Source organism: Tabrizicola sp. YIM 78059 (assembly GCF_004959785.1).
Lineage (GTDB): Bacteria > Pseudomonadota > Alphaproteobacteria > Rhodobacterales > Rhodobacteraceae > Tabrizicola > Tabrizicola caldifontis.
On the sequence record NZ_SJZH01000001.1, the window covers coordinates 509173 to 557731 of the forward strand.

Below are 48559 nucleotides of genomic sequence, written 5' to 3' on the forward strand. Positions count from 1 at the left end.
GAGACCGGGGCTCTTCCGCCCTGACGGGCGTCATCGCCCGCGAAAAGGCCCCTCAGGGCCGAAGAGCGGCCCCTAGGGCAGCATCGATCGCCGACCACAGTGCCTCGACCGGTTCGATCCCGACCGAAAGGCGGATGAAACCCTCTGCCACTGCATCGCCCCAGCGCGCCCGGCGTTCCGCTGCCGAATGCGTGGCGCCGAAGCTGGTGGACTGAGCCAGCAACGGACAGGCCGCAAGGAATCGCTCCGCCAGCCCGGCATCGGCCAGCTCGAAGCCGATCAGAAAGCCGCCATTGGCCATCTGCCCGCCCACGGCCCAATGCGACGCATCGCCAGGCAAGCCGGGATAGCGCAGCCCCTGCACGGCCGGATGCGCCGCCAGCCGCCCGGCGATCACCGCGGCCGAGGCGCACATCCGTTCCAGCCGCAGCTCCAGCGTCTCGATCCCACGGTGAACCAGAAAGGCCTCGAACGGCCCCGGAATCGCACCCGCCATGCGCCGCCAGTCGCGCACCCGAGCCATGAGCGCGAAATCACGCCCCGCCACATGGCCGAAAAGCACATCTGAATGCCCCGCCGGGGCCTTGGTATCGGCGGCGACCACCAGATCACAGCCCAGATCCAGCGGGCGCTGCAACAGCGCCGTCATCGTGGTATTGTCGGCGATCACCCTGGCGCCGGCGGCCTTTGCCCGGGCCGCCACCTCGGCAATGTCCACCACATCCAGCCCCGGGTTCGATGGCGTCTCAAGATAGACCACCGCAGCGCCAGAGAAATCGGTCGTGGCATAATCGCGGGTGGCGATCTGCACGACCTCGATTCCCAGCGGCACCAGGAAGCCGTCGGACAGGATGCGCGTGACATAGTACCCGTCAGCGGGAATCACCAGGCGGTCTCCGACCTTGAGCGTGGCGAACAGTGCAGCCGCGATGGCTGCCATGCCGGAAGGGAATCCCGCAACCTCGGCCCCTTCCAGTATCGCAAGCTGCGCCTCGACTGCATCCCAGCTGGGGTTGCCATTGCGGCCGTAGAACTGCCCGCCAGACTGCACGGTGGGTAGATGGAAGGTGGCCGAGGCGACGATTGGCGGCACGATCGGGTCGCCCTGCCCCAGCGCCGGCTTGCGATGATGCAGAAGCCGCGCAAAGCGGGCGGCGGTGTCGTCGGTCAATGCCGTCACTCCAGCCGGGCCGGGAAGCCTGGGGCGCGCAGATCGGTGTGCAGCAGATCCTCCAGCAGTTTCGCAATCATCGGCGACTGCGCATCGCCGCCATAGGCCGCCCGGGCGGCGATGTAGGTCTGATTTGTCATGCTGGCGAGGTCGAGCGGAACACCGAATTCCTTGCCGAACTCCAGCGCAAAGCCCAGATCCTTCAGTGCCAGGTCGATATTGAAGGCGATGTCGTAGCTGCCGTTCAGGATCAGCGCGCCTTCGGTCTCGTGTACAAAGGAATTGCCGGACGAGGCCTTGATCGCATGCCAGGCCTGAGCGAGGTCAAGCCCCCCTCGTCTTGCCAGCATCAGCGCCTCGGAGGTGGCCTTCAGGTGGATGAAGGCCAGCATGTTGGTGATGACCTTGATGATCGACGCGCTGCCCAAGGGGCCCATGTGGAAGATCTTGTCGCCCATCGCCTGCATCGCGCCGTGATGCAGGTCGAACAGGTCGCGGTCGCCACCGGCCAGCATGGTGATCTTGCCCTGATGTGCCAGATGAACCCCGCCAGTCACCGGCAGTTCCATCATGCGTACCCCCGCTTCGGCAGCGATGGCGGCAAGGCGCAAGACCTCGTCTCGGCCAAGGGTGGACATCTCCACCCAGCTTGCCCCGGACTTCATGTGCGGCAGGATGTTGCGCAGCACCTTTTCCGAAACGGCCGGGGATGGCAGGCAGGTGATGACATGATCAACCGCCGCCGCCAGATCCTGAGCGCTGTCGGCCAGCGTCGCGCCTGCGGCGACAAGCGGTGCGGCAAGGGCGGGATTCAGGTCGAAGACCGTGACCTTGAATCCTGCCTTCACCAGACAGCCGGCGCATGCGGCCCCGAGATTGCCAAGGCCGATATATCCGTAATGCATGATGTCCCCGATCGGATGGGGGCGGGACCGGCCCGCCCCGTAATGGCCGGTCTCAGGCCTCGCCGTAGCCGACGATGCCCTTGACCTCACAGAAGTCGTGGATGCCCCAGTCGGCATATTCGCGTCCGTTGCCGGACTGCTTGTAGCCGCCGAAGGGGGCGAAGGTGTCCCAGTCGGGATAGTTCAGGTTTACCGTTCCGGCGCGCAACTTCCGCGCCACGGGCCTTGCTTCCTCAACCGGGCCAGCGATGTAGGCGGCAAGGCCATAGACCGTGTCATTGGCCTGGGCGATGGCGTCCTCGATGCTGTCATAGGGTTGGATCGCCAGCACCGGGCCGAAGATCTCTTCCTTCGAGATGGTCATCGAATTGACCACATCGCCAAAGACCGTGGGCCGCACGAACCAGCCGCGGTTCAGGTCGGCCGGCCGGCCGAGGCCGCCCGTGACCAGCGTGGCGCCCTCGTCGATCCCGGCCTGGATCAGGCGCTGGACCTTTTCGAACTGCAGCTTCGACACCAGCGGGCCCATCTCGGTAGCCTCGTCGCGCGGATCGCCGACCTTGATCTTGTCCGCAGCCTCCTTCGCGATCTTCAGCGCCTCTGCCTGGCGGTCACGCGGCACCAGCATCCGGGTCGGTGCGTCGCAGGACTGACCGGTGTTCGACATCACCGCAGTGACGCCGGCAGAGATGGCCTCGGCCAGATCGGCCGTGGGCAGGATGATGTTGGGCGACTTGCCGCCCAGTTCCTGGGCCACGCGCTTGACGGTAGGCGCGGCCGCCGCGGCAATCGCGGTTCCGGCGCGGGTCGAGCCAGTGAAGCTGACCATGTCCACTTCGGGATGTTCAGACATCCGCGCACCGACCTCGGGCCCCGCGCCATGAACCAGGTTGAACACCCCCGGCGGTACGCCTGCATCATGGCAGACCTGCGCAAAGAGCGTGCCCGAAAGCGGCGCGATTTCCGAAGGTTTCAGCACCATGGTGCAGCCGGCAACCAGGGCCGGGGCCACCTTGCAGGCAATCTGGTTCATCGGCCAGTTCCACGGCGTGATCAGCGAACAGACACCGATGCCTTCATGGATGATCCGCGTCGTGCCGCGGTTGTATTCCCATGCGAATTCCTCGGCCGCCTTGATCGTGCTTTCGATATGCACCTGCCCGGCCCAAGCCTGGGCATTGCGCGCCCATGTGATCGGGGCGCCCATCTCGGTGGACATGACCTGGGCGAAATCCTCGTATCGTTCGTTGTAGATCTCGAGGATGCGCTTCAACAGGGCGATGCGCTCTTTCACAGGGGTGTAGGTCCAGCCGTCAAAGGCGGCGCGGGCCGCGGCGATGGCGCGGTCGGCGTCTTCGCGGTTGCCCATGGCGACTTCGCAGACGATTTCCTCGGTCGCCGGGTTTTCGACGCCCATCCGGGCCTTCGAAATGGGGTCCACCCACTGGCCATTTATATAGAATTTCAGCATGTTGGCGGGGATCATTCAGACCTCACTTGAAGTAGATGTTGAAGCGGGCGCGGATCGCGCGGTCGATCTCTGGGTCAACGCGGCAACCGGCTTTCGACAAGATATGGTTCTTCCGCGCAATGGCGGTGTCAAGCAGAAGCGGTTTGCCTGCCTCTGTCCATTCCTTGGGCGACATTCTGTTGGCCGTTTGCGGATAGATGTACTCGGTCTGCATCAGCCTCAGCGTCTGGTCCGACCCGAGGTAATGCCCGGGCCCGCCCAGACAGACCTCTTTCATCGCGTCGATGCTTGTGGTGTCAGGGGTCACGTCGATTCCCCGCACCAGCCGCATCGCCTGGCCCAGCAGGTCATCGCCCAGGATCAGGCTTTCCAGACAGAACCCCAGCAACGAGGCATGCATCCCAACCGCCTCATAGCACATGTTCAACCCCGCAAGGCCCGCCAGCGCGTTGGTGATGCCCTGCTCCCATCCGGCCTGCATGTCGGGCAGCTTCGAGTCGCTGATCCCGCTGGCTGCTCCGCCCGGAAGGCCATAGAACCGGTGCATCTGCGCGCATCCTGCCGTCAGCAGCGCCTGCTCGGCCGACCCGCCCGACATGGCGCCCGTTCTCAGATCGGAAACAAATGGCCAGGTTCCGAAGATTGCCGGCGCACCGGGCTTGATGGCGTTCACATAGACCACGCCCGCCAGGCATTCGGCCACCGCCTGCACGATGGCCAGCGCGATCGGCGCAGGTGCGGTGGCTCCGGCCTGCCCGGCCGACAGTAGCAGCATCGGCATACCCCGCCGGACACAATCTTCCATCGTGATGCAGGATTCCTCGGCGAATTTCATCGGCGGCACGACGAAGCAGTTGGAATTGCTGACAAAGGGGCGTTCAAGCCACTTCTCCTCGCCGCCCGCGACCATGTGGATCATCTCGAAACAATCGGCGACGTGCGAGGGGTCGGAAAAACTGGTGCCCACATGCTTCACGGTGCCGGCCAGGCAGGCGTAAAGCGTATTCAGATCCATCTCTCGGTTATCTGCCACATCGCGGCAGACCATGGTGCGCTGGTAGAAGTGGATGTTGTCCAGGTTGTCCACCAGCCGCGCCGCATCATAAAGATCCTGCGCGGTGCTGTCCCGATACTCCAGCGTCACCGGATCGACGACATGCACCGCCGCACCTGCCGTGCCGTAATGCACGTTGCTGCCGGAAAGGTGCAGGTCGTGCCTCGGGTCTCGGGCGTAAAGCGTTATGTCGCGTGCCGCAATGGCCAGCATGTCCTCGACGAGGGCGCGGGGAAAGCGGATACGGCCATCCTCGCCCAGTATAGCGCCGGCTTCGGTCAGGATCTTCACGCCCGAGGCGGGGGCCTGACTGAGGCCGATCTGTTCCAGCGCATCCAGTGCCGCAGCGTGAATCTGCTGAACGCCCGCATCGGTCAGGGGCTTGTATTGCCCCCCGGGAAGGCCGGCACGTACGGGACGGATGTCCTCGGCCAGCGGCGCGGACCGCAGCGCCACGCGGGCCTGTCGGCCCCCGGCGCGGCGGGCGCGGGCCGGTTCGCAGGTCTCGCCCGGAAGGTCGGAGAGCTCGGTCATGCCTTTATCCTTTCAGAGTTCGGATCGTGCATCGGGACAAGCGAGGCGATGGCCTCGTGCCGCCGGCCTGCCACCTCGATTTCATAGCGCGACGACAGGATGTCGTCGTCGGTCTGGCCCTTGGCGGGCACATAGCCCATGCCGATGGCCCCGCCGAGGAAGTGGCCATAGTTGCCGCTGGTCACGGGTCCGACGATCCTGCCGTCGCGGACTATGGCCTCGTTATGGAACAGCAGGGGTTCGGGATCCTTCAGCCGGAACTGGACCATGCGCCGGTCAAGGCCCTGCTGTTCCTTGCGCAGGACCGCCTCGCGCCCGATGAAGGCGGGCTTCTTCCGACTGACGGTGAAGCCGAGGCCGGCTTCCAGGACATGATCCTCGTCGGTGATGTCGTGACCCCAGTGGCGGTAGGCCTTCTCGATCCGGCAGGAGTCGAGCGTGTGAAGGCCGCACAGCTTCAGCTCGGGCGCGGCCTCCATCAGGGTCTCGAAGACATGGGCGGTCTGGTCGGTCGGTATGTACAGCTCCCACCCCAGCTCTCCGACATATGTGACGCGGTGGGCGCGGGCGAGGCCCATGCCGATCTCGATTTCCTTTGCCATACCAAACGGATGCGCGGCATTACCGAAGTCGTTCGGAGAAACTCTGGACAGAACCTCCCGCGACTTCGGCCCCATCAGGCACAGGACGGATTCGGCTGCCGTGACATCGGTGATCACGGCGAAATCCTCGCCCACGCGGGCGCGCATCCAGGCGAGGTTGCGTTGCAGCGTGGCGCCCGGGACAACGGCAAGGAAGGCGGTCTCGGAAAGGCGGGTCACGGTAAGATCAGCCTCTATCCCCCCGCGATCATTGAGGAACATAGTATAGACGATGCGGCCTTCGGGCACATCCACCTGCGCCGAACAGATGCGGTTCAGGAAGCGGCAGGCATCGCGCCCTTCCACGCGGATCTTGCCGAAGCTGGTCATGTCGAACAGGCCCGCACCGGTGCGCACGGCCATATGTTCGGCGCGCTGGTTGTCGAACCAGTTCTGTCGCTTCCAGGAATAGCGGTATTCCCGCTCCTGCCCCGGGTTGGCGAACCAGTTGGCACGTTCCCAGCCGGCGACCTCGCCGAAGACCGCACCGCGCGCCTTCAGATGTTCGTGAATCGGGCTGCGCCGGACACCGCGAGCAGTGGCCATCTGCCGGTAGGGGAAATGGTCGGCGTAAAGCAGCCCAAGGGTTTCGCTGACCCTTTCCTTCAGATAGCGGCGGTTCTTCTGGAAGGGCTGGGCGCGGCGGATGTCAACTTCCCACAGGTCGAAGGGCGGCTCGCCTTCGGTGATCCAGTGCGCCAGCGCCTGACCGGCCCCGCCCGAACTGACGATCCCGATGGAATTGTATCCGGCGGCGATCCAGTAACCCTTCAGTTCCGGTGCCTCGCCCAGGTAGTAGCGGTCGTCGGGGGTGAAACTTTCGGGGCCGTTGAAGAAGGTGTGGATTCCTGCGGTCTGGAACAGCGGCATCCGGTGCGTCGCCATTTCCAGGATGGGCATGAAATGCTCCCAGTCCTCGGGCAGGGTGTCGAACTCGAAATCGGGCCGGATGCCGTCCATCCCCCAGGGCTTGGCCTTGGGCTCGAAGGCGCCCAGCATCATCTTGCCGGCATCCTGCTTGTAGTAGGCGCATTCGTCCGGCACCCTGAGAACGGGCAGTTCGCCCAGGCCCTCGATCGGTTCGGTGACCAGGTAGAAGTGTTCGCAGGCATGCAACGGCAGGGTGACACCGTTCTGCGCTGCAAGGTCGCGCCCCCACATCCCGCCACAGTTCACGACGATGTCGGCCTCGATATGGCCCGGTCCCTCGGCCGTTTCGTAATCCACCCCGGTGACGCGGCCATTGGCGGTGGTCACGCGCGAAACCCGCGTCATCTCGAAAATCTGGGCCCCCCGCATCCGGGCGCCCTTGGCCAGGGCCATGGCGATGTTGGCCGGGTCGCACTGGCCGTCCAGCGGCAGGGCGACGGCCCCGACAACGCCCTCGATGTTCAGATGCGGATAGCGCGACTTCACCTCTGATGGCGAAATTTCGTGCACCTCGACATCGAAGATTCGCGCCACCGTTGCCTGCCGCAGCAGTTCCTCATGCCGTTCGGCCGTCAGCGCCACCGAAATGGACCCCACCTGCCGCATTCCCGTGGCGACCCCGGTCTCGGCCTCGAGCCCGCGGTAGAGATCGGCAGAATATTTCGCCAGTCGGGTCATGTTGGCGCTGCCGCGCAACTGCCCGATCAGCCCCGCCGCGTGCCAGGTCGTGCCGCTGGTCAGCTTGCGCCTTTCCAGCAGAACCACATCGGTCCAGCCCGCCTTGGCCAGATGATAGGCCACCGAACAGCCGGAAACGCCACCACCGATGACAACGGCGCGCGCTTTCGAGGGGACGCTCATGGAAGTGCCTCCGAAGGAACAAGGACAAGTTTGCCGGGATAGCGCCCCGTCGCCAGATCGGCCTGCGCCTGGGCGATGTCGCGCAAGGGGTAGGTCTTCGAGACGATCGGCCGGAGCCCGCCAGAGTTGATGATGGAAACAAGACGCGCGAAGACCTCGCGCGGCTGGTGGGTGGCGCCGAAAAGCGTGAGGTCGTTCAGGTAGACGCTGCGCAGATCCCCGCTGACCAGGGGTCCGCCGACCGCGCCAGAAGTGGCATAACGGCCCCCGGGTCGCAAAGCATCAAGGCGCGCCTGGAAACCGTCGCCGCCGACGACATCGACCACAACATCGAAAGCCCGCGCCGGCGGCTTTGCCTCGCGCGGCAGGATGGCCGCCCCAAGCGCACGCAGCGGTGCCGATTTCGCCGGACTGCACTGCGCCGTGACTTCGGCCCCGCGCAGCAGCGCCAGTTGCACCGCAGCCAGCCCCACCCCGCCCGAAGCGCCAGTGACCAGTACGCGTTCGCCCCTGGCAACTTCGGCGCGGGACAGAAGGTTTTCCGCCGTGCCATAGGCGCAGGGCATGGCGCCGATCTCGATGTCTGTCAGGGGTGAGGCCGAGACATCATGCAGATGGCGCGCCTTCACCAGGCAATAGTCGGCGAAGGCCCCGTCGAATTCTGATCCGATGGACGCAAAGTTGATCGGGTTTTCGCGGGTCGGCTCGTGCTGGTTCGTCGGGCAGACGACGCGGGCGCCAAGCGAAAGCCCCTCGACACCTGGCCCAAGCGCCACGATCCGCCCGCAGAGGTCTGAACCCTGGATGCGTGGAAAGACCAGTTCGCCCGCCCAGCCCGACTTGCGATCCCCACTGCCGTACCAGCCAAGCCGGGTGTTGATGTCGGTCATGTTGACACCGGCCGCCAGAACCCTGACCAGCACCTCGCCAGGGCCTGGCCGGGGCACCGGCAGGTCATCGCGCCACACAAGCATTTCCGGCCCGCCGTGACCAACGAGCTGCACAGCCGACATCGTGGCCGGAACCCCGTTCATGCCCGGATACGCTCGTTCTTGGCGTCCCAGGCCGGGCCGTCGGGCAGAACGGTCGCCTTCACCCTGTCGCCGAAGATCTCGACCTCGACCTCGGTCCCCGGCACTGCCAGATCTGCCCGGAGCATTCCAAGCGCCATCGAATGCCCAACCCGATAGCCCCAGGCGCCCGAGGTCGTCTCGCCAACAACCTGCCCCTGATGCCAGAGGGTGGACATGTAGGGCGCGTCGCATTCGCCGGCCTCGACCTTCAGGCTGACAAAGCGCTTCCTGACCCCCCGCTGCTTCTCGGCCAGCAGGGCCGCCTTGCCGGGGAAGTCGTGGTTCCAGTCGATGAACCGGTCAAGCCCGCCTTCCAGCAGGGAATAGTCGGTCGAAAGATCGCCCTTCCAGGCGCGATAGCCCTTTTCGATGCGAAGGCTGTTCAGTGCCTTCATCCCGAAGGGTTTCGCACCGCCAGCCAGCAGCGCATCAAAGATCGCGGGGGCATCAGCGCGGTCGCAGTGGATCTCCCAGCCAAGTTCCCCAGCGAAGGAGACGCGCACCAGCGCCACGTCCTTTCCTGCAACCTTCGCCTCCTGCACCGACAGCCAGGGCAGTGTCAGATCGCCCTCGCTGATTGAGGCCAGCAGGTCGCGCGACTTCGGGCCGGTGACGATGAAGCAATGCACGCGGTCCGACCAGTCCTGCAACTCCACACCCTCGGGCAGGCCCTTGCGCAGAAGGTCGGCATCGTGGGACTGCGCCACTGCGGCAGTAATCAGCCCCACATCCTCGTCGCTGGCCGGAATGCAGGTCATCTCGGTCACGATGCGCCCGCGGTCATCGGCGAAGTAGATCAGCCCGATCCTCCCCGGCTGGGGCAGTCTGGATGCCGTCAGCCGCGCCAGATGCGCCCGCGCGCCGGGGCCAACAAGCCTGAGCCGGGTAAAGCCCGGCAGGTCGAGCACGCCGACCCCGTCACGCACCGCCTCGCATTCAGCGCGGATGCGCGGCTCCCACGGGCCTGCGCGGCCCCAGGTCTGGGTCGCCTCCCAGCTCGTGTCGTCGCCGGGGGCCGCGAACCATTCGGCGCGCTCCCAGCCGTTGTAGGGCGCGAACTGGGCGCCGAGCGCCTTGAGCCGGTCATGAACCGGCGAAAGCTTGCGGTCGGGCGCGGCGGGCCAGCGGGCCATCGGGAAATGCATGGCATATTCGTGGCCATAGACCTCCATGCCCTTCTGCACGCAGTAGTCGTGATCCTCCCAGCCGGTGAAGCGGCGCGGGTCGCAGGACCACATGTCCCATTCGGTGCCGCCTTCGGTCACCCATTCCGCCAGCACCTTGCCCGCTCCGCCCGCCTGGCAGATGCCGAATGTGAAGACGCAGGCCTCGAAGGCGTTCGGCACGCCCGGCATGGGCCCGATCAGCGGGTTGCCGTCCGGCGTATAGGGGATCGGGCCGTTGATGACCTTCTGCAGCGCCGCCTTCTGCAACAGCGGCACCCGCGCCATGGCATCGTTGATGTGCCATTCCAGCCGCTCCAGATCGTCGGGGAAAAGCTGGAAAGAAAAGTCCTCGGGCATCGGGTCGTCGGGCGTGGCCCAATGCGCGCGGCAGGGGTTCTCGTAGGGGCCGAGGTTGAAGCCCATCTTCTCTTGCCGCAGGTAGTAGGAGGAGTCCACGTCGCGCAGGAGAGGCAGCTTGTGGCCCACTTCCTTCGTCCAGGCCTCCAGTTCCGGGATGGTATCGAACAGCAGATACTGGTGGCTCATCACCATCATCGGCACGCGGCGGCCGAACATCGCCCCCACCTGGGCCGCATAGTAGCCCCCCGCGTTCACCACGTATTCCGCGCGGACCTCGCCCTTGGGGGTGGACAGGATCCAGGCGCTGCCGGTCCACTTCGCCGCCGTCACTGGGCAGAACCGTTCCACCCGCGCGCCCATCTGCCGGGCCCCCGCCGCGAGGGCCTGGGTCAGCTGCGCGGGGTCGATGTCGCCGTCATAGGGGTCATACAGCGCCCCGGTCAGATCGTGCGTCTCGACGAAGGGATATTTCCACCGGATTTCCTCGGGCGACAGGATGTCAAGATCCATCCCCTGATAGCGGCCCATGCCGACGACGCGGCGGAACTCCTGCAGCCGTTCCTTCGAGTGGCCCAGGCGCACCGACCCGGTCACATGGTAGTTCATCGGATAGTTCACCGCCTCGCCGAGGCCCCGGTAAAGGCCCGCCGAATAACGCTGCATGTTCATAATCGACCAGCTGGCCGAAAAGGTCGGCACGTTGCCCGCCGCATGCCAGGTCGATCCGGCGGTCAGCTCGTTCTTCTCCAACAGGATGCAGTCCGTCCAGCCCGCCTTGGCCAGATGATACAGTGCCGAGGCCCCGACCGCCCCGCCCCCGATGATCGCCACCCGTGCAGATGCAAATTCCGCCATCGCCGCCTCCCCTTTGCGGCGCCACTATCCGCCGCAAATCGCCCGCTTTCAATTCGGTCGGAACCAGGCTATTGATCGGGAAAATCGATCAATACCTCTTCCTGCATTCCAAGACTCTCTGGGGGCTCGGGGGGGCGAAGCGCCCCCGGGGGCAGGCACAGGGCAAAACCGATGCAGATCGACCTTCTCGACACCTTCCTCGACCTTGCCGAAACCCGCAGTTTCCACCGCACGGCGGAACGGCTGCGGATCACGCAATCCACCGTCTCGGCCCGGGTCGCGGCGCTGGAACAGGCGGTGGGCTCGCGGCTTTTCGACCGGTCGCGCGCGGGCACGGACCTCACGCCCGAGGGCAAGCGCTTTGAGCCGCATGCCCGCGCCCTGCGCCATGAATGGAACGAGGCGCAGCGGCGGATCAAGATCCCGCAGGGCGCGCAGCATCTGTTGCGGCTGGGCATCCAGAACGACCTGGCGGCGGTCTATCTGGGCGACTGGGTGGCCGAGTTCCGCGCGGCCTTCCCCGAGACTGCCTTCTACATCGAGCCCGACTACTCCAACCAGATGTGCGCCGACCTGCTGACCGGCATTCTCGACTTTGCGGTGATGTTCTCACCCAAGCCGCATCCCGACCTGCATTTCGACAGCGTGGGCGAGGTGACCTACCGCATGATCTCGACCGAAACCCCGCGGCTGGCCGAGGTCAGGTCCGACCGCTTCGTCTTTGCCCACTTCTCGCCCGCCTTCGAGGAGATGCACCGCCAGACCACGCCGGACCTGGCGGGGGCGCCTGTCTCGGTCGGGCAGTCGGGGTCGGTCGTCTCGCTGCTGACGGCGATGGGCGGATCGGGCTATGTGCTGGCCAAGACGGCGTCGGATCTGATAGCGGGCGGCCGGTTCATGGCCGTCAAGGACGCGCCCGACCTGCGCCAGCCGGTCTTTGCCGCGATTCACATACGCCATCGCACCCTGCCCCTGCATCGCCGGCTGACCCAGCTGGTCGCCCGGCATTTCCGCTGAACCGGCTCGGTGCGCACTTGCGGGCCCTCGCCCAAGGCACCGGCAAAGACCGACCGCAGGGAAGTCATGAACGGCGGGTCAGAAGGTCATCTGCACCCGATGCCCCGGCGCGTGGGCCAGCCGCACCAGCGTCACCGGTCCCGTGGTGCCGTGCGTGGTCCGTTCGGCCACCAACAGCGGCGTGCCGGGCGCCACGCCCATCACCTCGGCCTCGCGTGGGGTTGCCGGTTCCGCAGTGAAGGCAATGTCGCCAGAAACCAGGCTGACGTGCGTGACCAGCCATTCGTTCGCGCTGACTGCGGCAAAATCGGGCGGGGGCGCAGGCAGAATGGCCGGGTTCAGCCATCGCGTCTCAAGCACGAAGGGGCGTCCCCCGGCAAGGTGCAGCGTCTCGAGATACCGCATTGCCGTGCCTTCGGGCAGGCCGAGCCGGGCGGTAACAGGGATGGGTGCGCGTTCCACGCGGTCGGCAAGCAGCTTGAAATCATAGGTCAGCCCCCGGCCCAGAACATCCAGCCGGATCACCGGAATTTCCAGGCGGGCGCGCCGCACCGGCAATTCCGCAACCCGTGTCCCGGCCCGCTTCTTGCGCTCTATCACCCCCGCCTCGGCCAGATCGCGCATTGCGCGGTTCACCGTGGCACGGGCGACACCGAACTCCTCGGCCAGCGCCTCCTCTCCCGGAATCAGGGCGCCAGGCGGCCATTCGCGCGCGCGTATGCGGCGCAGCACCTCGGCCCGGATCTCCTCCCAGCCCAGCGTCACAGCGCGTCCCTCAGGCGGCGCATGGTGGCGCGGAAACGCTGGGCCACGGCCTCGCGGGCGATGTGGTGCCCGCCCCGCACGACATGTCGTCCGGCGGACCAGAGGTCCGTGACCAGCCCGTCGCGCCCGGCGAAGATCACGGCATCCAGGAGCCGGTCGCCTTCCAGCCCCTCGAGCCGCAGATCGCCGGTGTCCAGCGCCACCAGATCGGCCCATTCGCCCACCGCGATCACGCCGCGCCCGCGCCCCGCCGCCTGCGCGCCGCCCCGCGCGGCCTGCTCCCAGAGAAGCCGCCCGGTGGAACGCTCATCGGCCATCACCGCCCGCGCCCTGTGGCCAAGCCTCTGGGAATATTCCAGAAGCCGCAACTCCTCGGCCAGCGAGATGCGGACGTTGCTGTCGCTGCCCACCCCGAAGATCCCGCACGCCGCAAGCCAGCCCGGGCCGTCGAAGATGCCGTCGCCCAGGTTCGCCTCGGTAATCGGGCACAGCCCCGTGACCGCCCCGGTGCGGGCCAGCGCGGCGGTCTCGGCGGGCGTCATCTGGGTGGCATGGATCATGCACCAGCGGGCATCGAGGGGCAGGTTCGCGCAGGCCCATTCCACCGGGCGCGCGCCCCAGGCGGTGCGGACCTCCTCGACCTCGGCCACCTGTTCGGCGATGTGCATGTGGATGGGGCCCTGCGTCATCCCGGCCACGCGGGCCAGCGTCTCGCGGCGGACCGCGCGCAGCGAATGGGGCGCGACGCCCAGCACCACGTCAGGCAGGTCGGAGAGCGCCCGCCCCGCCCCTTCCAGCAGCGCCGCAAAGACCTCGGGCGAGGAGCCGAAGCGCAGCTGCCCGCCCGAGAGCGCCCGCCCGTCCACCCCGCCCTGTTCGTAGATGACCGGCAGATGCGTCAGGCCAAGCCCGGTTTCCCGCGCCGCCTCGGCGATGCGGGCGGACATCTCGGCCGGGTCGGCATGGGTGCCGCCCCCGACCGGATGGTGCAGGTAGTGGAATTCGCAGACCGCCGAAAACCCGGCCTCGGCCATCTCGACCATAGCCTGCGCGGCGATGGCCTGCACGTCCTCGGGGGAAAGCCGGTCAAGAAAGCGATACATCAGCGCGCGCCAGGTCCAGAAACTGTCCTGCCCGGCGGTACGGCCTTCGGTCAGCCCGGCCATGGCACGCTGGAAGGTGTGCGAATGCAGGTTCACCGGAGCGGGCAGCAGGACACCGTGCCCCTGCCCCGGCACCCCGGCCGTCACCTCGGCAATGCGCCCCCCCTCCACGCGGATGCGGACATGCCGCGCCCAACCGTCGGGCAACAGGGCAGAGGTTGCGTGAAGGATCATGGCGACTCACTTGACTTGCATTATGTCTAGACATATTAACCATTAAACCAGTCATAAGGCAAGACGCCGATGCTTCTGACCCATGCCACCCTTGCAACGATGATCAACGGCTATGGCCTGATCCCCGATGCCGCCGTGGCAATGGACGGCGACCGGATCGCCTGGGCCGGGCCAATGACCAGCCTGCCCGCGACCTTCCGCGCCCTGCCCGAGCATGACTGTGCCGGACGTCTGGTCACACCGGGACTGATCGATTGCCACACCCACACCGTCTTTGCCGGACACCGCGCGGTCGAATTCGAGCTGCGATTGAAGGGCGCAAGCTACGAAGAGATCGCCCGCGCCGGAGGCGGGATCCTTTCCACCGTGACCGCCACCCGCGCGGCGTCCGAGGACGATCTGCTTGCTGCAGCCCTGCACCGGATCGACCAGCTGATCGCCAGCGGCGCCACGACGATCGAGGTGAAGTCCGGCTATGGCCTCACGGTCGAAGACGAGCTGAAGATGCTTCGTGTTGCGCGACGCATCGCCGACAACCGGCCGATCACTGTAAGGACCAGCCATCTTGCCGCCCATGCGGTTGCGCCGGAATACTGGGGCAACCCGGGCAGTTACATCGCCGAGGTCGCCATTCCCTCGCTTCGTCTGGCCCGGGCCGAGGGGGTCGTTGATGCGGTCGATGCCTTCTGCGAGACCATCGCCTTTTCGGTGGACGAGCTTGCGCCCCTCTTCGTCGAGGCCCGCGCCCTGGGCCTTCCCGTGAAGATCCATGCCGAGCAGCTTTCCGACCAGGGCGGCGCCGCCTTCGCCGCCCGGCACGGGGCGCTTTCTGCGGATCATCTGGAATATCTCTCGCCCAAGGGCATCGCGGCAATGGCGGCGGCGGGCACGGTTGCGGTGATCCTGCCGGGCGCCTTCTACACGCTGCGGGAAGGCCAGCTGCCGCCCATCGCCGCCCTGCGCGCGGCGGGTGTCCCGATGGCGGTGGCGACCGACCTGAACCCTGGTTCCTCGCCCATGGCCTCGCTGACCTTGGCGATGAACATGGCCTGCACCCTGTTCCGCCTGACGCCGGAAGAGGCGCTTCTCGGCACCACGGCCCATGCCGCCCGCGCGCTGGGGCTGGGCGACCGGGGCCGCATCGCGCCGGGCCTGCGCGCCGACCTGGCGATCTGGGAGGCCGACCATCCGGCGGAACTCAGCTACCGCATCGGCGCCACCGCGCTGCATCAACGCATATACGGAGGCCGTCTTGACGCCTGAAATCCTGATCCCCGGCCAGGTCAGCCTTGCCCAGCTCGAGCGTATCTACAGGCAGCGCCTGCCCGCACGCCTGCACGGCAGCGCACGCGAGGGCATCGCACGCGCCGCCAGCCACATCGCCGCCGCCGCGACCGGCCATGCGGCGGTCTATGGCGTAAATACAGGCTTCGGCAAGCTTGCCAGCATCAAGATCGCCCCGAAAGATACTGCCACACTTCAGAAAAACCTTATCCTGAGCCATTGCTGCGGCGTGGGCGCGCCCATGGCCGAGGACGTGGCACGGCTGATGATGGTGCTGAAGCTCCTCTCGCTCGGCCGCGGCGCCTCGGGCGTGCGGCCCGAGGTTGTGGCGCTGATCGAGGACATGCTGGCCCGGGGAGTGACCCCGGTCATCCCCGACCAGGGCTCGGTCGGCGCCTCCGGCGACCTCGCGCCCCTGGCGCATATGACCGCAGTGCTGATCGGCCATGGCGAGGCGATGGTGGACGGCCAGGTGAAGCCCGGCGCCGAAGCCCTTGCGCAGAAAGGACTATCGCCGATCACGCTGGGCGCGAAGGAAGGGCTTGCCCTCATCAACGGCACGCAGTTCTCCACCGCCTATGCGCTGGCGGGCCTGTTCCAGGCCTGGCGTGCGGCACAAGAGGCGCTGGTGATCTCGGCGCTGTCCACGGACGCGATCATGGGCTCGACGGCGCCCCTGGACCCGGAAATCCACACCCTTCGCGGCCATCCCGGCCAGATCGAGGCGGCGGCGACGATGCGCGCGCTGCTTGCCGGCAGCGAGATCCGCGAAAGCCACCGCGAGGGCGATACCCGCGTGCAGGACCCCTACTGCATCCGCTGCCAGCCACAGGTGACGGGCGCCGCGATGGACGTCCTGCGCATGGCGGCGCGGACACTCGAGATCGAGGCCAATGCCGCCACCGACAACCCGCTGGTGCTGTCGGACGGCCAGATCGTCTCGGGCGGCAATTTCCACGCCGAACCCGTAGGCTTTGCCGCCGACATGATCGCCATGGCCATCGCCGAGATCGGCGCCATCGCGCAGCGCCGGGTGGCGTTGATGGTGGACCCGACGCTGTCCTTCGACCTGCCCGCCTTCCTGACCCCGAAGCCCGGCCTGAACTCCGGCCTGATGATCGCCGAGGTCACCACCGCCGCGCTGATGAGCGAGAACAAGCACCTCGCCCATCCCACGGTGATCGATTCGACGCCGACCAGCGCCAACCAGGAGGATCACGTCTCGATGGCCGCCCACGGCGCGCGCCGCTTGGGCCGGATGGCCACGAATCTGCACGTCATCCTCGGCGTCGAGGCGCTCTGCGCCGCGCAAGGGGTGGAGTTCCGCGCGCCGCTGCGCACCTCCGCCCCGCTGCAGGCCGCGCTGCACGTGCTGCGGGCCGAGGTGCGTGCCCTGGAAGACGACCGCTACCTCGCCCCTGATCTTGCCAAGGCTGCCGCATTGGTGGCCGAGGGCGCGCTTGGCCGCGCCACGGGCGTCCCCCTTCCCGCCCTCGCCTGACTTCTTCCGTTCCCAAATATCCTCGGGGGGTCCGGGGGGCGAAGCGCCCCCGGGGCCTCCACCAGACCAGGAGCCCGACCATGACGAACCCCCGCCACAACCTCCGCGACATCTACCCGCCGACCGGCCCAGAGCGGACCTGCAAATCCTGGCAGACCGAGGCCGCGATGCGGATGCTGATGAACAACCTGCATCCCGACGTGGCCGAAAACCCGCATGAACTGGTGGTCTATGGCGGAATCGGCCGCGCCGCACGGACCTGGGACGACTTTGACCGGATCGTCGCCAGCCTGAAGGACCTGGAGTCGGACGAGACCCTGGTCGTCCAGTCCGGCAAGCCCGTGGCCATCGTCCGCACCCACAGCGACGCCCCGCGCGTGCTGATCGCCAACTCGAACCTCGTGCCGCACTGGGCCACCTGGGCGCATTTCAACGAACTCGACCGCAAGGGCCTGATGATGTACGGCCAGATGACCGCCGGGTCCTGGATCTACATCGGCACGCAAGGCATCGTGCAGGGCACCTACGAGACCTTCGCCGAGGCCGGGCGGCAGCATTACGGCGGTAACCTCACGGGCCGCTGGATCCTGACCGGCGGCCTCGGCGGCATGGGCGGCGCGCAGCCCCTGGCTGCCGTGATGGCGGGCGCCTGCTGCCTGGCGGTGGAGGTCGACGAGACCCGGATCGATTTCCGCATCCGCACCCGATACCTGGACGCGAAAGCTCATAGTCTGGATGAAGCCCTTGCCATGATCACCGAATGGACGGCAAAGGGCGAGGCGAAGTCAGTGGGCCTTCTGGGCAACGCGGCAGAAGTCTTTCCCGAACTTCTCGCCCGGATGCGCGCGGGCGGGCCGCGCCCGGACATCGTGACCGACCAGACCTCGGCGCATGATCCCCTGCACGGCTATTGCCCGGCGGGCTGGACCGTCGCCGAATGGCGCGCGAAGCAGGAGACCGACCCGGCGGCGGTGGAGAAGGCCGCCCGGCACTCGATGCGCGCCCATGTCGAGGCGATGGTGGGGTTCTGGAACGCGGGTGTGCCGACGCTGGACTACGGCAACAACATCCGCCAGGTGGCGAAGGAAGAAGGGTTCGAGAACGCCTTCGCCTTCCCCGGTTTCGTCCCGGCCTATATCCGGCCCCTCTTCTGCAAGGGGATCGGCCCCTTCCGCTGGTGCGCGCTGTCGGGCGACCCCGAGGACATCCGCAAGACCGACGCGGCGATGAAGCGGCTTTTCCCCGACAACGCGCATCTGCACCGCTGGCTCGACATGGCCGGGGAGCGAATCGCCTTCCAGGGCCTGCCGGCGCGGATCTGCTGGATCGGGCTGGGCGACCGGCACCGGGCGGGGCTGATGTTCAACGAGATGGTGGCCAGCGGAGAGCTGAAGGCCCCTATCGTCATCGGGCGCGATCACCTCGATTCGGGCTCGGTCGCAAGCCCCAACCGCGAAACGGAAGGCATGAAGGACGGCTCGGATGCGGTTTCCGACTGGCCGCTTCTGAATGCGCTGGTGAACACCGCTTCGGGCGCGACCTGGGTCAGCCTGCATCACGGCGGCGGGGTCGGAATGGGGTTCAGCCAGCACGCGGGCGTGGTGATCGTGGCCGATGGCACGCCCGAGGCCGCGCGGCGGCTGGAGCGTGTCTTGTGGAACGACCCGGCCTCGGGCGTGTGGCGGCATGCGGATGCGGGCTACGAGGCCGCGATCCAGTGCGCCAAGGAGCACGGGCTGCGGCTGCCGGGGATACTCGGTAACTGACCGGCACCAGTGTCGGGGGGCAACTGTTCCGGCGCAGATCCGGCTAGGCCAGCCGCTCCTTCAGGAACTGCAGCGTCACGCCCAGCCCATCGGGTGCGATGCCGTGGCCGGTGCCTTGCATGACGTGACCATATGTCGGAAAACCGGCCGCGACCAGCGCGTCTCCTGCCCTGGCCATGTCGGAAAACGGCACCACAGGGTCCTGATCGCCGTGGATCAGCAAAACCGGCGGCTTCACCAGCGCTTCCGCAGCCAGGGCTTCGGGCCTGAGCAACCGGCCCGAGATCGCGACCACCCCGGCCACGGCCTCGGGGCGGCGGGGGGCGACCTCCAGGCTCATCATCGCACCCTGGCTGAAGCCGACCAGCGCCATGCGGTCGGGCATCAGCCCCTCTTCGGCAAGGCGCGCATCAAGAAAGCCGTTCAGATCCTTGACCGCGGCCGCCAATCCCGCTGCGGCGGCAGCTTCGGAAGACCCGTCGAGCCAGGGAATCGGGAACCATTGATAGCCGAAACCGCCCCCCGCGCAGCGTTCAGGTGCGTCCGGGGCAACGAAGGCCGTTTCCGGCAGGTGCGGCGCCAGGACATCGGCCAGGCCCAGAAGGTCGGCGCCATCCGCGCCATAGCCATGCAGGAACACGACCAGCGACCGCGCCTGCCCCGCGCCCTTCCGCCCGAACCGCAATTCCCGCATCAGATCACCCCTTCCCGTTCCCGTGCCACGCGGTAGTAGGCCCAAAGCACCCGCGCCGCAACCGAGCGCCAGGGCGACCAGGCCTCGGCCATGGCCCGCAGCGCCTTGTCGGTGGGCCGCGCGGGCAGGTCGAACAGCATCCGCGCCGCCTCTTGCAGCGCCAGGTCGCCGGGGGCGAAGACATCGGCCCGCCCCAGCGCGAACATGGCATAGATCTCGGCTGTCCAGACCCCGATCCCCGGCACTGCGACCAGAGTGCGGACGACCTCTGCATCGGGAATGTCGCGCAAGGCGTTGAAATCTATGCCCGCCTGCGCCAGCGCCCTGCCATAGCGCGCCTTCTGCCGCGACAGACCCGCGGCGCGCAGGTCCGCGTCCGAGGCCCGCGCCATCGCCTCGGCCCCGGTCAGCCCCGCGCCTTCCAGCCGCGCCCAGATCGCCCGGGCGCTGGAGACCGAGACCTGCTGGCCGACGATCGCGCGCAGCAGGGCCGCGAAGCCGTCGGGCTCGCGGCGCAGGGGCAGCGGCCCGACCACGGGCAGCGCGCGGGCAAAGGCCGGCTCGCGCGCGGCGAGCCACTCCGCCCCTTCGGCCACGCAGTCCAGAGACGTGATGATCCGGCCCACCATGCCCCTTCCTGCCATCCGCGGCGCCCGGTCGCAACCCTGCCCCTTGCCCCTTGGCCGGCACAGGTCTACGCCTTGCCCCCATGACCAGCGACTCCACCGCCCGCCGCAATGTGATCGTCCTTGTCGCCGCCCAGGCGATCCTGGGGGCCCAGATGCCCATGATCTTCACCATCGCCGGGCTGGCCGGTTCCACGCTGGCGCCGAATGCCTGCTGGGCTACGCTGCCGATCTCGATGACGGTCATCGGCTCAATGCTGACCGCGACGCCGATCTCTGCCTTCATGCAGCGCCACGGGCGCCGCGCGGGGTTCGTGGCTGGTGCGCTTGGCGGGACGCTGGGGGCAGCCATCGGCGCCTGGGGATTGTCGAGCGGCAGCTTCCTTCTTTTCTGCCTGGGTGCGCTGTTCACCGGTATCTACATGTCGGCGCAGGGCTTCTACCGCTTCGCCGCCGCCGACACAGCGTCCGACACTTTCCGTCCAAAGGCGATCAGCTGGGTCATGGCAGGGGGGCTGCTGTCGGCCATCGTCGGGCCGCAGCTGGTAAAGGTGACCGCGGACTATGCGGTGGTGCCGTTCCTGGGCTCATATCTCGCGGTCATCGGGCTTAATCTTTTCGGCATGTTTATCTTTGCCGCGCTGGACATTCCGAAGCCGAAGCCGCCTGAACTTGGGGCGCCGTCGGGCCGCTCGCGGGCAGAACTTATCCGCACCCCGGTGATTGCCGTGGCGATGATTTGTGCCACCGTCTCTTACGCGCTGATGAACCTGGTGATGACGTCCTCGCCCCTGGCAGTGGTCGGCTGCGGCTTCGATACGGGGGATGCGGCGGATGTGGTAACCGCCCATGTGCTGGCCATGTATGCGCCCAGCTTCTTCACCGGCCATCTGATCGCCCGCTTCGGGACCGAGCGGATCATCGCGCTTGGGCTGACCATCCTGGCCGCGGCCGGGGCGGTGGCTATGGCCGGGGTGCAGCTCGAGAACTTCTTCATCGCTCTGGTCCTGCTGGGAATCGGCTGGAACTTCGGCTTCATCGGGGCGACCACGATGCTGACCAACGCGCAGCGGCCGGAAGAACGCGGCCGGCTGCAAGGCCTGAACGACCTTGTCGTGTTCGGAGGTGTGACCTTGGCGAGCTTTTCGTCGGGCGGGCTGATGAATTGCGCCGGCGGCTCGACCCAGGCGGGCTGGCAGATGGTCAATCTGGCCATGCTGCCCTTCCTGGTCCTGGCGGGCGGCGCGCTGATCTGGCTCTGGCTGCGGCCGCAGGAAACGCGCGCCTGAACGGCCGCTCTTGGCCGCATTGCATGCGCTAATCGCTCGGTCCCGCGACGAGGCGACGCAACCGAACGAGGAGCAGCCCTCACCAGTGCCCGGTGACACCCTGCCGCAAGAGAAGCCAGCGCCGCCGGAACTCGGAGAGTCCCAGATGCGAGCTTTCACTGGCAAGTGCCTGACGCAGCAGACCCTCTGTCTGCCAGCCCGCCAGAAGCGCCGGGGCGACCCCCTTTGGCACCGACCGGCGCGCCTGCCGCGCGGCGGCCAGCCGCTCCAGCCCCAGCCGCGCCAGATCGCGGCCGGTCACGCCCTCCGGCAAGGGACGGCGCCCGCGCGCGACAAGCTCGGGCACGGCGCGCAGGTAGAAGGCCGCCGCCGTAGCCCAGCCATAGGCGCGCACCGCATGTTCCGCCCCCTCCGGCGCCCCCAGCGCCCTGGCGGCCAGCCACATCAGCCCCGCCCCGGTGTCGTCCAGATAGGCCGTCAACCCGGCGATCCCGTCATGCGGCGCGCGGTGGATGTCCCAACGGCGGGCGGCGATCAGGCGGTCCATGACCTCGACTGGCAGGCCGAAATCCCGGATCAGCGCGTGCAGCGGACCCGCGACCTCATGCGCGCGGGCTGCCCCCGAGGCCGCGTTTTCCACCACGTCGCGCCACCATTGCAGGCGCATCTCGGCGATCAGCGGCTCCTGCGTCACCCATGGGGCGCGGGCGACTTCGAGGTTGAAGGCATAAAGCGGCAAGAGCTGCGCGCGCACCGCGACGGGGGCGGCCATCACCGCGAGGAAACGGTCCGGATCGCCCCGCTGCACCAGCCCGGCGCAGGCGTCGAGGCTCATGCCGCCGCCCCTTGCGGCTGGCCGAAGTCACGGATCAGTTTCCACTGGATCGCGTCCAGCAGCGCCTCGAAACTGGCGTCGATGATGTTGGCGCTGACCCCCACGGTGGACCAGCGGTGGCCCTGCCCGTCCTCGCTGTCGATGATGACGCGCGTCACCGCCTCGGTCCCGCCATTGGTGATGCGGACCTTGAAGTCCACCAGCTTCATGTCGTCGATGCAGGCCTGATAGGGGCCAAGATCCTTGGCCAGCGCCTTGGCCAGCGCGTTGACCGGGCCGCGGTCGCTGCCGGTCTCGTCCATGCTGTCGCTGACCGACATCATCTTGCGGTCGCCGATCTTGACCACCACCACCGCCTCTGAAAGCGAGATCATCCGGTCGTACTTGTTCTTCCGCCGCTCCACCGTCACCCGGTAGCGCTTCACCTCGAAGAAGTCGGGACACAGGCCCAGTTCGCGCCGGGCGACCAGCTCGAACGACGCCTGCGCGCCGTCATAGGCATAGCCCTGATCCTCGCGCGCCTTCACCACCTCGATGATCCGGCCCAGGCGCGGATCCTTCGGATCGACCTCGATCCCGGCCGAGGCCAGCCGCGCCCGCAGGTTCGACAGGCCCGCCTGGTTCGACATCGGAATCACGCGCTCGTTGCCAACAAGCGCCGGGTCGATATGTTCGTAGGTCGAGGGATCCTTCAGGATCGCGCTGGCGTGCAGCCCCGCCTTGTGCGCGAAGGCCGAGGCGCCGACGTAAGGTGCGCTGCGCAGCGGCACGCGGTTCAGGATGTCGTCCAGCATCCGGGAGGTCTTGAGCAACCCCGCCAACGCCGCGCGGCTGACCCCGGTCTCAAACCGGCTGGCATAGGGTTCCTTCAGCAAGAGCGTCGGGATCAGCGTTGTCAGGTTCGCATTGCCGCAGCGTTCGCCCAGCCCGTTCAGCGTGCCCTGCACCTGCCGCGCCCCGGCCTCGATCGCGGCCAGCGAGTTCGCCACCGCATTGCCGGTGTCGTCGTGGCAATGGATGCCCAGCCGGTCGCCGGGGATGCCGGCGGCGATGACCTCGGCCGTCACCCGGCCCACCTCGGCCGGCAGCGTGCCGCCATTGGTATCGCAAAGCACGATCCAGCGCGCGCCCGCATCCCGCGCCGCCGTCAGGCAGGCCAGCGCATAGGCCGGGTTGGCGCGGTAGCCGTCGAAGAAATGCTCGGCATCGAACAGCGCCTCGCGCCCCTTCGCGACCAGATGCCGGATCGAGGAGGCGATGGCCTCGAGGTTTTCCTCCAGCGTCACGCCAAGCGCGGTGGTGACATGAAAGTCATGCGTCTTGCCCACCAGGCAGACCGCCGGGGTGCCCGCGTTCAGGACGGCGGCCAGCACATCGTCGTTCTCGGCCGACCGGCCCACGCGGCGGGTCATTCCGAAGGCGGTAAGCGTGGCGCGGGTCGCGGGCGGGGCGGCGAAGAAATCGCTGTCGGTCGGATTCGCGCCCGGCCAGCCGCCCTCGATGTAATCGACCCCCAGCGCATCCAGCGCGCGCGCGATCTGCACCTTCTCGGCGGTCGAGAACTGCACCCCCTGGGTCTGCTGCCCGTCGCGCAGCGTCGTGTCGAAAAGCCAGAGGCGCTCACGCCGGGCCGAAAAATTCCTTGACGAAAATCTTTCTGTCTCTGCGGTCACTTGATCGCCTCCAGCCTTGCCGCATCGAAGCCGGGTCCGGGCACCAGCTCGACCCCCGCCTTCGACATGCGCACCTCGACCCCCGCCGCGACCAGCGCGGCCTTCAGGGCATCGACGGCGGAAAAATCCTTCGAGACCATTGCCTCGGCCCGAAGCGCGGCCAGCCGTTCCGCCTGACCCGACAGGTCAACCCGCGGCGCTGTGGCCCAAGCGCCCAGATGCTCGGTCAGAAGACCCATCAGCTGCGCCGAGGCCTTCAGCCCCTCCCAATCCCCCTCGCCCGCTGCGACATGCAGCGCAGCCAGCGCGCCGGCGGTGTTCAGATCGTCGGCCAGCGCCTCGACCACAGCCGGCAGGGGCGACGATGCGGCAACCGACGCCGACGCCGCGCGCCACTTGCGCAGGGTCGCCTCGGCCGCGCGCGCCTTGTCCGCCGTCCAGTCCATCGGGCTGCGGTAATGCGTCATCAGGAAGACGAAGCGGATCACTTCGCCCGGAATGCCCTGGTCCAAGAGGTCGCGCACGGTGAAGAAGTTGCCCAAGCTCTTGGACATCTTCTTCCCCTCGACCTGCAACATCTCGTTGTGCAGCCAGTAATGCGCGAAGTCGCCGTGCGGATGGGCGCAGGCGGACTGGGCGATCTCGTTCTCGTGGTGGGGGAATTGCAGATCCAGCCCGCCACCGTGGATGTCGAAGGATTCGCCCAGAAGCTCATGCGCCATGGCGCTGCATTCGATGTGCCAGCCGGGCCGGCCGCGACCCCAGGGGCTGTCCCAGCCGGGCTCGGCGGCCGAGGACGGTTTCCACAGCACGAAATCCATCGGGTCTTCCTTGAACGGGGCGACCTCGACCCGGGCGCCCGCGATCATGTCGTCCACGCTGCGCCCCGAAAGCTTGCCATAATCCCGGTAGCTGCGGACGCGGAACAGGACATGGCCCTCTGCCGCATAGGCGTGACCGGACCGGATCAGCCCCTCGGTCATCGCGATCATCTGGCCGATGTATTCCGTCGCCCGCGGCTCATGCGTCGGGCGCAGCGCGCCGAGGGCGTCCATGTCGGTGTGATACCAAGCGATGGTCTCCTCGGTCCGCTCGCGGATCAGCTCTTCCAGGGTGCCCTTCGCGCCGGCCTGCTGCCGCCGCAGCGCCTCGGCGTTGATCTTGTCGTCAACGTCGGTGAAGTTGCGAACGTAGGTCACATGATCCGCGCCATAGACATGCCTTAGCAGACGGAACAGCGTGTCGAACACGACCACGGGGCGCGCATTGCCCAGGTGCGCCCGGTCATAGACCGTGGGGCCGCAGACATACATCCGCACATTGGCCGGGTCGATCGGAAAGAAGTCCTCCTTCTTCCGGGTCCTGGAGTTCGTCAGGCGGATCTTCACCATGTCAGTCCCTTCGACACGCGAGCCTTCGCCGCGCGGGTTCGGCTTCTTTCCATGGGGAATGACGAAGCGCCCGCGCGACCGAAGTCAGCGGGTAATGCAGCAGATGCGGATGTTGCGCAACGTCGTCATGGCATGGGCCTAGCATGCCAGCCCCCCCGCACGCAAGCCGCACGAGGGGGCAGAGCAGCCCTATTCCGCAGCCTTCACGCTGGGGTTGTTCGGGTGCGTCGTCCAGTTGGCATAATCCCCGACCTTGACGCCCGTCCTGGGATCGACCGCGCCCTTCGGCAGCTCGACCATGGTGATGCAGTTGTCCACCGGGCAGACGTTGACGCAGAGATTGCAGGCCACGCATTCCGCATCATTCACCTCGAACACCCGGCCAGGCTTCATCAGGATCGCCTGGTGGCTGGTATCCTCGCAGGCGGCATAGCAACGGCCGCACTTGATGCAGGCATCCTGGTCGATCCGCGCCTTGGTGACATAGTTCAGGTTCAGATACTGCCAGTCGGTCACATTCGGCACAGCGCGGCCGACCAGATCCGACAAGGCGATCTGCTTGTCGTCCAGATATTGCGAAAGGCCGCTGATCATCTCCTGCACGATCTTGAAGCCGTAGGTCATCGCCGCCGTGCAGACCTGCACGTTACCCGCGCCGAGCGCCATGAACTCGGCCGCGTCGCGCCAGGTGGTCACACCACCGATGCCGCTGATCGGCAGGCCATGGGTCTCCGGGTTGCGGGCGATCTCGGCCACCATGTTCAACGCGATGGGCTTGACCGCCGGTCCGCAATAGCCGCCATGCGTGCCCTTGCCGTCGATCGATGGCTCGGGGCTGAAGCTGTCAAGGTTGACCGAAGTGATCGAGTTGATCGTGTTGATCAGGGAAACCGCATCTGCGCCGCCACGCTTGGCCGCTTCGGCCGGGCGGCGGATGTCGGTGATGTTCGGCGTCAGCTTCACGATGCAGGGCATTCGGCTGTGCTTCTTGACCCAGCGGGTGACCATTTCGATGTATTCCGGCACCTGACCTACGGCGCTGCCCATGCCGCGTTCGGCCATGCCATGCGGGCAGCCGAAGTTCAGTTCTACCCCGTCGGCCTCGGTATCCTCGATCCGGGCCAGGATGTCTTTCCAGCTGTCCTCGTCGCAGGGCACCATCAGGCTGATGACCAAGGCGCGGTCCTTCCACTTGCGCTTGACCTCCTTGATCTCGCGCAGGTTCACCTCCAGCGGGCGGTCGGTGATCAGCTCGATGTTGTTCAAGCCGAGAAGCCGCCGGTCTGCCCCCCAGATCGCGCCATAGCGCGGCCCGTTTACGTTCACGACCGGCGGCCCCTCGGAGCCGAGCGTCTTCCACACGACGCCGCCCCAGCCGGCCTCGAAGGCGCGCTCGACATTGTATTTCTTGTCCGTCGGTGGCGCCGAGGCCAGCCAGAACGGGTTCGGCGACTTGATGCCGATGAATTCGGAAGACAGGTTAGCCATGGCAGACCTCCTTGGCGAAAGCAGAGAGCGATTGCTTGGCGCGGAGCTTTCCCCCGCACCCATTCAGAGCAGCGACCAGAGCCAGCCGATAATGTCGCCGCCGAACTGGCCGAGTTTCGGAATCAGGAACGCCCAGGCAATGCAGCCCAGCGTGTTCCAGAACATGAACCGCGGCAGGGTCATGCGGCTCATCCCGGCCAGCAGGAAGACAACGGGCCGGAAAACCGTGGCGAAATGCCCGATGAAGATCGTAGCGGGACCATATTTCGCAAAGCTCGCCTGTGCCTTTTCCACCATCTCGGGGTGGTCGCTCAGCGGCTTCAGCGCCAGCACCACGCCGCCATAGCGTCGCCCCAGCCAGTAGCTGAAGGTCGAGCCTATCAGTGCCCCGATCGTCGTGCCGATCCAGAGCGGCCAGAACGGCACCGCCCCGGTCGCCACCAGCCCGCCGATGCCGACCAACACGACGGTCGATGGCACCAGGATCGACAGGAAGGCCGTGGTCTCGGCCGCGGCAAAGGTCATCATGATCAGCGGCAACCAGTCGCGGTTGCGCTCGACGAAGGCGATGAAGGTGTCGGTCCAGCCGTCCATGCTTCGCCCCTGATGGCGCGAAAGCCTTGGGCTGGCAAGGAAAATCGCCCCGCATCAGCCGGCCGTCAGCGCGGCATGGATCGCCTCGGCGGCGTCGCGGCCCTCGGCCACGGCCGTCACCGTCAGATCCTCGCCCCCGGCGGCACAATCCCCGCCCGCCCAGACCTTGCCCTGATGTCCCTTCAGCTTGCCGCCCTCGACAGCCAGCCCCTCGGGTGCCCCTGCCAGCGTCTGGCCGATGGCCTTGAACACCTGGTCGGCCTTCAACCGGAAGGTCTCTCCGGTGGGCTTCAGCCCCTCGGAGGTTTCCCGGGTGTAGGCGAATTCCACCTCGCGCACCGCGCCGTTGCCGTGGATGGCCACCGGCATCGCGTTGCAGATGATGCGGACGCCTGCGCTGGTGGCATGTTCCTGTTCGTAGGCCGAGGCAGACATCTTCTCCTGCCCGCGGCGATAGACGATGGTGACGTTTTCCGCCCCCAGCAGTTTCGACTGCACCGCGGCATCCACTGCGGTCATGCCGCCACCGATCACCACCACGTCGCGCCCGATGGGCAGCGTGGACAGATCCGCGGTCTGGCGCAGCTCGGCAATGAAATCGACCGCGTCGCGCACGCCCGCCTTGTCCTCGCCAGGAGTGCGCAGTGCGTTCACGCCCGCAAGACCGATGCCGAGGAAGACCGCATCATATTCTGCCTCAAGCTGCGCCAGCGTCACGTCGCGGCCAAGCTCGACTCCGCAGCGGATCTCGATCCCGCCGATAGACAACAGCCATTCGACCTCTTTCTGCGCAAAGCCGCCCGTAGTCTTGTAGCTGGCAATGCCGTATTCGTTCAGGCCGCCTGCCTTCGGGCGGCGCTCGAACACCACGACGTCATGCCCGTGCATCGCAAGGCGGTGGGCGCAGGCCAGACCCGCCGGTCCCGCCCCCACGACGGCGACGCGCTTTCCGGTCCGCGGCGCCCGGGTGAAAGGATGCAGCCCCTTGGCCATGGCCACATCCGTGGCATACCGTTGCAGGCGTCCAATCTCTACCGGCTTGCCCTCGGCCGCCTCGCGCACGCAGGCCTCTTCGCACAGGGTTTCCGTGGGGCAGACGCGCGCGCACATGCCGCCAAGGATATTCTGGCTCCAGATCGTCGTGGCCGCGGCTTCGGGCGTGCCGGTCGCGATCTGGCGGATGAACAACGGAATGTCGATCGCCGTGGGGCATGCGGTGATGCAGGGCGCATCGTGACAGAAATAGCAGCGGTCGGCGGCGACGCGGGCCTCGTGCGCATCCAGCGGCGGCTCGTGATCGGCGAAGTTCCGGGCATAGGCGGCGTCCGGCAAGCGGCCGGCCACGATTCCGGGGGTAAACGGACTGTTCGACATCGGCTGTGGGCCTCCCTGGCTCATCTTTTGATGGAAGGCTGGCACAGGTCGAATTTTTTATCAAACGGTAAATTTTCAAGCAGCACAGGATTTTGCATCGTTAGCGCCAACTGACCGGGGATCAGGCACGGATTCGCGGCTTTTCAGCCCCCGGCCGCTCGCGTATAAGCGCCCCACACGCGGCGGCGGGGGCGCACCCTGCCTTGAAGCCAATGGCGCAAAGCCAACAGAGGACGGCATGAGCAAGCAGACGACCGACACGGATGTGGCCTTCATCTCGGCACTGGCCGAGCTTCTGAACAAGAACGACCTGACCGAACTGTCGGTGAAGCGCGAATATGGCGAGGATGACAGCCTCGAGGTGCGCGTCGTCAAACAGGCCAATGTGGTGACGGTTGCCGCTGCGGCCCCTGCCCCCGTGGTCCACCAGGTCGCCTCGGCTGCGACAGCGCCGGCCGCTGTCTCAGCCCCGGCCGCGCCCGAAGACCCGGCCCAGCACCCCGGTGCGGTGACCTCGCCCATGGTCGGCACCGTCTATCTTGCCCCCGAACCGGGGGCCGCACCCTTCGTGACCGTGGGCTCGCAGGTCAGCGAAGGCCAGACCGTCCTGATCATCGAGGCGATGAAGACGATGAACCACATCCCCGCCCCGCGCGCGGGCACGGTAAAGCGCATCCTGGTCGAGGATGGCCACCCGGTCGAATACGGCGCCCCCCTCCTCATCATCGAGTGAGGCGCCCATGTTCGAGAAAATCCTGATCGCCAACCGCGGCGAGATCGCGCTTCGCGTCATCCGCGCCTGCCGCGAAATGGGGATCAAGTCGGTCGCCGTGCATTCGACTGCCGACGCTGACGCGATGCATGTGCGCATGGCCGACGAATCCGTCTGCATCGGGCCGGCACCCAGTTCGGAAAGCTATCTGAACAAGGCGGCAATCATCTCTGCCTGCGAAATCACCGGCGCCCAGGCCGTGCATCCGGGCTATGGCTTCCTGTCCGAAAACGCCAGCTTTGCACAGGCACTGGAGGATCACGGCATCACCTTCATCGGACCCAGCGCGGAACACATCCGCATCATGGGCGACAAGATCACGGCAAAGGAAACTGCAAAGGCGCTTGGCATTCCGGTTGTTCCGGGTTCCGACGGCGGCGTGCCCGACTTCGACACGGCACGCCGCGTCGCGGAAGGCATCGGCTATCCGGTCATCATCAAGGCCACTGCCGGCGGTGGCGGGCGCGGCATGAAGGTGGCCAGGAACGCCGAAGAACTGGAAATCGCCTTCCGAACCGCCCGCAGCGAAGCCAAGGCCGCCTTCGGCAACGACGAGGTCTATATCGAGAAATACCTTCAGAAACCGCGGCACATCGAGATTCAGGTGTTCGGTGACGGCAAGGGCCGGGCGGTCCACCTGGCAGAGCGCGACTGCTCGTTGCAGCGGCGCCATCAGAAGGTGTTCGAGGAAGCCCCCGGCCCCGCCATCACCCCGAAGATGCGGGCAGAGATCGGCACGATCTGTGCCAATGCGGTCGCAAAGATCAACTACATCGGCGCCGGAACCATCGAATTCCTCTACGAGGACGGCAGGTTCTACTTCATCGAGATGAACACCCGCCTTCAGGTGGAACACCCGGTCACCGAATACATCTTCGGCGTTGACCTTGTGCGCGAACAGATCCGCGTCGCGGCCGGGTTGCCGATGTCCTTCACCCAGGACGAGCTGGAGATCAACGGCCACGCCATCGAGGTGCGGATCAACGCCGAGAAGATACCGAACTTCTCGCCCTGCCCCGGAAAGGTGCGTATGTTCCATGCCCCCGGCGGCTTCGGGGTACGGATGGATTCGGCGCTGTATTCCGGCTATACGATCCCGCCCTATTACGACAGCCTGATCGGCAAGCTGATCGTCCATGGCCGCGACCGGCCCGAGGCGCTGGCCCGCCTGAAACGCGCCCTGTCAGAGCTGATCATCGACGGTGTGGACAGTTCTGTGCCACTGTTCCACATGCTGCTGGCCGAGCCCGACATCCAGAACGGGGAATACAACATCCATTGGCTGGAGAAATGGCTGGCCGAGCAGTTCGGCTGACACTCGATCGGGGTGCCCTTGCGGGCGCCCCACCGCAAAAGTTTTCAAGACTTTTGCAAAATCCTTCAAAGGATCTTGCGATGTCCGATCCGGTAGAGGAGATCACCCCCGAGATCCTGCTGCGCGCCTATGCGATGGGAATCTTTCCCATGGCCCAGACACGCGGCGACGAGACTATCCACTGGGTCGATCCGCGCCGGCGCGGCATCCTTCCGCTGGACGGTTTCCACGTCTCGCGTTCGCTGGCGCGCCGGCTGCGCCGTGCAGATTTCCGCGTCACGACCAACCGGGCCTTCGCACAGGTCGTGGAGGCCTGCGCCGACCGCCCGGGCGACACCTGGATCAGCCATCGGATCCAGCGCCTGTATCAGACGCTGCATGATCTGGGCCACGCCCATAGCCTTGAGGTCTGGCAGAACGAATGTCTGGTGGGTGGGGTCTATGGCGTCACGCTGGGCGCTGCCTTCTTCGGCGAAAGCATGTTCAGCCGTGTAACCGATGCCTCGAAGGTGGCGTTGGCGCATCTGGTTGCGCGGCTGCGGGCCGGCGGTTTCCGCCTGTTCGACACCCAGTTCCTGACCTCGCATCTGGCCAGCCTGGGCGCGGTGGAAATTCCCCGCGCCACCTATCACCGTCTGCTGGCCGAGGCGCTGCAGGGCGAAGCGACATTCGACTTGCCGGACTATTCGCCCGAAGGGCTGGCCTCGGGCAGGACGCAGGACAGCACCCAGACGTCATAACGCGGATGATCCAAAGCCGACAGCGCGGGCGAAGATGCCAGCATCCAGCCGCTGAACAGTTGTGCCTGAGTTGCCTCGTCGATCATGGTCAGATGGGCCTCGGCCTCGGACGAGGGGTTGCTCACCGGATAGCGGCAGTCGTCCAGCTGCACGATCAGCCGCCCGAACCTGGCCGCCTGTCCGACGCCCAGCGTCACATCGCCGGTCTCGCTGGTCAGCTTGTCCAGAAAACGCAGCGAGGCGCCAGGCGCTGACGCAAAGTCCTGCGCTGCGGCTGGCAGCGTCGAAAGCAGGCCGGCAATCAAGGCAAGCCGGGCAATCATGGCGCCGCAGGATCCGTGCTTTCATCGGGGGTAGCGGCTCCGCCAGCCTCGGCCCCTCCGCCCACGAATTTCAGCAGCAGCGAGATCACGCTGACCGCGCCCTGCGTGTCCTCGATCTCGTCACCGGGTTCCAGGGTTTCCAGCGCACCGCCGGGCAGAAGCTCGACAAAATTGCCGCCCAGCAACCCCTCGGACGAAATCAGGATGGTGCTGTCAACCGGCAGGAGGATGTCCTTGCGGATCGTGATCGTCGCATCTGCAAAGAAGGTCTCGGGATTCAGCCGCAGATCGGTGATGGTTCCGACCTTGACGCCCGCAAGTCTCACGTCAGACCCGATGCGCACCCCCTCGACAGACCGGAAACTCGCCGTCAGCGGATAGCTGTCGGGTTCCCGCACCAGTCCTGCGCCTTGCGCAGCATAGACCACAAAACCGATCGCCACGGCTAGAACGGCGGCCCCGGTCAGGATTTCGGCACGCTCGTAGGCCATCACTCGGGCTGCCAGGCCTCATAGTCGCGCCGGGCGACGGGTTTGGCACGCCGGATCGAGCCAGGCGGCACATAAGCCGCTTCGGTGCCGGTAAGGTTCTCCTGATGGGGCTTTTCCCAAGGCTTGTGCTTCAGCGGGGCCTTGGTTGGCGGTTCGTCCCAGGTGTGGTGCAGCCAGCCGTGCCATTCGGGCGATATGCGAGAGGCTTCCATCTCGCCGTTGTAGATAACCCAGCGCCGCTTGCCGTCGCGGGTCTGATAGAAAGTGTTCCCGGCCTCGTCCTGGCCGACCTTCACCCCCTTGCGCGCAGTGAAGATCTGGGTGCCGATGGTCTGGCTGTTCCACCAGGTCAGCAGACGTTTCAGGAAATTCATGTCGGGTCTCCGCTTCGCTTGGCCCTGATATGGCCCAAAGGTCTGCCAAGGTCTAGGGGCATGGGCACAGCTGGCGTCCTTGTCCGCTCTTCCCTTGCCGACAGTCCATTCGCGCCGTCCTCTTGGCTGGCAAGGAACGCTGTCGGAGCGAGATGATAAGCGGATCAAGCCTTGGCGGGCTCTTTCTTTTTGGTCTCGGTATAAACCAGCATCGGCTTAGCACCCGAGTTCACCGCCTCATCGTTCACGACGACCTCCTCGACACCATCCATGCCCGGCAGTTCGAACATGGTGTCCAGAAGAATGTCTTCCATGATCGACCGCAGTCCGCGCGCGCCGGTCTTGCGCTTGATCGCGCGCTTGGCGATGGCGGTAAGGGCATCAGGGGTGAAGGTCAGCTTGACGCCCTCGATCTCGAACAGACGCTGGTATTGCTTGACCAGCGCGTTCTTCGGCTCGGTGAGGATGGTGACCAGCGCCGCCTCGTCCAGGTCAGTCAGCGTGGCAATCACCGGCAGACGGCCGACGAATTCGGGAATGAGGCCGAACTTCAGCAGATCCTCGGGCTCAAGTTCCTTGAACAGTTCGCCCACGGAACGTTCATCGGGGCTTTTCACGTCGGCGCCAAAGCCGATGCCCGACCCCTTGTTGCGCTGGGCAATGATCTTTTCCAGCCCTGCGAAGGCGCCGCCGCAGATGAACAGGATGTTCGTCGTGTCCACTTGCAGGAATTCCTGCTGAGGATGCTTGCGGCCCCCCTGTGGCGGCACGGAGGCCACCGTGCCTTCCATGATCTTCAGAAGCGCCTGCTGCACGCCCTCACCGCTCACGTCGCGGGTGATCGAGGGATTGTCCGACTTCCGCGTGATCTTGTCGACCTCGTCTATGTAGACGATGCCGCGCTGGGCGCGTTCGACATTGTATTCGCTGGCCTGCAACAGCTTCAGGATGATGTTCTCCACGTCCTCGCCGACATAGCCGGCCTCGGTCAGCGTGGTGGCGTCGGCCATGGTGAAGGGCACGTCCAGGATGCGCGCCAGCGTCTGCGCCAGAAGCGTCTTGCCGCAGCCAGTGGGGCCGATCAGCAAGATGTTCGACTTCGACAGTTCGATATCGTTCTTCGAGGAATGGTTCAGCCGTTTGTAGTGGTTGTGTACGGCTACCGAAAGCACCCGCTTGGCATGCACCTGGCCGATCACATAGTCGTCCAGCACCTTGCAGATCTCGCGCGGGGTGGGCACACCGTCCGAGGATTTCAGACCGGTGGTCTTCGTTTCCTCGCGGATGATGTCCATGCACAGTTCGACACATTCGTCGCAGATGAAGACCGTGGGCCCCGCGATCAGCTTGCGCACCTCATGCTGGCTCTTGCCGCAGAAGGAACAGTAAAGCGTGTTCTTGCTGTCGCTGCCGGAGTTGTTCGCCATCCATTGCCCTCTGGACACTGTCCCTTGTCACTCGGCCGCTGCCCGGCCCCGGTCCCCCAAGCGCAAGTCTAGGACAAGCCCCTGGTCTCCACAATCCGAAAAACCCCCCGCCGGTAGCCCTTGCGGGAGGGGTGTGTCATCACTTCGACGTATCGTCCGCCTTGCCCCGGCTTTCCAGGATCTCGTCGATCAGACCCCAGGCCTTCGCATCCTCGGCCGACATGAAATTGTCGCGCTCAAGCGCACCTTCGACCGTCTCGTAGGTCTGGCCGGTGTGCTTGACGTAGATCTCGTTCAGGCGGCGCTTCAGCTTCAGCGTCTCCTGCGCATGGATCCAGATGTCGGTGGCCTGGCCCTGATAGCCGCCGCTGGGCTGGTGCACCATGATCCGGCTGTTCGGCAAGCTGTAGCGCATGCCCTTCTCACCCGCCGTAAGCAAAAGCGAGCCCATCGAGGCCGCCTGTCCGATCACCAGGGTCGAAATCTTCGGGCGGATGTATTGCATCGTATCGTAGATCGACAGGCCAGCCGTCACCACGCCGCCGGGGCTGTTGATGTACATGCTGATTTCCTTGGTCGGGTTTTCCGACTCCAAAAACAGCAGCTGCGCGCAGATCAGGCTGGACATCCCGTCATGCACCGGGCCGGCCAGAAAGATGATCCGCTCCTTCAAGAGGCGGCTATAGATGTCGTAGGCGCGTTCGCCGCGGCTCGTCTGTTCGACGACCATGGGGACGAGCGTGTTCATGTAGTGATCAACGGGATCGCGCATTCGGTGCCTGCCTGTGTCTTATCGCAAGGAATATCGCCGGAACTCTTGCCAGAGTCTTAGTGGGGTGCGCGGGGGGCTGCAAGGGCAGCTCCGGGAAAAGGCATCGAGAGGTGCGGCGACCTGCCGCCCTGCCTTGAAAGCGGGCAACCCTTTCCTAACCTTGACGCATGACCAGCCCGATCCCGACCCGCACTGCGGGGCTAGAGCGCCTGCACGCCTTCCTGCCCCGCGCGGGCCGTGATTATGCGCATTTCCGCAACCTCGACCTGCCCGGCCACCTGCACGTGTCGTGCCTTTCGCCCTGGCTGCGCCACCGTCTCGTCACCGAAGCCGAGGTCATTGCTGCCGCCCGTGGCCGGCACGGCTCTGCTGCCGACCGGTTCCTGGCCGAGGTCTGGTGGCGAACCTACTGGAAGGGCTGGCTGGAACTGCGCCCCGGCGTCTGGGCCGCCTATCGCCAGGGCCTGACCGCTGCGCTAAACCGGCTGGCCGTGGAACCAGGTCTTGCCGCGCGGGCAGAGGCCGCCATGCGGGGCGAAACAGAGATCGACGGTTTCGATGACTGGGCACGGGAACTGGTGGATACCGGCTACCTGCACAATCACGCCCGGATGTGGTTCGCTTCGATCTGGATATTCACCTTGCGTCTGCCGTGGGAACTTGGGGCCGACTTCTTCCTTCGGCACCTCATCGACGGCGACCCGGCGTCGAACACGCTGTCGTGGCGGTGGATCGCAGGGCTGCATACGACCGGCAAGACCTACCTCGCCACCGCGGATAACATTGCACAGAACACGCGCGGCCGCTTCCGGCCCAAGGGGCTCGCCACCAGCGCCCCGCCCCCTGCCGCGCCTTCCCACCCCGCCCCCCTGCCCCCACCCGCAGGTGACTGGGTTGACCCGGACCTGCCCACCCTGCTTCTTGTCACCGAAGAAGACCTTTTTCCGGAGTTCCTGCTGCACGCAGGCCTGCGCCCCAGCGCAGTGGCGGCGCTGAGCGATGTCTCGGGGCGCTCGCCGCTGGCGGTTGCCGCACCGGTCCATCGTTTTACCGAAGGCGCAATAGCCGATGCGCTTGCCCGCCTTGGCGCACCCGAGGCGCCGATCTTCCGGGGCGGCGAGACCGCCGCACTTGTGGCCCATGCCGCGCGTGAAGGCGTTCGCCAGATCGTCACCCCCTACGCGCCCGTGGGCCCAATCGCCGCCCGGCTGACCGAACTTTCCCGCTTTGCCGACGCGCAGGGAATCACCCTGGTCCGCGCCCTGCGTCCGCATGACCATGCAGCCTGGCCCCACGCCACCCACGGCTTCTTCCGCTTCCGCGACGCGGTGATGGGCTGAAGGTCAAGGCTTGTCGCTGATTGTCTCACTCCTTGCCACCCGGCCGGGCCACAGGGGGAGGCAGCCCCTCACGATGGAGAGATCGGCTTTCCCGCCGTCAACGGAAGGTCCGCGCCGCCAGAAGAACCCTCGCCGCAGCAGTCACCAGGCACAGGAAACCGAAGACCCAGGCCGCCGGCACGAAAAGTGCAGGATAGAACACGATCAGCAGGAAGAACAGGATCGTCTCCGTTCCTTCCAGAAGACCGGCTGTGAAATACAGCGACTTCTCCCCCCGGCTTGCCGTCTCCATCCCCTGCCTTGCGGCCAGGATTGCGAAGCCCAGAAAGGTCGCACCGTTGATGTAGAACGTTGCAAGCAGGAAGGCACCGGCCGCACCGTTCGCGTCCGGATCGCGCAGAACGAAAGCCAGTGGGATCGCGCCATAGAAGACAAAATCGCAGCAGATGTCGAGGTAGCCGCCGAAATCCGACTTGCCCCGCGCCCGCGCCACGGCCCCGTCCAGCCCGTCGGCCAGCCGGCTGGCCAGAAGCGGTGCGGCGACCACCAGCCCCGACAGCCCTATCGCCAGCAGCCCCGCCGCGAACAGGCCCAGACCAAGCCCGACCAGAGTCACCACATTGGCCGAAGCCCCCCGGGCCGCCAGCCAGCGCCCGCCCCTGTTCAGCGGCGCATCGATCACGCCTCGCATCAGACCGTCCAGCATCTCGCCCGCCTCCCGATCGGGCATCCTTCTCGCAGAAGCGCCGAATTGAAAAGTCACGAATGCGCCGGTCCGGGCGACTTGCCGCGCAGCCGCAAGCCCGGACATTGTCTGGAACCCGCACGGGTTTCACACTTGCTTCCTGATTACGCCAGATTCTGGCCGCACTGCCGTGCCATTCAGATAGTGCATCATCCTGCGGGGAAAGACATGATCACGCGCCATACCCTTGCAGCAACCGCCGCGGCCCTTCTGATCGGCCTCGGCCTGCCCGTGCAGGCCTGCATCATGCCGCCAAACGCCAAGGCGCTTCAGCAGGAGGTGCTGGCCAACCTGAACGCGCAACGCAAGGCACATGGCCTGACACCCTTCAAGATCGCGCCCAAGCTTGAAAAGGCGGCTCAGGCCCATGCCTGCGACAATGCCCTTCGCCGCTCGATCAGTCACGATTCGTCGGACGGCGGCACACTGAAGACACGGCTGAAGCGGGCGGGCTACAACTTTCGCGCAGCGGCAGAAAATACCGGGCGCGGCTTCGGCACCGGTGCCCGTGCGGTGGACTGGTGGATGAATTCCCCGAAGCACCGCCAGAATATCCTGTTCCCGCGCGTAAAGGATGTCGGCATCGGCATCGCCCTCAGCGAAGCGCCGGACAACAAGCTGCACTGGGTGATCAACTTCGGCGCCTCGAAGTAGCCCTCAACGCGCCAGCATCAGATCCGCGCGCAGCCCCCCCAGCCGCGCACTGTGCCCAAGGCGCAAAGCACCTCCGTGGCTCAGCGCTATGTCAGAGGCGATCGACAGCCCCAGCCCGACCCCCCCGCCCCGATTGGGATCGCGCGAGGCGTCCAGTCGGGTGAATGGGCGCAGCGCCTCTTCCCGCTGCGCTTCGGGAATGCCGGGCCCGTCATCCTCGACTAAGATCCGTAGGCTGCGGTCGTCGAACGCAAGGCGAAGCTCGACCCGGTTGCCGAACCGGCAGGCGTTCGAGACCAGGTTTTCCACCGCGCGCGCGACGGCCTGCGGCCGCATCGACACGGGCTCGGCCCGGCCTTCGATCCCTGCCAGCACCACCTTGGGCCCAGCCCGTTCGACGATCCCGCGCACCAGTGCGACGGCGTCCGTTGGCACCGCGCCCTCCATCGCATCCCCGCGAACGAAGGCCAGGAACTCTTCCACCATCCGCTCCATCTGCCGCACGTCTTCCCGAAGCGCCTCCACCTCCGGGTCGTCCGGCAACATGGCAAGGCCAAGCCGCAGCCTGGTCAGCGGCGTGCGCAGGTCGTGGCTCACCCCCGACAGCATCAGGGTGCGTTGTTCGATCTGGCGCTCGATCCGCGCGCGCATGTCCAGAAAGGCCCGGCCCGCGGCCCGCACCTCCAGTGCCCCGCGCGGTCGGTAGGAAACGATGCGTCCCTTGCCGAAATCCTCGGCCGCCTCGGCAAGCCGGGTGATCGGCTTCAACTGATTGCGCAGGAACAGAAAGGCCACCCCCGTCATCAGCAGCGAGGTGAAGATCATCAGCACCAGCAACTGATGCGGATTGGTGGCCGACATGCGCCTCCGCGTCAGCTGCGCCTGAACAGGGCCCACAGCGGTGTCGAATTTCAGGTTAACCACCCGATTCTCGCCGGAGACATCGGCTGCCACCAGCCCCGGAAGCCGTTCGCGCAGGGTATTGACGATCACCCGCCCGGACAGGTCCAGGAACAGGAAACGGTCTTCCATCGGCGCATCTTCCCCAGCCGGAATCGTCAGGGTGATCTCCAGATTGCGGGCCAGCGGGCCGACTTCGGCCATCGCCGCCTGGGACGAACCGGCCGCCTCGATCTCGGACAATAGAAAGCCCAGGTCGATCGCCACGCCGTTCGTCATCTGCCGCGTCACGCCTTCGTAATGGCGCTGGATGAAGGCAGTGGACACGACCAGTTGAATCGTCACGATGGGCACGATCAGGATCAGCGCCGCGCGCCAGTACAGGCCTCTGGGAAAGATACGTTGCAGCACAGCCATCACCTGCCAGACTATGCGGCCCGGCCGGGCTTGGGAAGGCCATGACGGAACACCTCGGCCCCGGTCTGCGCCGGCTGCGCGCGCCCAATCCCTCGCCGCTGACCGGCACGGGCACCAACACCTACCTGCTTGGTGCGCAGGATCTTGCCGTCATCGACCCCGGCCCGGATCTCGACACGCATCTTCAGGCGATTCTCGCGGCCAGCCGTGGGCGCCGGATCGTGGCGATCGTCGTGACCCATGCCCACCGCGACCATTCCGCCCTGGCCCCGAGGCTTGCTGCCGCCACAGGGGCCGAGGTTCTGGCCTTCGGAAGTGCGCGGGATGGAATGAGCCCCCGGATGCAGGCAATTGCCGGTCTGGTCGCCACTTCGGGCGAGGGTCTGGATACCACCTTCACACCCGACCGGCAGCTGAGCGAGGGCGACAGACTTTCCGGTGCCGACTGGGAACTTCACGCCCTGCATACCCCCGGCCATCTTGGCGGACACATCTGCCTTGCCATGGACGACCTTCTGTTCACCGGAGACCACGTCATGGGCTGGGCGACCAGCATCATCTCGCCGCCCGAGGGCGACATGGGCGCCTACATGGCTTCCCTGCGGCGCTTGCAGGACGGCAGCTGGCGGCGCTTCCTGCCCGGACATGGCGATCCGGTAGAAGAGCCGGCGGCGCGGCTGGATACGCTCATCGCCCACCGCCTTGCGCGTGAGGCGCAGGTTCTGGCTGCACTCGAACGCGGGGCCGCCACGCCCGATGCCCTGACGGCCCTGATCTACCACGACACGCCGCAAGACCTGTGGCCGGCGGCCCGGCGCAACGTGCTGGCACATCTTCTTGATCTTCTATCCAGAAACCTGGTCGCTGCCGATCCCGTCCCCGGACCCGGGGCCCTGTTCCGTCGCCTGTGACAGAGCAAAAATTCCACCGATTTGCCCCTTGCCGCCCCCGAGAGGTCTTGCTATACGCGCCACCGTGTTCCGGCGTAGCTCAGCGGTAGAGCAGTTGACTGTTAATCAATTGGTCGTAGGTTCGATCCCTACCGCCGGAGCCAAAAAACCCAATAAAAGCAAGTAGCTAGAAGCCCGCCGCAAGCGGGCTTTCTTGCTCTTTTCGGCCTTGTCACCGGATTTGTCACCGCCACGAAACGGCCCGCCGAAGCGGGCCAGGGTCGTGCGACGGTCATCTGCCGCCGCCGGCGGAATCGGTGTGGCCAGGTCCGCGCCTGGCCGGGGCGGGGCAGTCAAGGCTTGCCGCCGCCTGTGCCGCGCCCCCAGGAGCAGGGGCCGCACCCCCTCGCGGTTTGGCCACTCGCGAGTTACGCGGAAGCTTCCAGGACTCGTGACTCTGCGGCGCTTCCCGCCGACCGGCGCGCGAGGGTCAGCACCCCGCGCGCCAATCTCGATCAGCCGCCCGAACCGGGATTCTTGATCCAGGTGGCGGTCTCGATGAATTTGGCGTCTAGCTGCCACGTCAGGCGGAAGTCCACCCCCAGCGTGTTCCAGCCCGGCCGCGACTCGATGCGTGGCATGCGCTGGCCATCGAGGAACGCATGGGCGAGGCCGTCATGTCGCATGGGATCGGCGATCAGATACCACGCCAACGGATCGGTCAGGCCGGGTTCCACAATCACCTCGAGGCCACCCGAAAACGGGTTGGCGTCGTCGGACGTGGTGGCGTTGATCTTGGCGATCAGTTGCTGCGCCATGGTTTCCAGTTCGGCCGGCACCACCAGCGCCCAAGGCTCGATCGCCAGAATCTCGCCGTTGAGGCCCGTCATCTTCCGCATTTTTGTGCGCATCGCCGACAGGTTCGTGACCGTCAGGCCGGAGCCGGAGGCGATCAGGTTGCCGTGCGAGGCGTGCCACATCGGTTGACCGTCCGCCATGGTCTGCCCCGCCCCGCTGTTGGCCAGGATGGGCGCCAGAAGCACCGCGCGCAGCCGCTCGATCGCGCCCCGTGCCATCTGGTCGGCAATGTTCGTCAGCAGGTCGAGGCGGTCATTCACAAGCGCCTGATTGCTGATCGAGAACATGCTGGCGAAGTCCCGAAGCCGGGGCAGCGCCTCGCCCTTCTCCTGCGCCGTGACCGACTGGATTTCGCCGCCCTCGCCCACTTCCTGCGGCGCGCCTGTGGCGCTGAGGGTCAGGAGGTTCCCGGCGCGGTAGTCCGATCGCGGGATCTCGCGAGAGGCGCGCGCAAGGTCCGGCATGCGCTGTTCGATCCGGCGCGCGGCCAGGTTGGCCACCGAGTCCGCCAGGATCAGGGGAAAGTCGCTGGTCGAATGCACCGCCATGCGAATGGCGCCCTCGCGGCTGGCAGGCCGCAGTCCGTTGCTGCGGCAGACGGTCATGGCGATTTCGTCCAGCGTCGTGCGGGCAAACTCGCCGCCCTTCTGCGCCTCGGGCGACTTCGGATCGAGGCGAGCCACCAGGCCGGCCACCATGCGCGGCACCAGGCTTTCCCGCGCGCCGGCAAGGCTGCGGTCGGTCGGTGCGCCGAACATGGGCACATTGGACCCGGTGGCCTCGATCTGGACCTGGGCGACCTTGTCCGCGATCAGCGCCTCGAGGGCGACCGGCTCGCTTTCTTCCGCCATAGCTTCCGCCATCAGCTCGAGGGTCGGATTGTCCTGGCCCTTGAACAGGACCGCCCCGACCTGGGCGCGGCGTTTCAACATCGGCGCGGCAGCGGTGAACGCTTCCGGCGTCCAGCCTGCCTTTGCCGCAGCGTCGGCCAGGTCGTCCGGCAGGCCCTTGGCCTTCGCCACCACGCGGAGTTGCGCGACCAGGCGCGCGGGCGGGGTTTGGGTTTCGTCAAGCATGCTGGGTTTCCTTTTTGCCTGTCACGGGCGTTCCGGCCGCCCAGCCGTTCTTGCGCGCCATCTGCACCAGGTGCGCAGGCGCATTTCGGAACTTGCCGTAGTCGAAGGCCGCGACAGGCGCGGCCGCTTCGTCGCCCTCGATTGCGTCGCAGAAGCGGAGGGCCTTGGCCTCTTCGGCAGTCATCCAGGTTTCGGCCGCCATCCACCCGGCGATCAGGTCCACCGGGTTGCCGGTGTGCCGGGCATAGGTCGCGGCGTAGACACCGGCGATCTTGTCCAGGGTGTCGGCCCACTTCCGAAGCTGGTCGCCGGTGCCGAATGCCAGCGCGGCAGGGTCGTGGATCATCACCATGGAATCGCGGTGCAGGGAAACACGCCTGCCCGCGACCATCACCAGAGAGGCCGCAGAAGCGGCAATGCCGCTAACTTGAACCGCCACGTTGCCGTGCTGCTCGATCGCCGCGACCATCGCCGCGCCGTCGGTTGCGATGCCGCCGGGCGAGTTGATACGCAGCGTCACTTCGCCAGGGTTGGCGGCGAGGAAGCGGCCCAGCGGTTCGGCGCGGCAGTCGCCGATGCCGATTTCGTCAAAGAGGTAATATTCCGGGATCATGCGCGGCCCTCGTCGCTGGCGTCGCTCCAGGTCGCGGCCAGCGTGCGGCGCTCGACTTCCGCCTCCCGGAACCACTCGGGAAAGCCGGTCAAATCCTCGGGGATGCCCGGCACGGATTCCGTCTCGGAAAGCCCCAACTCGCGCGCCGCACGCCAGACGTGATTGGCGATCGCGGTTGCCGAAAAGGCAATGACCGAGACCAGGCGGGCGGAAGGGTCCACCGATGCGACATGCGCCTTCGCAAGGGCGCGCAGGTCTTCCCAGCGCCCGGCGATCACATGGCGGCAGTCCCAGCCCTCGAGCGCGTCCGGCCAGTCGTAGCGGATCAGCGCGACATGCAATTCAACGCCGTCTGTCCAGGTGAACGGATCGAGCGGGCGAAGCGCTTCAAGCGCCCGGTCGGAAAGCAGCTTGGCGCTGTCCAGGTCCGTGGCATCCGCCGCCTGCCAGTAGCAGCGAAGCCGGAAGGCGTCGCGCATGGTGTAAGTCCGCTTGCCCGTGCCGTCGAGGCGCGGAAGCTTGCCGCGTCGCTGGTCCTGATCGAAGCGGGTTGCGGGCATTCCCGCAATGGCCGTCAGCGGCGTGCGCTTGAACATTTCGGCGAACCTTCTGCTTCCCTCGCAGAAAGCCCATCAATCTGGCGCCAGTTGGTCAAAGCCTTTTTCTTCGGTGGAACGGGTTTCTTTCCATCCCGCCGAAGTGGCGCAGCGCATCAGGGGGGCGCCGCCCGCGCCTCTCTAACGCAAACCGGCGTCCTCGATCCGCGCAGCCAGTTGCAATGCGGCGTTGATCGCCGTTTCGCACACCGCGCCCATGCCGTTCCGTGCCCGACGCACGATCATGCAATCATCCGGGCCGTCCGCCTGTTCGCGCAACGCATCGAGAGCTTCGATCATGCTGGCCAGAAGGCAGGCGTCGCGCGCGAGGTCGCGGAAGGTGCCGGCTTCAGTCGTCGGGAAAGCAGGGCTCGTTCCCCGGTCCAGGGTTGCGTCGGTCATTGGGCTTCTCCCTTTTGCTTGGTTGCGGTTAATTATCGTGTCGGTGAGTTGCGGGCGTGCCGCCCCTTCGGTGCCGCTTCGCTTTTCCTGCGGCGCCCGCGCCCGATAGCGCGCTGGGATTGCTTGTTTTCCGGGGCAGTTCCCCGCCCTTGAAACGAAATCAGGAAAAAGTTCTGGCCCTAGCGATAGATCGCGCTCCGCCACCCTCATAGGATTTGCCGCCCGGAAGGACCCGCGCGGTTTCTGTGGCTGCGCCGGCAATCGCGCCTCCCTGGCCATGACGTGCGCGCTGGTCACGCCCGCCCTTTCGTTGCCATCGTCGCCAGCGGGTTTTCTGCGGCGTATTCCTCGAGGCTGGGCATGCCCTCCACCTGATCGGCCGCAAGCCTGGCAGACCGGGCCGCCATGTCGCCGCCGTAGACGGCGGCAATTGCCCCGATGATCTCGGCATGGGCTGAGGCCAGGACGCCGGCAAGCGGCATGTCTTCCGCCTTCACCAGGTGCGCCACCAGCAGCCGGACACCCTGGCGGACTCGGGCGAATTCTTCGGGCGTGAGGTCGCCGGGGGTGAGGTCGTCAGTCGGCATCAGGAAGCCCTCTTGGCTTGGGTGAACCCCGCGCCCAGCGGGGGTTCATCCCCCATGGGGTTATAGGGGTGTGCACACACAGGGGGGATGAAGGGGGGATGAAGGGGGGATGAAGGGTTTTGAGGGGGGGGGGATGCTAGGGGGGGTGCTAGGGGGGATGAAGGGGGGGTGAAGGTCATTCCACCACCTCTGCAATGAAGGTTGTGGGTCGGGATGTCGGGCCTTTCTGCCTCACGGCAATGCGGCCTTGCGCAAGCAAGGCTTCCATCGCGGCGCGAAAGGCGTGCTTTGTCAGCCCTTCGGCGCCGGGGTGATCCGCGAAAACCTTCGGGGCGTAGTTCAAGCCGCCAGCCGAATTCACAAAACGTCCTTGCTCTGTGAAGGCACGCAACAGGCTGAGGAAGACGCGCTCCGCCTTGGCGTTGCCTGCGGCGCGGTCAAGCCCCGTCTCGGCAGAATCCGCGACGAAAACCCCGTCCCGCCAGGTCACGCTGATTTCGCCGCCACGCGGCCCGTAGTTCGCTTTCATGGTGCGCAGCACGCGCGCGTCAGGGTTGGCCTCATGTCCGTCTTGGGTGACGCGCTCGAGGTAGAGCCGGGACCGGGCGCTCCCCGACCAGGCGACGTTTCCAGACGTTCCGCTGCCGCTGGACATGCCCGAAAGCGACGGATGCGCCAGCATCACCACCGCGCATTCGTGCCGGATCGCCAGCCGCTTCAACAGCCCCACAAAGGCCCGTGCCTGGGCCTTGTCGTTCTCATTGCCGGGGAACAGGTCGGCCAGTGTGTCCAGCACCAGAAGCGCCGGGCGTTGCGCCTCTAGCAGCGCCTCGATCTCGGCATAGAGGTCGGACGAAACCAGCCGCCCGAAGTCGCCAAGCCGGGCAAGCATGGCGTCCTCGCCTGCCAGACTGCGAATGGTCAGGCCGGTAAGGTCTGCCAGCCGTGCGCCCTCGTGCCGCACGATGTCCGCCAAGCGACGGTGCAATTCGTCTTCCTCGTCCTCGGCGGACGGAAACAGCGCCGTTCCGGCCTTCACGGGCAGGCCAAGCCACGGGCGCCCCAGCGCCACCGCGACGGCCAGCTGCAACGCCAGAAGCGATTTGCCCGCCCCGCCATCGCCGTAGAGCAGGGTCACGTTGCGCGCGGGGATCAGATCCGGCACCAGCCAATCGCGCTCCGGCACCGGCAGGCCCTCGAGGTTGGCAGCACAGAGCCATTGCGAGGCGCGCACCGGGGCATCGCCAGCCGCCCGCGCTCGATAATCCGCCGCCCACCGCTCTTGCACGTCGATCGGCGGCGGTTCGCGCCCCACCTCCCGCCAGTTCGGTTCCGCGTTCATGCCGCCCCCCGCGTGATCAGGCAGGGCAGGCCGTCCCGTTCGGCCTTGCGTTCGGCCACCCGGAACGCTTCGGCCCGCTCTTGCAACCTGACGGAAGACAGGACCGCGCCCTCGTGCGCCACCACGGCGGCCCAGCCATCGGTGAAGCCGCGAACCGTGACGTAGGCGCCCGGCGGATAGATCTGTTGATCAGCCATCGTTCGTCCCCCGCAAATAGGCCAGGAAGGCCGCGCGCGTGGCCGGGCTCATGCGCCGGGCCGCCGCGACCGCATACGCCTTCAACTCGTGCTCTGTGGCCTGCTTCGCCCATTCGGTCGCATGGCTGACCAGGTTGGCCAGCGGTGAGCCGGGCAAGCCTTGCCGGTGGAAGTCGTTCAAGGCTTCCCAGAGGATCGGCGCGGCATCCTCGGGCGGCATGTCTGCGATCGCCAGGCACAGGCTCGTTGCCCGTTCGGCGCGAAGGCGGTATGCTGTGGACTTGAACGCCAGTTCTGACTTCCCGGCCCCGGTCGCGCCCGCCAGCGCGCCGGGGTTTTCCATGCGGCCCATGGTCAGGCCGCCTTCCCGGCCGGCGTGCGCTCCTGGGACAGAATCCAGGCATCGACGGCTTCCGGCCGATAATAGATGCGCTTGCCCAACTTGATGAAGGCCGGGCCGATCCGAAGGGCGCGCTCGCGCTGCACCGTGCGAACCGAAACGCCGCGCGCCGCGGCATACTCGGATTCAGTCAGAAGGTCTTGAAGTGTCATTTCTGGCCTCACGTTTCGCGGGTTGCGTTTGACGTGCGGCCAATGTCATCCAATCGGCTGTTGCATTTGGCGGGGTATGCAACAACTATTTCTTGTGCCGGGACCACAAAGACAGAACGCCGGACCGTTTCCTGTCGAATTTCTTCGCGACGTGTCCGGCGGCCGCACTGGTAGTAAGCCCCTTGTCTATCAGGCGGGTCATTTCCTCGAGGATTGCCGGCGTGTCGCTGCCCAGCTTGCCCTTTCTCTGAATGCCCCCGCTCCTGCCCGCCGCAAGGGTCTTCTTCCCCCGCACCGCATCAGCCTTGTGCAGCCTTCGCCAGGTGCGGTCCTCTAGCAGATGCCCAAGCGTCAGTGTCCTCTCGAGCGTCCAATCCGACAGTGTTTCCCGCCCGGCAAGGATGTGGAAACACGCCGCGCCGATCTTCGCGGCGAACCATTCCTCGGAAAAGGTCTGAGCGTTTCTGTAAGGTTCCCGCCCGATCCCGGCGATCGGGGGCAGGCCCGCTGCCTTCAAGATTTCATCGCACTCATCCGCAAGGCGAGCGATATCTTCCCAGAAAGTGATCTCCGGGCGCAGTTCGAATGTTCCGGGGCGAAGCGGATCAGGCACGAGCTCAACCCCGCCCCCTTGGTAGCGGCGCACCTCTGCCAGTTCGTCGCGTTCGCTATGAATCAGTTTCCAGCCGGGCCGATCTTCATCCATCATCCCCGCGCCCCCAGCCGCACCACGTTGCCGCCCTCGATCGCGTCGGGGTCATGCCCGGCGATGATCGCCAGTAGCCGCGCTTCCCATGCCTCCAGCGCGGCCCGGCGCTCGGCCTCGAAGCCGTGCAAATCATAGACCGCCGTGATCCCGCGCTTGGCGTGGCCGATCGTCATTTCCGCAATGTCAGGCCGGACACGGCAGGCACTCAATCCGGTGCGCATGGTGCGGCGCAGATCGTGCGGGGTCCACCTCCCCCACGGTGGCACGTCCTTGGCCCCTAGCGCCCCTGCCATGCGGTCTATGGCCCGCGACAATGCCGCGTTGTTCACCGGCTTGCCCGGCCACGCCTCGAAGATGTGTCCCGTGAGGGGAACAATCCGACGATGCGACAGGCGGTCCAGTTCTTCCCGTGCATCTTGAATCAGCGCCAAGGCGGTTGCCGTCAGATGCACGGTGTGGGCCGTGTCGGTCTTGCCGCGCCGCGTCGCCGGTATCGTCCAGATCGAGCCTTCAATCTCCCGCTCGTGCATCCCTGCCACTTCGCCCGGCCTCTGGCCCGTCACAAGCACCAGCTTCAAGGCAAGGGCGGTGAGACGGTGCAGGCCGCAGGTCTCGGCATTCGTCCAGAAGCTGCGGATTTCGTCATTGTCGAGGATGCGCGCGCGGGCCACCTGCCGCAGCGGGTCGCGCTTGCCCTTCACCGTGATGCTGCCGGGTTTCAGCCCGGCCAGCGGGTTGGCGGGGATGAAGTCCCGGTCAACCGCGAAGTCCAGAAGCTTGCGGGAATAGGCCAGAAGGATTGCGGCCTGCCGTGGCGCGGTTTCCGCCTTCGCCTCGATCGCCTCGATCACATGGCGGCGGCGAATGTCGGACACCTTGCGCACACCCAGCGCCGTCACAAGGTCGCCCTCGATCAGGGATCGAATCGCCTTCTCGGACTTCAAGCCGCTGGCGTGGCGGTCAAGCCATTCGCCGACAAGTTCCTTGATGGTCGGCTCTGCCCGGCGCTTCCGCTTGGCTTCCAAGGGATCGTCGCCGGTCTGGATCTTCTGGACAAGGTTCCGCGCCTCGATCCGGGCTTGCTCCAATCCCCATGCGGGCCAGTCGCCAATGGTCTTGAGCCGCTGCCGACCGTCCACTGTGTAGCGCAGCACGAAAGCCTTCCCGCCCGCAGAGGTGATGCGCAAGCCGAAGCCGCGCGGCGCGTCGCGGTGTTCATCGAAGATCAGGCGATGCCCCTTGGCGGGCTTCTCCGCCTTGGAAATGGTCCCCGCCTTGCCGTCTGACAGCTTCACCACCGCGCGACCTCGCTTCTGCCGATCTCGGACGTGTCATCGGATTTGTCACCGGATTTGTCACCGGATTTGTCACCGGATTTGTCACTGTTTGTCACCGTAATGTATTGCGTCGCATGTCATCAAGTGTCAATTTCCATGTCTCATATGTCTTTGTTTTTCGTTCCTTTTTTTAAAGCCCATATGTCACTTGTCACCAAAAACAGGGGCTTGAAAATGATCAAAAAAGCGTCTGTTAATCAATTGGTCGTAGGTTCGATCCCTACCGCCGGAGCCAAAAATTCCCATCGTGTTTTTCGCGACTTGGCCAATCTGCATTTAAGCGGCCTTCGCTCCTGCTTTGCGGCGGGGTTTACGCGGGTCATGGCAGCCAGCGTCGGTAGCAGCGTGTGAACGCTGACGGGCTGGCCGGGCTGAAGCGACGGCCTTGGCCTCGGACCATTTGCCACTTGCCAGCATGACTAGGCTCAGGACCTGTGAATTCCCTTGAGCGTCGGTTTGCGGCATGATTCAAGTT

The 48559-nt window shown here is 66.2% G+C and carries 48 protein-coding genes and 1 tRNA gene (1 of these 49 cut by a window edge); 14 read left to right on the forward strand and 35 right to left on the reverse strand.

What is annotated here, in order from left to right; genetic code table 11:
- On the forward strand, positions 1–2 hold a 2-nt sliver of the coding sequence (locus EZM81_RS02345; RefSeq protein ID WP_136644632.1) for an SDR family oxidoreductase. Its footprint begins 655 nt before the window's first position; just 2 of its 657 coding nucleotides fall inside the window; its start codon lies beyond the left edge, outside the window; the stop codon is cut by the window's left edge — 2 of its three bases fall inside, at positions 1–2.
- A 50-nt stretch (positions 3–52) separates the two neighbouring features.
- On the opposite strand, the gene EZM81_RS02350 is transcribed toward EZM81_RS02345, so the two are convergent.
- Genes EZM81_RS02350 through EZM81_RS02380 form a run of 7 tightly spaced genes read right to left on the reverse strand, consistent with a single transcriptional unit; the run spans position 53 to position 11021 of the window.
- Complete coding sequence (locus tag EZM81_RS02350) at positions 53–1171, reverse strand: cystathionine gamma-lyase (protein WP_135449037.1); 1119 nt, start codon at positions 1169–1171, stop codon at positions 53–55.
- Between the two features lie 5 nt (positions 1172–1176).
- Positions 1177–2076 carry an NAD(P)-dependent oxidoreductase gene (locus tag EZM81_RS02355; RefSeq protein WP_135449036.1) on the reverse strand — a complete coding sequence of 300 codons (900 nt, stop codon included), beginning with the start codon at positions 2074–2076 and terminating at the stop codon, positions 1177–1179.
- A 52-nt stretch (positions 2077–2128) separates the two neighbouring features.
- On the reverse strand, positions 2129–3562 hold the full coding sequence (locus EZM81_RS02360; RefSeq protein WP_135449035.1) for an aldehyde dehydrogenase family protein: 1434 nt from the start codon (positions 3560–3562) through the stop codon (positions 2129–2131).
- A gap of 7 nt (positions 3563–3569) precedes the next feature.
- On the reverse strand, positions 3570–5135 hold the full coding sequence (locus EZM81_RS02365) for a trimethylamine methyltransferase family protein (protein WP_136644633.1): 1566 nt from the start codon (positions 5133–5135) through the stop codon (positions 3570–3572).
- Positions 5132–7567 carry an FAD-dependent oxidoreductase gene (locus tag EZM81_RS02370; protein ID WP_136644634.1) on the reverse strand — a complete coding sequence of 812 codons (2436 nt, stop codon included), beginning with the start codon at positions 7565–7567 and terminating at the stop codon, positions 5132–5134. Before EZM81_RS02370 ends, EZM81_RS02365 begins: the two co-directional genes overlap by 4 nt.
- Positions 7564–8601, reverse strand: a complete 1038-nt coding sequence (locus EZM81_RS02375) for a zinc-binding dehydrogenase (RefSeq protein WP_136644635.1) — start codon at positions 8599–8601, stop codon at positions 7564–7566. Before EZM81_RS02375 ends, EZM81_RS02370 begins: the two co-directional genes overlap by 4 nt.
- Complete coding sequence (locus EZM81_RS02380) at positions 8598–11021, reverse strand: FAD-dependent oxidoreductase (protein ID WP_136644636.1); 2424 nt, start codon at positions 11019–11021, stop codon at positions 8598–8600. Before EZM81_RS02380 ends, EZM81_RS02375 begins: the two co-directional genes overlap by 4 nt.
- A 171-nt stretch (positions 11022–11192) precedes the next feature.
- Here EZM81_RS02380 and EZM81_RS02385 point away from each other — a divergent pair, with 171 nt between their 5' ends.
- Positions 11193–12038, forward strand: coding sequence for a LysR family transcriptional regulator (locus EZM81_RS02385; protein ID WP_135449030.1), 846 nt, complete (start codon positions 11193–11195; stop codon positions 12036–12038).
- A 78-nt stretch (positions 12039–12116) separates the two neighbouring features.
- Here the strand turns inward: EZM81_RS02385 and EZM81_RS02390 are convergent, their stop codons facing one another.
- The gene (locus EZM81_RS02390; protein ID WP_136644637.1) at positions 12117–12803 is read right to left on the reverse strand and encodes a GntR family transcriptional regulator; all 687 of its coding nucleotides are present in this window, start codon (positions 12801–12803) and stop codon (positions 12117–12119) included.
- Positions 12800–14140, reverse strand: coding sequence for a formimidoylglutamate deiminase (locus tag EZM81_RS02395; protein WP_136644638.1), 1341 nt, complete (start codon positions 14138–14140; stop codon positions 12800–12802). Before EZM81_RS02395 ends, EZM81_RS02390 begins: the two co-directional genes overlap by 4 nt.
- A 69-nt stretch (positions 14141–14209) precedes the next feature.
- On the opposite strand from EZM81_RS02395, the gene hutI reads away from it, so the two are divergent.
- The 3 genes from hutI to hutU all read left to right on the forward strand — a co-directional run bounded on the left by hutI (position 14210) and on the right by hutU (position 18691).
- Positions 14210–15403, forward strand: coding sequence for an imidazolonepropionase (gene hutI, locus EZM81_RS02400; protein ID WP_135449027.1), 1194 nt, complete (start codon positions 14210–14212; stop codon positions 15401–15403).
- Positions 15393–16925, forward strand: a complete 1533-nt coding sequence (hutH, locus tag EZM81_RS02405) for a histidine ammonia-lyase (RefSeq protein ID WP_136644639.1) — start codon at positions 15393–15395, stop codon at positions 16923–16925. The genes hutI and hutH overlap by 11 nt, the downstream gene beginning before the upstream one ends.
- 80 nt (positions 16926–17005) lie before the next feature.
- On the forward strand, positions 17006–18691 hold the full coding sequence (gene hutU / locus EZM81_RS02410; RefSeq protein WP_136644640.1) for a urocanate hydratase: 1686 nt from the start codon (positions 17006–17008) through the stop codon (positions 18689–18691).
- Between the two features lie 43 nt (positions 18692–18734).
- Here the strand turns inward: hutU and EZM81_RS02415 are convergent, their stop codons facing one another.
- On the reverse strand, positions 18735–19388 hold the full coding sequence (locus EZM81_RS02415) for an alpha/beta hydrolase (protein WP_136644692.1): 654 nt from the start codon (positions 19386–19388) through the stop codon (positions 18735–18737).
- Positions 19385–20029: a DNA-3-methyladenine glycosylase gene (locus EZM81_RS02420; RefSeq protein ID WP_371685711.1), complete on the reverse strand. Its 645-nt coding sequence runs from the start codon at positions 20027–20029 to the stop codon at positions 19385–19387. The genes EZM81_RS02415 and EZM81_RS02420 overlap by 4 nt, the downstream gene beginning before the upstream one ends.
- A gap of 65 nt (positions 20030–20094) precedes the next feature.
- On the opposite strand from EZM81_RS02420, the gene EZM81_RS02425 reads away from it, so the two are divergent.
- Positions 20095–21300, forward strand: a complete 1206-nt coding sequence (locus tag EZM81_RS02425; protein ID WP_136644641.1) for an MFS transporter — start codon at positions 20095–20097, stop codon at positions 21298–21300.
- Positions 21301–21379: 79 nt separating this feature from the next.
- On the opposite strand, the gene EZM81_RS02430 is transcribed toward EZM81_RS02425, so the two are convergent.
- The 6 genes from EZM81_RS02430 to EZM81_RS02455 all read right to left on the reverse strand — a co-directional run bounded on the left by EZM81_RS02430 (position 21380) and on the right by EZM81_RS02455 (position 28655).
- Positions 21380–22135, reverse strand: a complete 756-nt coding sequence (locus EZM81_RS02430) for a squalene/phytoene synthase family protein (RefSeq protein WP_136644642.1) — start codon at positions 22133–22135, stop codon at positions 21380–21382.
- Complete coding sequence (cimA, locus tag EZM81_RS02435; protein WP_136644643.1) at positions 22132–23808, reverse strand: citramalate synthase; 1677 nt, start codon at positions 23806–23808, stop codon at positions 22132–22134. Before cimA ends, EZM81_RS02430 begins: the two co-directional genes overlap by 4 nt.
- Positions 23805–25199, reverse strand: coding sequence for a cysteine--tRNA ligase (gene cysS / locus EZM81_RS02440; RefSeq protein WP_136644644.1), 1395 nt, complete (start codon positions 25197–25199; stop codon positions 23805–23807). Before cysS ends, cimA begins: the two co-directional genes overlap by 4 nt.
- Positions 25200–25388: 189 nt before the next feature.
- Complete coding sequence (preA, locus tag EZM81_RS02445) at positions 25389–26687, reverse strand: NAD-dependent dihydropyrimidine dehydrogenase subunit PreA (RefSeq protein ID WP_136644645.1); 1299 nt, start codon at positions 26685–26687, stop codon at positions 25389–25391.
- Positions 26688–26750: 63 nt separating this feature from the next.
- Positions 26751–27281, reverse strand: a complete 531-nt coding sequence (locus tag EZM81_RS02450; protein ID WP_136644646.1) for a DedA family protein — start codon at positions 27279–27281, stop codon at positions 26751–26753.
- 54 nt (positions 27282–27335) lie between these two features.
- Positions 27336–28655, reverse strand: a complete 1320-nt coding sequence (locus tag EZM81_RS02455) for an NAD(P)-dependent oxidoreductase (RefSeq protein ID WP_136644647.1) — start codon at positions 28653–28655, stop codon at positions 27336–27338.
- Between the two features lie 238 nt (positions 28656–28893).
- Here EZM81_RS02455 and accB point away from each other — a divergent pair, with 238 nt between their 5' ends.
- The 3 genes from accB to aat all read left to right on the forward strand — a co-directional run bounded on the left by accB (position 28894) and on the right by aat (position 31482).
- Positions 28894–29388, forward strand: coding sequence for an acetyl-CoA carboxylase biotin carboxyl carrier protein (accB, locus tag EZM81_RS02460; protein WP_135449017.1), 495 nt, complete (start codon positions 28894–28896; stop codon positions 29386–29388).
- A 7-nt stretch (positions 29389–29395) separates the two neighbouring features.
- On the forward strand, positions 29396–30742 hold the full coding sequence (gene accC / locus EZM81_RS02465) for an acetyl-CoA carboxylase biotin carboxylase subunit (RefSeq protein WP_135449016.1): 1347 nt from the start codon (positions 29396–29398) through the stop codon (positions 30740–30742).
- 80 nt (positions 30743–30822) lie between these two features.
- Positions 30823–31482, forward strand: coding sequence for a leucyl/phenylalanyl-tRNA--protein transferase (gene aat / locus EZM81_RS02470; protein ID WP_211195375.1), 660 nt, complete (start codon positions 30823–30825; stop codon positions 31480–31482).
- Here the strand turns inward: aat and EZM81_RS02475 are convergent.
- The 5 genes from EZM81_RS02475 to clpP all read right to left on the reverse strand — a co-directional run bounded on the left by EZM81_RS02475 (position 31425) and on the right by clpP (position 34869).
- Positions 31425–31805: a DUF2155 domain-containing protein gene (locus EZM81_RS02475; protein WP_135449014.1), complete on the reverse strand. Its 381-nt coding sequence runs from the start codon at positions 31803–31805 to the stop codon at positions 31425–31427. The genes aat and EZM81_RS02475 overlap by 58 nt on opposite strands.
- Positions 31802–32296: an outer membrane lipid asymmetry maintenance protein MlaD gene (mlaD, locus tag EZM81_RS02480; RefSeq protein ID WP_135449013.1), complete on the reverse strand. Its 495-nt coding sequence runs from the start codon at positions 32294–32296 to the stop codon at positions 31802–31804. Before mlaD ends, EZM81_RS02475 begins: the two co-directional genes overlap by 4 nt.
- Positions 32296–32670 carry an NADH:ubiquinone oxidoreductase subunit NDUFA12 gene (locus EZM81_RS02485; RefSeq protein ID WP_135449012.1) on the reverse strand — a complete coding sequence of 125 codons (375 nt, stop codon included), beginning with the start codon at positions 32668–32670 and terminating at the stop codon, positions 32296–32298. Before EZM81_RS02485 ends, mlaD begins: the two co-directional genes overlap by 1 nt.
- Positions 32671–32834: 164 nt before the next feature.
- Entirely contained in the window at positions 32835–34097 is a 1263-nt protein-coding gene (gene clpX, locus EZM81_RS02490) for an ATP-dependent Clp protease ATP-binding subunit ClpX (RefSeq protein ID WP_135449011.1), read from the reverse strand.
- 139 nt (positions 34098–34236) lie between these two features.
- Positions 34237–34869 carry an ATP-dependent Clp endopeptidase proteolytic subunit ClpP gene (clpP, locus tag EZM81_RS02495; protein WP_135449010.1) on the reverse strand — a complete coding sequence of 211 codons (633 nt, stop codon included), beginning with the start codon at positions 34867–34869 and terminating at the stop codon, positions 34237–34239.
- 167 nt (positions 34870–35036) lie between these two features.
- Between clpP and EZM81_RS02500 the strand changes: the two genes are divergently transcribed.
- Entirely contained in the window at positions 35037–36209 is a 1173-nt protein-coding gene (locus EZM81_RS02500; protein ID WP_136644648.1) for an FAD-binding domain-containing protein, read from the forward strand.
- Between the two features lie 97 nt (positions 36210–36306).
- Here EZM81_RS02500 and EZM81_RS02505 read toward each other — a convergent pair whose 3' ends face one another.
- Complete coding sequence (locus EZM81_RS02505) at positions 36307–36915, reverse strand: CDP-alcohol phosphatidyltransferase family protein (protein ID WP_136644694.1); 609 nt, start codon at positions 36913–36915, stop codon at positions 36307–36309.
- 207 nt (positions 36916–37122) lie between these two features.
- Here EZM81_RS02505 and EZM81_RS02510 point away from each other — a divergent pair, with 207 nt between their 5' ends.
- Positions 37123–37608, forward strand: a complete 486-nt coding sequence (locus EZM81_RS02510) for a CAP domain-containing protein (RefSeq protein ID WP_136644649.1) — start codon at positions 37123–37125, stop codon at positions 37606–37608.
- Between the two features lie 3 nt (positions 37609–37611).
- Here EZM81_RS02510 and EZM81_RS02515 read toward each other — a convergent pair whose 3' ends face one another.
- Positions 37612–38928: an ATP-binding protein gene (locus EZM81_RS02515; RefSeq protein ID WP_371685712.1), complete on the reverse strand. Its 1317-nt coding sequence runs from the start codon at positions 38926–38928 to the stop codon at positions 37612–37614.
- A 38-nt stretch (positions 38929–38966) separates the two neighbouring features.
- Between EZM81_RS02515 and EZM81_RS02520 the strand changes: the two genes are divergently transcribed.
- The gene (locus EZM81_RS02520; protein ID WP_136644651.1) at positions 38967–39836 is read left to right on the forward strand and encodes an MBL fold metallo-hydrolase; all 870 of its coding nucleotides are present in this window, start codon (positions 38967–38969) and stop codon (positions 39834–39836) included.
- 68 nt (positions 39837–39904) lie between these two features.
- Positions 39905–39979, forward strand: a tRNA-Asn gene (locus EZM81_RS02525).
- A 351-nt stretch (positions 39980–40330) separates the two neighbouring features.
- Here the strand turns inward: EZM81_RS02525 and EZM81_RS02530 are convergent.
- From EZM81_RS02530 to EZM81_RS02580, 11 genes are all read right to left on the reverse strand, one after another.
- A complete protein-coding gene (locus tag EZM81_RS02530) occupies positions 40331–41749 on the reverse strand; it encodes a Mu-like prophage major head subunit gpT family protein (protein WP_136644652.1) in 1419 nt (472 codons plus the stop codon).
- Complete coding sequence (locus EZM81_RS02535) at positions 41742–42362, reverse strand: head maturation protease, ClpP-related (RefSeq protein ID WP_136644653.1); 621 nt, start codon at positions 42360–42362, stop codon at positions 41742–41744. The genes EZM81_RS02530 and EZM81_RS02535 overlap by 8 nt, the downstream gene beginning before the upstream one ends.
- Positions 42359–42958: a hypothetical protein gene (locus tag EZM81_RS02540; protein WP_136644654.1), complete on the reverse strand. Its 600-nt coding sequence runs from the start codon at positions 42956–42958 to the stop codon at positions 42359–42361. Before EZM81_RS02540 ends, EZM81_RS02535 begins: the two co-directional genes overlap by 4 nt.
- Before the next feature lie 141 nt (positions 42959–43099).
- The gene (locus tag EZM81_RS02545) at positions 43100–43360 is read right to left on the reverse strand and encodes a hypothetical protein (RefSeq protein WP_136644655.1); all 261 of its coding nucleotides are present in this window, start codon (positions 43358–43360) and stop codon (positions 43100–43102) included.
- 293 nt (positions 43361–43653) lie between these two features.
- The gene (locus EZM81_RS02550; protein WP_136644656.1) at positions 43654–43947 is read right to left on the reverse strand and encodes a hypothetical protein; all 294 of its coding nucleotides are present in this window, start codon (positions 43945–43947) and stop codon (positions 43654–43656) included.
- A 175-nt stretch (positions 43948–44122) separates the two neighbouring features.
- Entirely contained in the window at positions 44123–45289 is a 1167-nt protein-coding gene (locus tag EZM81_RS02555; protein ID WP_136644657.1) for an AAA family ATPase, read from the reverse strand.
- The gene (locus EZM81_RS02560) at positions 45286–45486 is read right to left on the reverse strand and encodes a hypothetical protein (protein ID WP_136644658.1); all 201 of its coding nucleotides are present in this window, start codon (positions 45484–45486) and stop codon (positions 45286–45288) included. Before EZM81_RS02560 ends, EZM81_RS02555 begins: the two co-directional genes overlap by 4 nt.
- A complete protein-coding gene (locus tag EZM81_RS02565; protein ID WP_136644659.1) occupies positions 45479–45838 on the reverse strand; it encodes a hypothetical protein in 360 nt (119 codons plus the stop codon). Before EZM81_RS02565 ends, EZM81_RS02560 begins: the two co-directional genes overlap by 8 nt.
- Before the next feature lie 2 nt (positions 45839–45840).
- Positions 45841–46038, reverse strand: coding sequence for an AlpA family transcriptional regulator (locus tag EZM81_RS02570; protein ID WP_136644660.1), 198 nt, complete (start codon positions 46036–46038; stop codon positions 45841–45843).
- 85 nt (positions 46039–46123) lie between these two features.
- On the reverse strand, positions 46124–46747 hold the full coding sequence (locus EZM81_RS02575; protein WP_136644661.1) for a hypothetical protein: 624 nt from the start codon (positions 46745–46747) through the stop codon (positions 46124–46126).
- A complete protein-coding gene (locus tag EZM81_RS02580) occupies positions 46744–48045 on the reverse strand; it encodes a site-specific integrase (protein WP_136644662.1) in 1302 nt (433 codons plus the stop codon). Before EZM81_RS02580 ends, EZM81_RS02575 begins: the two co-directional genes overlap by 4 nt.
- A 135-nt stretch (positions 48046–48180) precedes the next feature.
- On the opposite strand from EZM81_RS02580, the gene EZM81_RS02585 reads away from it, so the two are divergent.
- Positions 48181–48435, forward strand: coding sequence for a hypothetical protein (locus EZM81_RS02585; protein WP_136644663.1), 255 nt, complete (start codon positions 48181–48183; stop codon positions 48433–48435).
- The last annotated feature ends 124 nt before the right edge of the window (positions 48436–48559 follow it).

Excerpts from the sequence above, each read along its gene's own strand:
- EZM81_RS02355 (WP_135449036.1), bottom strand. The coding sequence starts at position 2,076 with ATGCATTACGGATATATCGGCCTTGGCAATCTCGGGGCCGCATGCGCC.
- EZM81_RS02360 (WP_135449035.1), bottom strand. The coding sequence starts at position 3,562 with ATGATCCCCGCCAACATGCTGAAATTCTATATAAATGGCCAGTGGGTG.
- EZM81_RS02365 (WP_136644633.1), bottom strand. The coding sequence starts at position 5,135 with ATGACCGAGCTCTCCGACCTTCCGGGCGAGACCTGCGAACCGGCCCGC.
- EZM81_RS02370 (WP_136644634.1), bottom strand. The coding sequence starts at position 7,567 with ATGAGCGTCCCCTCGAAAGCGCGCGCCGTTGTCATCGGTGGTGGCGTT.
- EZM81_RS02375 (WP_136644635.1), bottom strand. The coding sequence starts at position 8,601 with ATGAACGGGGTTCCGGCCACGATGTCGGCTGTGCAGCTCGTTGGTCAC.
- EZM81_RS02380 (WP_136644636.1), bottom strand. The coding sequence starts at position 11,021 with ATGGCGGAATTTGCATCTGCACGGGTGGCGATCATCGGGGGCGGGGCG.
- EZM81_RS02385 (WP_135449030.1), top strand. The coding sequence starts at position 11,193 with ATGCAGATCGACCTTCTCGACACCTTCCTCGACCTTGCCGAAACCCGC.
- EZM81_RS02395 (WP_136644638.1), bottom strand. The coding sequence starts at position 14,140 with ATGATCCTTCACGCAACCTCTGCCCTGTTGCCCGACGGTTGGGCGCGG.
- hutI (WP_135449027.1), top strand. The coding sequence starts at position 14,210 with ATGCTTCTGACCCATGCCACCCTTGCAACGATGATCAACGGCTATGGC.
- hutU (WP_136644640.1), top strand. The coding sequence starts at position 17,006 with ATGACGAACCCCCGCCACAACCTCCGCGACATCTACCCGCCGACCGGC.
- EZM81_RS02420 (WP_371685711.1), bottom strand. The coding sequence starts at position 20,029 with ATGGCAGGAAGGGGCATGGTGGGCCGGATCATCACGTCTCTGGACTGC.
- EZM81_RS02425 (WP_136644641.1), top strand. The coding sequence starts at position 20,095 with ATGACCAGCGACTCCACCGCCCGCCGCAATGTGATCGTCCTTGTCGCC.
- EZM81_RS02430 (WP_136644642.1), bottom strand. The coding sequence starts at position 22,135 with ATGAGCCTCGACGCCTGCGCCGGGCTGGTGCAGCGGGGCGATCCGGAC.
- cysS (WP_136644644.1), bottom strand. The coding sequence starts at position 25,199 with ATGGTGAAGATCCGCCTGACGAACTCCAGGACCCGGAAGAAGGAGGAC.
- preA (WP_136644645.1), bottom strand. The coding sequence starts at position 26,687 with ATGGCTAACCTGTCTTCCGAATTCATCGGCATCAAGTCGCCGAACCCG.
- EZM81_RS02450 (WP_136644646.1), bottom strand. The coding sequence starts at position 27,281 with ATGGACGGCTGGACCGACACCTTCATCGCCTTCGTCGAGCGCAACCGC.
- EZM81_RS02455 (WP_136644647.1), bottom strand. The coding sequence starts at position 28,655 with ATGTCGAACAGTCCGTTTACCCCCGGAATCGTGGCCGGCCGCTTGCCG.
- accB (WP_135449017.1), top strand. The coding sequence starts at position 28,894 with ATGAGCAAGCAGACGACCGACACGGATGTGGCCTTCATCTCGGCACTG.
- accC (WP_135449016.1), top strand. The coding sequence starts at position 29,396 with ATGTTCGAGAAAATCCTGATCGCCAACCGCGGCGAGATCGCGCTTCGC.
- aat (WP_211195375.1), top strand. The coding sequence starts at position 30,823 with ATGTCCGATCCGGTAGAGGAGATCACCCCCGAGATCCTGCTGCGCGCC.
- EZM81_RS02475 (WP_135449014.1), bottom strand. The coding sequence starts at position 31,805 with ATGATTGCCCGGCTTGCCTTGATTGCCGGCCTGCTTTCGACGCTGCCA.
- mlaD (WP_135449013.1), bottom strand. The coding sequence starts at position 32,296 with ATGGCCTACGAGCGTGCCGAAATCCTGACCGGGGCCGCCGTTCTAGCC.
- EZM81_RS02485 (WP_135449012.1), bottom strand. The coding sequence starts at position 32,670 with ATGAATTTCCTGAAACGTCTGCTGACCTGGTGGAACAGCCAGACCATC.
- clpX (WP_135449011.1), bottom strand. The coding sequence starts at position 34,097 with ATGGCGAACAACTCCGGCAGCGACAGCAAGAACACGCTTTACTGTTCC.
- clpP (WP_135449010.1), bottom strand. The coding sequence starts at position 34,869 with ATGCGCGATCCCGTTGATCACTACATGAACACGCTCGTCCCCATGGTC.
- EZM81_RS02500 (WP_136644648.1), top strand. The coding sequence starts at position 35,037 with ATGACCAGCCCGATCCCGACCCGCACTGCGGGGCTAGAGCGCCTGCAC.
- EZM81_RS02505 (WP_136644694.1), bottom strand. The coding sequence starts at position 36,915 with ATGCTGGACGGTCTGATGCGAGGCGTGATCGATGCGCCGCTGAACAGG.
- EZM81_RS02510 (WP_136644649.1), top strand. The coding sequence starts at position 37,123 with ATGATCACGCGCCATACCCTTGCAGCAACCGCCGCGGCCCTTCTGATC.
- EZM81_RS02520 (WP_136644651.1), top strand. The coding sequence starts at position 38,967 with ATGACGGAACACCTCGGCCCCGGTCTGCGCCGGCTGCGCGCGCCCAAT.
- EZM81_RS02530 (WP_136644652.1), bottom strand. The coding sequence starts at position 41,749 with ATGCTTGACGAAACCCAAACCCCGCCCGCGCGCCTGGTCGCGCAACTC.
- EZM81_RS02535 (WP_136644653.1), bottom strand. The coding sequence starts at position 42,362 with ATGATCCCGGAATATTACCTCTTTGACGAAATCGGCATCGGCGACTGC.
- EZM81_RS02540 (WP_136644654.1), bottom strand. The coding sequence starts at position 42,958 with ATGTTCAAGCGCACGCCGCTGACGGCCATTGCGGGAATGCCCGCAACC.
- EZM81_RS02545 (WP_136644655.1), bottom strand. The coding sequence starts at position 43,360 with ATGACCGACGCAACCCTGGACCGGGGAACGAGCCCTGCTTTCCCGACG.
- EZM81_RS02550 (WP_136644656.1), bottom strand. The coding sequence starts at position 43,947 with ATGCCGACTGACGACCTCACCCCCGGCGACCTCACGCCCGAAGAATTC.
- EZM81_RS02555 (WP_136644657.1), bottom strand. The coding sequence starts at position 45,289 with ATGAACGCGGAACCGAACTGGCGGGAGGTGGGGCGCGAACCGCCGCCG.
- EZM81_RS02560 (WP_136644658.1), bottom strand. The coding sequence starts at position 45,486 with ATGGCTGATCAACAGATCTATCCGCCGGGCGCCTACGTCACGGTTCGC.
- EZM81_RS02565 (WP_136644659.1), bottom strand. The coding sequence starts at position 45,838 with ATGGGCCGCATGGAAAACCCCGGCGCGCTGGCGGGCGCGACCGGGGCC.
- EZM81_RS02570 (WP_136644660.1), bottom strand. The coding sequence starts at position 46,038 with ATGACACTTCAAGACCTTCTGACTGAATCCGAGTATGCCGCGGCGCGC.
- EZM81_RS02575 (WP_136644661.1), bottom strand. The coding sequence starts at position 46,747 with ATGATGGATGAAGATCGGCCCGGCTGGAAACTGATTCATAGCGAACGC.
- EZM81_RS02585 (WP_136644663.1), top strand. The coding sequence starts at position 48,181 with ATGTCTCATATGTCTTTGTTTTTCGTTCCTTTTTTTAAAGCCCATATG.